The organism is Dactylosporangium sp. NPDC050588, assembly GCF_040654975.1.
In the GTDB taxonomy this organism is placed as follows: Bacteria; Actinomycetota; Actinomycetes; order Mycobacteriales; family Micromonosporaceae; genus Dactylosporangium; species Dactylosporangium maewongense.
In genome coordinates this window covers 57,672-105,097 of the sequence record NZ_JBFAJA010000047.1, presented here as the reverse complement: position 1 = coordinate 105,097, position 47,426 = coordinate 57,672, and the positions used below count along the sequence as shown (strand labels likewise).

At 72.4% G+C, this 47,426-nt stretch carries 40 protein-coding genes (1 of these 40 only partly in view); 18 read left to right on the top strand and 22 right to left on the bottom strand.

The window, feature by feature from the left end:
- Positions 1-99 precede the first annotated feature (99 nt).
- Complete coding sequence (locus AB0I21_RS30260; protein ID WP_360566212.1) at positions 100-1,713, bottom strand: methyl-accepting chemotaxis protein; 1,614 nt, start codon at positions 1,711-1,713, stop codon at positions 100-102.
- Entirely contained in the window at positions 1,713-3,077 is a 1,365-nt protein-coding gene (gene ngcE / locus AB0I21_RS30255; protein ID WP_360566210.1) for an N-acetylglucosamine/diacetylchitobiose ABC transporter substrate-binding protein, read from the bottom strand. The genes AB0I21_RS30260 and ngcE overlap by 1 nt, the downstream gene beginning before the upstream one ends.
- A gap of 266 nt (positions 3,078-3,343) precedes the next feature.
- Here ngcE and AB0I21_RS30250 point away from each other — a divergent pair, with 266 nt between their 5' ends.
- Positions 3,344-3,544 (top strand): hypothetical protein, encoded by a 201-nt coding sequence (locus AB0I21_RS30250; RefSeq protein WP_344502928.1) that lies wholly within the window; start codon positions 3,344-3,346, stop codon positions 3,542-3,544.
- Here the strand turns inward: AB0I21_RS30250 and AB0I21_RS30245 are convergent.
- Positions 3,525-8,288, bottom strand: a complete 4,764-nt coding sequence (locus AB0I21_RS30245; RefSeq protein ID WP_360566209.1) for a hypothetical protein — start codon at positions 8,286-8,288, stop codon at positions 3,525-3,527. The two genes, AB0I21_RS30250 and AB0I21_RS30245, sit on opposite strands and share 20 nt — an antisense overlap.
- 124 nt (positions 8,289-8,412) lie before the next feature.
- On the opposite strand from AB0I21_RS30245, the gene AB0I21_RS30240 reads away from it, so the two are divergent.
- Positions 8,413-9,210, top strand: coding sequence for an RNA methyltransferase (locus AB0I21_RS30240; RefSeq protein ID WP_360566227.1), 798 nt, complete (start codon positions 8,413-8,415; stop codon positions 9,208-9,210).
- Here the strand turns inward: AB0I21_RS30240 and AB0I21_RS30235 are convergent.
- Positions 9,207-10,232 carry an SPFH domain-containing protein gene (locus AB0I21_RS30235; RefSeq protein ID WP_360566225.1) on the bottom strand — a complete coding sequence of 342 codons (1,026 nt, stop codon included), beginning with the start codon at positions 10,230-10,232 and terminating at the stop codon, positions 9,207-9,209. The genes AB0I21_RS30240 and AB0I21_RS30235 overlap by 4 nt on opposite strands.
- 77 nt (positions 10,233-10,309) lie before the next feature.
- Positions 10,310-10,738, bottom strand: coding sequence for an NfeD family protein (locus AB0I21_RS30230; protein WP_360566224.1), 429 nt, complete (start codon positions 10,736-10,738; stop codon positions 10,310-10,312).
- Between the two features lie 169 nt (positions 10,739-10,907).
- Between AB0I21_RS30230 and AB0I21_RS30225 the strand changes: the two genes are divergently transcribed.
- Positions 10,908-12,233, top strand: a complete 1,326-nt coding sequence (locus AB0I21_RS30225; protein WP_360566207.1) for a serine hydrolase domain-containing protein — start codon at positions 10,908-10,910, stop codon at positions 12,231-12,233.
- A gap of 80 nt (positions 12,234-12,313) precedes the next feature.
- On the opposite strand, the gene AB0I21_RS30220 is transcribed toward AB0I21_RS30225, so the two are convergent.
- On the bottom strand, positions 12,314-13,138 hold the full coding sequence (locus AB0I21_RS30220) for a DUF3097 domain-containing protein (RefSeq protein WP_360566205.1): 825 nt from the start codon (positions 13,136-13,138) through the stop codon (positions 12,314-12,316).
- 75 nt (positions 13,139-13,213) lie between these two features.
- Here AB0I21_RS30220 and AB0I21_RS30215 point away from each other — a divergent pair, with 75 nt between their 5' ends.
- Entirely contained in the window at positions 13,214-13,999 is a 786-nt protein-coding gene (locus AB0I21_RS30215; RefSeq protein ID WP_360566203.1) for a hypothetical protein, read from the top strand.
- Between the two features lie 716 nt (positions 14,000-14,715).
- Here the strand turns inward: AB0I21_RS30215 and AB0I21_RS30210 are convergent.
- The 7 genes from AB0I21_RS30210 to AB0I21_RS30180 form a co-directional block, all read right to left on the bottom strand.
- Positions 14,716-15,495 carry an HAD-IIA family hydrolase gene (locus AB0I21_RS30210; protein WP_344502933.1) on the bottom strand — a complete coding sequence of 260 codons (780 nt, stop codon included), beginning with the start codon at positions 15,493-15,495 and terminating at the stop codon, positions 14,716-14,718.
- 31 nt (positions 15,496-15,526) lie between these two features.
- Complete coding sequence (locus AB0I21_RS30205) at positions 15,527-16,534, bottom strand: ferrochelatase (protein ID WP_360566201.1); 1,008 nt, start codon at positions 16,532-16,534, stop codon at positions 15,527-15,529.
- Between the two features lie 20 nt (positions 16,535-16,554).
- Complete coding sequence (gene fabI / locus AB0I21_RS30200) at positions 16,555-17,325, bottom strand: enoyl-ACP reductase FabI (protein WP_344502935.1); 771 nt, start codon at positions 17,323-17,325, stop codon at positions 16,555-16,557.
- A 24-nt stretch (positions 17,326-17,349) separates the two neighbouring features.
- Positions 17,350-18,054: a 3-oxoacyl-[acyl-carrier-protein] reductase gene (gene fabG / locus AB0I21_RS30195; RefSeq protein WP_344502936.1), complete on the bottom strand. Its 705-nt coding sequence runs from the start codon at positions 18,052-18,054 to the stop codon at positions 17,350-17,352.
- A gap of 843 nt (positions 18,055-18,897) precedes the next feature.
- The gene (locus AB0I21_RS30190) at positions 18,898-19,848 is read right to left on the bottom strand and encodes a VWA domain-containing protein (RefSeq protein ID WP_344502938.1); all 951 of its coding nucleotides are present in this window, start codon (positions 19,846-19,848) and stop codon (positions 18,898-18,900) included.
- Positions 19,845-20,750: a DUF58 domain-containing protein gene (locus AB0I21_RS30185; protein ID WP_344502939.1), complete on the bottom strand. Its 906-nt coding sequence runs from the start codon at positions 20,748-20,750 to the stop codon at positions 19,845-19,847. Before AB0I21_RS30185 ends, AB0I21_RS30190 begins: the two co-directional genes overlap by 4 nt.
- A gap of 14 nt (positions 20,751-20,764) precedes the next feature.
- Positions 20,765-21,868, bottom strand: coding sequence for a MoxR family ATPase (locus tag AB0I21_RS30180; RefSeq protein WP_360566198.1), 1,104 nt, complete (start codon positions 21,866-21,868; stop codon positions 20,765-20,767).
- Between the two features lie 287 nt (positions 21,869-22,155).
- On the opposite strand from AB0I21_RS30180, the gene AB0I21_RS30175 reads away from it, so the two are divergent.
- The 4 genes from AB0I21_RS30175 to AB0I21_RS30160 all read left to right on the top strand — a co-directional run bounded on the left by AB0I21_RS30175 (position 22,156) and on the right by AB0I21_RS30160 (position 25,759).
- Positions 22,156-22,362 (top strand): acetone carboxylase, encoded by a 207-nt coding sequence (locus AB0I21_RS30175; protein WP_360566197.1) that lies wholly within the window; start codon positions 22,156-22,158, stop codon positions 22,360-22,362.
- Between the two features lie 85 nt (positions 22,363-22,447).
- On the top strand, positions 22,448-22,924 hold the full coding sequence (locus tag AB0I21_RS30170; RefSeq protein WP_360566195.1) for a PH domain-containing protein: 477 nt from the start codon (positions 22,448-22,450) through the stop codon (positions 22,922-22,924).
- Entirely contained in the window at positions 22,921-24,465 is a 1,545-nt protein-coding gene (locus AB0I21_RS30165; protein WP_360566193.1) for a PH domain-containing protein, read from the top strand. Before AB0I21_RS30170 ends, AB0I21_RS30165 begins: the two co-directional genes overlap by 4 nt.
- A 970-nt stretch (positions 24,466-25,435) precedes the next feature.
- Positions 25,436-25,759 carry a hypothetical protein gene (locus AB0I21_RS30160; RefSeq protein ID WP_360566191.1) on the top strand — a complete coding sequence of 108 codons (324 nt, stop codon included), beginning with the start codon at positions 25,436-25,438 and terminating at the stop codon, positions 25,757-25,759.
- Positions 25,760-25,792: 33 nt separating this feature from the next.
- Here the strand turns inward: AB0I21_RS30160 and AB0I21_RS30155 are convergent, their stop codons facing one another.
- Positions 25,793-26,524, bottom strand: a complete 732-nt coding sequence (locus tag AB0I21_RS30155; RefSeq protein WP_360566190.1) for an NAD-dependent deacylase — start codon at positions 26,522-26,524, stop codon at positions 25,793-25,795.
- A 37-nt stretch (positions 26,525-26,561) separates the two neighbouring features.
- Between AB0I21_RS30155 and AB0I21_RS30150 the strand changes: the two genes are divergently transcribed.
- Positions 26,562-26,963, top strand: a complete 402-nt coding sequence (locus tag AB0I21_RS30150) for a hotdog domain-containing protein (protein ID WP_344502945.1) — start codon at positions 26,562-26,564, stop codon at positions 26,961-26,963.
- Between the two features lie 104 nt (positions 26,964-27,067).
- On the opposite strand, the gene AB0I21_RS30145 is transcribed toward AB0I21_RS30150, so the two are convergent.
- Positions 27,068-29,275 carry a catalase gene (locus tag AB0I21_RS30145; protein WP_360566188.1) on the bottom strand — a complete coding sequence of 736 codons (2,208 nt, stop codon included), beginning with the start codon at positions 29,273-29,275 and terminating at the stop codon, positions 27,068-27,070.
- 28 nt (positions 29,276-29,303) lie between these two features.
- A complete protein-coding gene (locus AB0I21_RS30140) occupies positions 29,304-29,882 on the bottom strand; it encodes a TetR/AcrR family transcriptional regulator (protein WP_360566186.1) in 579 nt (192 codons plus the stop codon).
- Between the two features lie 84 nt (positions 29,883-29,966).
- On the opposite strand from AB0I21_RS30140, the gene AB0I21_RS30135 reads away from it, so the two are divergent.
- Positions 29,967-31,019 carry an alpha/beta hydrolase gene (locus AB0I21_RS30135; protein ID WP_360566185.1) on the top strand — a complete coding sequence of 351 codons (1,053 nt, stop codon included), beginning with the start codon at positions 29,967-29,969 and terminating at the stop codon, positions 31,017-31,019.
- Here the strand turns inward: AB0I21_RS30135 and AB0I21_RS30130 are convergent.
- Both AB0I21_RS30130 and trmB read right to left on the bottom strand, forming a co-directional pair.
- Positions 31,016-33,532 (bottom strand): DUF3516 domain-containing protein, encoded by a 2,517-nt coding sequence (locus tag AB0I21_RS30130; protein ID WP_360566184.1) that lies wholly within the window; start codon positions 33,530-33,532, stop codon positions 31,016-31,018. The two genes, AB0I21_RS30135 and AB0I21_RS30130, sit on opposite strands and share 4 nt — an antisense overlap.
- Complete coding sequence (gene trmB, locus AB0I21_RS30125; protein WP_360566182.1) at positions 33,529-34,176, bottom strand: tRNA (guanosine(46)-N7)-methyltransferase TrmB; 648 nt, start codon at positions 34,174-34,176, stop codon at positions 33,529-33,531. The genes AB0I21_RS30130 and trmB overlap by 4 nt, the downstream gene beginning before the upstream one ends.
- Before the next feature lie 60 nt (positions 34,177-34,236).
- On the opposite strand from trmB, the gene AB0I21_RS30120 reads away from it, so the two are divergent.
- A complete protein-coding gene (locus tag AB0I21_RS30120; protein ID WP_360566180.1) occupies positions 34,237-34,719 on the top strand; it encodes a cupin domain-containing protein in 483 nt (160 codons plus the stop codon).
- On the opposite strand, the gene AB0I21_RS30115 is transcribed toward AB0I21_RS30120, so the two are convergent.
- Entirely contained in the window at positions 34,716-36,158 is a 1,443-nt protein-coding gene (locus tag AB0I21_RS30115) for an aminopeptidase P family protein (RefSeq protein ID WP_360566178.1), read from the bottom strand. The two genes, AB0I21_RS30120 and AB0I21_RS30115, sit on opposite strands and share 4 nt — an antisense overlap.
- Before the next feature lie 87 nt (positions 36,159-36,245).
- Here AB0I21_RS30115 and asnB point away from each other — a divergent pair, with 87 nt between their 5' ends.
- The 6 genes from asnB (at position 36,246) to AB0I21_RS30085 (ending at position 43,330) form a co-directional block, all read left to right on the top strand.
- The gene (gene asnB / locus AB0I21_RS30110) at positions 36,246-38,204 is read left to right on the top strand and encodes an asparagine synthase (glutamine-hydrolyzing) (RefSeq protein ID WP_360566176.1); all 1,959 of its coding nucleotides are present in this window, start codon (positions 36,246-36,248) and stop codon (positions 38,202-38,204) included.
- A gap of 54 nt (positions 38,205-38,258) precedes the next feature.
- Positions 38,259-39,455 (top strand): ATP-binding protein, encoded by a 1,197-nt coding sequence (locus AB0I21_RS30105; protein ID WP_360566174.1) that lies wholly within the window; start codon positions 38,259-38,261, stop codon positions 39,453-39,455.
- 12 nt (positions 39,456-39,467) lie between these two features.
- Positions 39,468-40,394 (top strand): PfkB family carbohydrate kinase, encoded by a 927-nt coding sequence (locus tag AB0I21_RS30100; protein ID WP_360566172.1) that lies wholly within the window; start codon positions 39,468-39,470, stop codon positions 40,392-40,394.
- 1,126 nt (positions 40,395-41,520) lie between these two features.
- Positions 41,521-42,249 (top strand): hypothetical protein, encoded by a 729-nt coding sequence (locus tag AB0I21_RS30095; RefSeq protein WP_360566171.1) that lies wholly within the window; start codon positions 41,521-41,523, stop codon positions 42,247-42,249.
- Positions 42,250-42,311: 62 nt separating this feature from the next.
- Positions 42,312-42,839, top strand: coding sequence for a YbhB/YbcL family Raf kinase inhibitor-like protein (locus AB0I21_RS30090; RefSeq protein ID WP_360566169.1), 528 nt, complete (start codon positions 42,312-42,314; stop codon positions 42,837-42,839).
- A 116-nt stretch (positions 42,840-42,955) separates the two neighbouring features.
- Entirely contained in the window at positions 42,956-43,330 is a 375-nt protein-coding gene (locus AB0I21_RS30085) for a hypothetical protein (RefSeq protein WP_360566167.1), read from the top strand.
- 42 nt (positions 43,331-43,372) lie between these two features.
- Here AB0I21_RS30085 and AB0I21_RS30080 read toward each other — a convergent pair whose 3' ends face one another.
- The gene (locus AB0I21_RS30080) at positions 43,373-43,732 is read right to left on the bottom strand and encodes a VOC family protein (protein WP_360566166.1); all 360 of its coding nucleotides are present in this window, start codon (positions 43,730-43,732) and stop codon (positions 43,373-43,375) included.
- Between the two features lie 144 nt (positions 43,733-43,876).
- On the opposite strand from AB0I21_RS30080, the gene acnA reads away from it, so the two are divergent.
- Positions 43,877-46,645 (top strand): aconitate hydratase AcnA, encoded by a 2,769-nt coding sequence (acnA, locus tag AB0I21_RS30075; RefSeq protein ID WP_360566164.1) that lies wholly within the window; start codon positions 43,877-43,879, stop codon positions 46,643-46,645.
- Between the two features lie 86 nt (positions 46,646-46,731).
- Here acnA and AB0I21_RS30070 read toward each other — a convergent pair whose 3' ends face one another.
- Together AB0I21_RS30070 and AB0I21_RS30065 are read right to left on the bottom strand one after the other, a co-directional pair.
- Complete coding sequence (locus AB0I21_RS30070) at positions 46,732-47,163, bottom strand: peptidoglycan-binding domain-containing protein (RefSeq protein ID WP_360566162.1); 432 nt, start codon at positions 47,161-47,163, stop codon at positions 46,732-46,734.
- Between the two features lie 129 nt (positions 47,164-47,292).
- Positions 47,293-47,426 carry the 3' end of an Hsp70 family protein gene (locus AB0I21_RS30065; protein WP_360566160.1) on the bottom strand. Its footprint extends 2,998 nt past the window's final position, so 134 of the gene's 3,132 nt are visible here — the last part of the coding sequence; the start codon falls outside the window, past its right edge; the stop codon is at positions 47,293-47,295.

The following is a 47,426-nucleotide window of genomic DNA, read 5'->3' as shown; positions in this document are numbered from 1 at the left end:
CCGCACAGACGTTGGTCACTACGACCTTGCTCGATGGCCCAGCTGTGCCCGTCGCCGGGTGGGGCGATCTCCGCTTTCTCCGCCGCGGGGCGGGCGGGGTCAGGTCCGGAAGCGGCCGACCAGTTGGGTGAGGCGGGTCGAGACCTGGGTCAGTTCGCCCGCGGCGCCGGTCACCTGGCTGATGCCGTCGGCCGTCACCTGGGCGATGTCGGCGATGCTGCGGACGCTGCCCGCGATGCTGATCGCGCTGTCCGCGGCGCCGCCGATGTGGGTGCCGATGCTCGCGGTGCTCGCCGACTGTTCCTCGACGGCGCTGGCGATGCTGCCCTGGTAGGCGTTCACGGCGCCGATCACCTCGCCGGTCGCGGTGATGGCCTCGACGGCGCGGGCGACGTCGCGCTGGATGGCGGCGATGCGGGACGTGATGTTCTCGGTGGCCTCGGCGGTCTGCTGCGCCAGGGCGCGCACCTCGTCGGCGACCACGCCGAAGCCCTTGCCGGCCACGCCGGCCCGCGCGGACTCGATGGTGGCGTTCAGCGCGAGCAGGTTGGTCTGCTTGGCGATCGCGCTGATCATGCCCAGGACCTCGTTGATCGCGGCCGAGGACTCGCCGAGGCGGGTGACGGTGGCCGTGGCCTCGTCGGCGCGGGCGACGGCGTCGGCGCCGGCGGTGCTCGCGGCGGCGGTGCTGCGGGCGATCTCGCTGATCGAGTTGCCCATCTCGTTCGCGCTGGCCGAGACGGTGTGGACGCTCTGCGAGACCTCCTCCGCCGCCCCGGCCGCGGCCTGGGCCTCGGCGTGGGTGCGCTCGGCGTTCATGGTCATGCCGGCGCTGATCACCGACAGCTCGTGCGCCGCCGCCGAGGCCGTGTCGGCGGTCTCGGCGATCTCCCGGACCAGCCGGGCGATGTTGTCGGCGAACCGGTTGAAGCGCTTCGCCAGGTCGCCGACCTCGTCGCGGCGGGACTCGTCGACGCGGTGGGTCAGGTCGCCGTCGCCCTCGGCGATCTCGGCGATGCGTTCGGAGAGCACGTTGATCGGGCGGACGATGCCGCGGGTCAGCCACAGCGAGACCATCAGCAGCAGCACCGCGGCGATGAGCGTCCCGCCGAGCACGGTGCGCTCGGTCGAGTCGACGACGGAGTTCGACCTGGCCTGCAGCGCGGCGATGCGCTGGCGTTGCGCGGCGAGGAGCTCGCCGGTGACGCTCTGCACGCCGGCCGTGAGCCGCTGGGCCCGGTCCGCGTCGGCGACCTTCCGGGCGGCCTCGAAGCCGCCGGTCTGGCGGGCCTGCACGACGCGGTCCATGAGCGCGAACCGCGCGTCGAGCAGCGGGCGCAGCTCGCGGATGCGGTCCCGCTCGGCGGGGTCGGCGCCGATGCGCCGGGCGATGTCGGCGAACTTCGCGGTCGCGGCGTCCTGCGCCTGCTGGTGCGCCTTCAGATCGGCGTCGGCGCCGGAGACGAGGAACGCCTGCGTGCCGCTGGAGGAGGCCTGCAGCGCGTTCCACAGCTCGTCCAACTCGGACATGAGCGCGTGCGCCGCCTCGACCTGGCGCTGGTCGTCGGTGAGCCGCAGCGTGTTGCGGTACGCCACCGCGCCCACGGCGATGAGCAGGACCAGCGCCACCGCGAACCCGGCCAGCAGCCGCCGCCCGATCGTCCACCGGATGTCGCGCAGCGCCCCGGTCAGACCCCCGCTCGGGGCCGCCATCAGGCGTCCCGCCGGAACTTCGTGATGGAGCTGTCCCGGGCCACCCCGTCGGCGGCGGCCTGCATCCGGGCCGCGAAGTCCGCGGGGCGTTTCAGCGCGCCGGACATCACGTCGGCGATGGTGGCCTGCCAGGCCTTGTCCAGCGCCCCGTACCAGTCGTTGAACTTCCAGGTCATGAGGTTGTTCCCGGCGCCCTTGACGACCTCGTTGGCCGACGCGAGGCCGCTGGAGCCGGCGACCCCGTCGGCCGAGCCCTTCCGGCTGGCCAGGGAGTTCGTGAGCTCGCTGAAGCGGCCCGCGCCGGGCTTGGACAGCATGACGCGCAGGTACTCCAGCCCGCCGGCCTTGTTCTTCGCCATCGTCGGCACCGCGAACGTGCCGGAGGCGCCCGCCCGGGCCGACCCGTAGGGCATCGTGTCGCCCGTGCCGACGCTCCACACCGGCACGATCGTCAGCTTCACCGACGCCGGCAGCGTCGCCTTCATCTCGTTCTCCAGCCAGGTGCCGCAGGGCAGCATCGCCGCCCGGCCGTCGATGAGCGCCTGCTGCGACTCGGTGTGCGACAGCTTGTCGCTGCCGGCCAGCACGAAGCCGCGCCCGACGAGCTCGATCGCCAGCTCCACCGAGGCGAGCACGGCGGGGTGCTGCCAGGCGCCCGGTTCGAGGTTGTCGATCGCGGCCGCCGCCGCGGCGCCGCCGGCCTTGTGGATCCAGTCGGCGATGGTCCAGCCCATGTAGTACGGGTACTTCCCGGCGTGCGCGAACGGCGCCACCCCGGCCGCCTTGATCTTCGGGGCGAGCTCCAGGAACTGCTCCCATGTCTGTGGCGGCGACCAGCCGGCCGCCTGCCAGCGGGTGGCGTCGTAGAAGAGACCGAAGACGGTGTACATGTAGTTGAGCCCGTACACCTTGCCGTTGAACGTCCCCGACTCCACCGTCCCGGGCAGCAGCGTGTCGCGCACCTTCACGCCGGGGTCGTCGAGGCTCGGGCTGTCCAGCAGCTCCGTCAGGTCCAGCAGGGCACCGTCGTTGACGAGCTCGCCGGTCGTGAACTGGTCGGCGCCGTCGTTGTTCATCACGTCGGGCGGGTCGCCGGAGTCGAAGCGGCCCTTCAGGTCGCCGACGATCTTCTTCGTCGACGTGTGCCTGATCTGCGCCCGGGGGAAGCGCTTGCGGTACAGCTCCTCGTGCGCCTTGGCGTAGTCGTCACCGAAGCCGCCGTTGAAGATCACCACCTCGAGCGCGCGCTCCGGCGTGATCCCGAACGGGTCGAACGCCGCCGTGGGCGAGCCGTCGTCCCCGCATCCTGCGAGCAGCCCCGCGGCCGGCAGCGTCGCCGCGGCCAGCAGTGCCCGTCGTGACAAGTGGTTCACGCACGTTCTACTCGGCCGGCAACCGTGCCGCTTGAGCATTCGCACCGGCGCGGTCTGCCGCAGGGTGCCTCTGCCCATCCGGCGGCCGGTTCAACCAAACCCGGTGGTGTTCGCCGGTGCGCGGCGAACATCCCCCTGTCCGCGCAGCCGGTGCGGGCACCCGCAGGTTCGTTGTTCGCCGGCGGCCGGGCGAACGCCTCTTGCCGCGTGTACTGGGCGCCGCAAGCACTTCGCGACCAGTACACCGGAGGACGAACATGCGAACGAAGCCCTGGACGCTCCGTCAGGCCGTCATCGTCACGACCGCGCTCTCGCTCGGCTCCACCGCGGGGGCGGTCGCCGAGCAGGCCGCGACGCGGTTCGGGTTCACGCACCCCGGCCCGGGCCAGCTCGCGGCGGCCGTCACCACCCTGTGGATCCTCGGCCGGCTCGACGCGCTCATCGACGAGCGGCGGTAGCGGAGTCCGCGTCCAGGTAGTCCTCAGCGGCGCGCAGGACCACCGGCGCGGCGACCTCGGCGAGCCTGAGCAGGCACTGCTTCCAGCCGCTCAGGCCGAGCGAGCCGGCGAGCAGCCGGTGCGCGTGCGCCGGCGGCACCACGGCGACCAGGGCGTTGACGGCCTGGACCCGCCGGTCGGGCTGGGTGATCGTCCGCACCACCGCCTCGGCCTCCGCGGCGAGCTGCTCCGCCCGGTGCGGGTCCCCCGCCGCCCGCACCGCGGCGATCAGCGGTGCCAGCGCCTGCACCCGCTGCTCCGCGACCGGCATGCCGCGGGTCAGCCGCTCGGCCCGGCCGAGGTCGCCGGCGTCGACGGCGGCCAGGCAGACCTGGGCCAGCGCCCACGACTGCTGCTCGGGGTCGCTGACGGCCAGCGCGACGGCCTCGGCCCGGTCGTGGTCGCCGCGCTCCGCCAGCGACGCGGCGACGTCCGTCATCGCCTCCGCCTGCCGGTACGGGTCGGGCAGCATGAACGCGATCGCCTCGGCCCGCCTGCCTGCGGTGGCACCGCCGGCCCGGACCAGCCGCGCCAGCGCCCTGGCCCGCTCGTCCGGGTCGTCGAGCCCGTACGCGACGGCCTCGGCCCGCTCCGTCTCGCCCGCCGCGGCGAGCGTCTCGATGAGCTGTACCAGCGCCCAGGTCCGCTGCCCGGGGTCGGCGACGGCCCGGGCCACGATCTCGGCCCGGTCCGCCTCGTCGTTCGCGGCGAGGACCTCGACGAGCTGGACGATCAGCCACGCCCGCTGCTCCTCGTCGGGCAGCTCGTCGATGGCGTCCCGGACCTCCGCGGTCAGCCGCCACGCACGGACCCGGTCGGCGGCGAGGACGGCACCGACGAGCTGGATCATCGCCGGGATCCGCTCGTCGGCGTGCGGCAGCGCCCGGATCGCCGCGTCGACGTCCGTCGCGAGCCGGGCGGCCTCGTCGCCGCCGAGGCCGGACGCCAGCTTCATCAGGGCGATGCGGGCGAGCACCCGCTGGAACGGGTCGGCGAGGTGCGAGGCGACGCGCTGCGCCCGGTCGTGCAGCCCCTGGCGGGTCAGCGTCTCCGCGAGCTGCGTCCGCGCCTCGGCCTGCTGGTCCGGGTCGTCGACGGCGTCGACGAACGCCTCGGCCCGGTCAGGCTGTCCGGCGGCCGCCGCGACCGCGGCCAGCTCGCAGGTGGTGCGGGAGCGCAGCGCCGGGTCGGGCACCGCGCCGGCGAGCTTCTCCGCCAGCGGGAACGCGCCGGTCCTGGCGGCCGTCGTGGCGAGCCGGGCGAGGGCCTGCGCCCGGAGCTGCTCGTCCGGGATCGACCGGGCGAGGCGTTCGGCCAGGCCGAGGCGCCCCGTGACGGCGACCGCCGCGGCGAAGGCGCCGAGGGTGTGCGCCCGGGTGAGCACGTCCACCGTCCGGCCGGCCGTTTCGGCCTGGACCGCGAGCACCGCCGCCCGCCGGTGGTCGCCGGCGGCCGCGACCGCGTGGCCGACCTGGGTCAGCGCCGCCGCGCGCTGGTCGGCGTCGGGCAGGGCGGCGGCGTACCGCTCCGCCCGGTCCGCCCCACCGGCGGCGATGATCGCGGCCACGAGCTCGGCGTGGACGGGTGTCCGCTGCGCCCGCTGCAAACGGCCCGCGGCGGCGTGGGCAGCAGCGACGTGCCGCTCGATCTCGCCGGCGCCGATGAACGGGGTGAGGCGGATCAGCGCGATCCACACCGCGGCCTGCTCCGCCGGGTCGGCGATCCTCGGCGCGGCCGCGGCCACCTCGGCGGCGAGCCGTCGCGTCTCGTCGGGGCGGCCGGCGGTGTACAGCGCCGCCGCGAGCTCCGCGTACGCCAGCGCCCGCGCCCCCCTGCCGCCGATGCCAACAGCCGAGGCCAGCACATCGACGATCAGCGCATCCACGGCTGCTGCGTCCATGACCAGCGGCACGGCACCATCCGCCGCCGACGCTTCCACGACCGGTGCGTCCACGACCAGCGGCGCGGCACCACCCACCACCGGTCCGTCCACGACCAGCGCGTCTGCGTCCAGGGCCGGTGCGTCCACCACCGGTAGTGCGACGCCGTCCGCCATCGGCGCGCCCACGACCGGTGGTGCGGCGCTGTCCACGGCCAGCGCGTCCGCTGCCGGCAAGTCCGCGGCGGGTGGTGTGGCGCCGTCCGCGGCTGGTTCGTCCGCGGCTGGTTCGTCCGCGGCCGGTGGTGTGGCGCTTGCCCGGGCGGTGTGTTCCAGCAGGCGGGTCAGGGCGCTTGTGCGGAGACGCGGGTCGTCGATCAGGCGGGCGAGGGTCTCCGCGGATCGCAGGTCGCCGGCGGCGAGGACCGCGTCGACGAGTTCCAGCAGGAGCTCCGCCCGCGCGATCTGTCCGTCGATCGTCCTGGCGGCAGCTGCCGCCTCGGCGGCGAGGTCGCCGAGGCCGCCGGGCGCCGGAGCGCCCCACTGCAGCAGGCCGGCCAGTGTGCGGGACCGGGCGGCCGGGTCGGTGATGGACCGGGCCAGGGACAGCGCCTCGGCGAAGAGTCGCTCCGCTCGCCGGCTCCGGCCGGCCGCGCGGACCGCGGCGGACAGCCGGGCCAGCGCCACCGACCGGCCGCTGCGGTCGCGAGCGGCGTGCGCCGCGGCCTCCGCCTCCGTCATGAGCCGCTCGACCTGGTCGGCGTCGCCCGCGGCGCCGAAGGCCCGCAGCAGCTGGCTCATGGCCAGCGCCCGGTGGTCCGGGTCGATGATCGACCGGGCCAGTGACATCGCGAGCGGCAGGTCGCCGTCGTCGAGGACGGCGCCGACCAGACCCAGCATGCTCCGCGTCCACCGGTCCTGGTCGATGGCGCTGCGGGCGAAGCGCGCCGCGCGGTGGTGGTCGCCGATGCTGACCGCCGTCTCGACCAGGTCGGCGAGCGACCGTTCGTGCCGCTTGGCGTCGACGATGCTCCACGCGACCGTCTGGGCGAACCGCTCGTCGACGGTCCCGGCGACCGCGGCCGCCAGCTGGCCGAGGGCCATGTTCTGCGCCACCGGATCGGCCATGCCCTGCGCGAGCGCGTCGCCCCGCGCGGGCTCCCCCAGGACGACCCACAGCGCCGGCAGGCCGGCCGGGATGTTGGCGTTACGGGCGGTGAGCTCGTCCAGGCGCAGCGCGAGACGGACCATGGCGCGCAGGTCCGGCTCGGGCCGGCCGATGATCAGGTCCTGGGCGGCCCGGACCTCGGCCATGCCCGCACCGTCGCCGCCGGTGACGGCGAGCAGCCGGTCGTGCCGGTCGTGGTCCACGGCGAGCGCGATCAGCCGCCCCGGATCGGGCAGCGACCGCAGCATGCGCGGGTAGCCGTGCAGCAGATACTGCGGCGTGCCCACCGGCCAGCGCTTCGCCCGGTAGCCGTCCGCCCAGGCGTGGATCCGCTCCCGGTGCCGGCCGATCGCGGCGCCGAGCCCGCTCACCGCCTGCTCGCGCAGCTCGTCGTGGGTGAACAGCAGCACCGGCTCGGGTGCGGACGCGGGCACCGGCCGGACGGCGACCGACCGGCCGAAGACCCCACCGATGAGCCGCTCCAGGCGGAACCGGTCGAGCCCGGTCAGCTCCTCCAGCTCGGCCACCGTCAACCCGTCCGCGCACGCCGTCAGCAGGCCGATGACGTCCACGTGCGTCGAGTCGCCGAGCAGCAGCGCCCGCAGCTCCTGCCGCGCGTGGGCGGCGATGCTGCTGGCGTGCGGAAACGCCGTCAGCCAGCGGACCCGGCAGTGCCGCAGCGGATGGTCGCCGGGCACGTCGTCCGGCAGCGGCGGGTCGGGCCGGCTCGACACCACGATCCGCAGGTTCGGGACGGCGTGCCGCGGCAGCAACGACGCCACGCTCGCCAGCCCCGACCCGGTCTCCGCGCCCTTGTCCTCGTCGAGGCCGTCGACGACCAGGAGCAGCCGGCGGCCGGCCAGCTCCGCGTGCCGGGCCGCGGTGCGTAACAGCGGAAGCCACCGCGACACCTGCGTCGCGGGCGCCGACGCGTCCAGCCGCAGCTCCAGCAGGCCCGTCAGCTGCTCCACCAGCGCCCCGGCGAACGCGTTGCTGTCCGACTGGGTCGCGAGGCGGGCCGTGACGAAGAACGCCAGGACGTCGACGCCGGGCGGCGGATGGCGCACGAACGTCGCCAGCAGCGCCGACTTGCCGGCCCAGGGCTCCGCCTGGATCCAGAGGTACGGCTCGTCGCCGGCACAGAACGCGGCGAGCTCCGCCAGCTCGGCCTCGCGGTCCCTGAGCCCACCGGCCGGCACCAGGTCCTCGACGTGCGCCGCGTAGTCCGGCCGCCACCACGGCAGTACAGGAGCGGCCACACCCGCCTCGTCGGGCTCGCCGGCACCGTCCTGGTCGCCGGACCCGGTCTCGCCGGCACCGTCCGGCTCGCCCGCGCCGGTCGCGGCGGCAGCGCCGGTCACGGCTCCGTGGCGGGCGACCTGCGCGGCCGCGTCGGCGTAGATCCTGGCCCTGACCTGGTCGTCGGCGGAGCCGCCGAGCGCCCGGGCCAGCGCCACCGCCAGGTCGCCGCTGGGCGTCTTCCGCCCGCGGAAGATCTCGCTGAGGTACCCGATGGACGGCCTGCCGCCGTCGCGGGCCGAGGTCAGCCGGTCGGCGATCTGCCGCAGGGTCGGCTCGCCGGCGTGGACCTTCAACCTGGCCAGCAGGTCGACGAGGGCACCACGGCCGGCGCTCACCGGATCGGCCCGCCCGTCCACGCACCCAGATTATCGATCCTCGATGCCGGCACCGCGCCGACGCCCCGGTGCGGATGTCGTGTCGCCCGTCCCGGGTCACCGCCGGGGAAGCGGGATCGCGGCGCAAGGCAGAATCGACCGGGTGCTGAGCGCGACAACGATCACGGACCAGGACGACGAGCGGATCGGTGACTACCGGGCGCTGACCGACGTCGAGCTGCGCACCCGGTGGGAGCCGCCCAACGGGCTGTTCATCGCCGAGGGCGAGCTGGTGCTGCGCCGGGCGCTGCGGGCCGGCTACCGGCTGCGGTCCGTGCTGATCGACAGCAAGCGCGTCGGCCAGCTCGACGACCTCCCGCTCGGCGACGTCCCCGTGTACGCCGGCGACCAGGCGACGCTCGAGGCGATCACCGGGTTTCACGTCCACCGGGGGGTGCTGGCGAGCTTCCACCGCAAACCGGACCTCGCCGCGGCCGACATCCTCGCGACCGCGCGGCGGGTCGCGGTCCTGGAGGACGTCAACAACCACACGAACGTCGGGGCGATCTTCAGGGGCGCGGCGGCGCTCGGGATGGACGCGGTGCTGCTGTCGCCGTCGTGCGCGGATCCGCTGTACCGGCGGAGCGTGCGGGTCAGCATGGGCGAGGTGTTCGCGATCCCGTACGCCAGGATCGAACCGTGGCCGGACGGGCTCCACGCGGTTCGGGAGGCGGGGCTGACGCTGCTGGCGATGACGCCGGCCGCGGATGCGGTGCCGATCCAGACGCTGAGCGCGGCGCAGCGGGAGCGGACGGCGCTGCTGCTCGGCGCGGAGGGCCCCGGGCTGTCGGCCAAGGCCCTCGACGCCAGCGACGTGCGGGTCGTGATCCCCATGCGGAACGGGGTCGACTCGCTCAACGTGGCGGCCGCGGCGGCGGTCGCCTTCTGGGAGCTCTGCCGCTAACGCTCGAGCTCGTGGGACGGCTGCTGGAACTCGGCGGTGAGCTCGGCGGCGGTCACCTGCGTGCCGGACACCTGCGCGGCGGCGGCGGCGGCCTCGGCGTTGGCGGCGGCGGCCGCGTCCTCGGCGGAGCGGCGGGCCTCGATGACGTCCTCGGACTCCTCCTCCTCGCCGACGTTGCGCTTGACCAGGTCGATGCGGGCGGCGTCGGACATCTGCGCCATGCCGCCCAGCGCGCCGCCGATGCCCTCCAGGGCCTTCGTCAGCTCGACCGGCAGGATCCACAGCTTGTTGGACTGGCCGGCGGCGATCTGCGGCAGCGACTGGAGGTACTGGTACGCCATGACCTTTGAGTCCGGGTTGGCCACGTGGATCGAGTCGACCACCGTCCGGATCGCCTTCGCCTGGCCCTCGGCGGTGAGGATGCGGGACTGGCGCTCACCCTCGGCGCGCAGGACCGCGGCCTGCTTCTCGCCCTCGGCGGTGAGGATCTGGGACTGCTTGAGACCCTCGGCGTGCAGGATCGCGGCGCGGCGGTCACGCTCGGCGCGCATCTGCTTCTCCATCGAGTCGCGGATGCTCGGCGGCGGCTCGATCGCCTTCAGCTCCACGCGGGTGACCTTGATGCCCCAGCGGCCGGTGGTCTCGTCGAGGACGCCGGACAGGTGGCGGTTGATCTCGTCGCGGCTGGTGAGCGCCTTCTCCAGGTCGAGGGAGCCGATCACGTTGCGCAGGGTCGTCACGGTGAGCTGCTCTATGCCCTGCAGGTAGCTGAAGATCTCGTACGTGGCACGGACCGAGTCGACGACCTTGAAGTACAGGACGGTGTCGATCGACACGACCAGGTTGTCGGAGGTGATGACGGGCTGCGGCGGGAAGCTGACGACCACCTCGCGCTTGTCGACCTTGTTGCGCACCGAGTCGATGAACGGCACCAGGATGTTGAGGCCGGGCGTCAGCGTGCGGCTGTACTTGCCGAGCCGCTCCACCACGTACTCGACCTGCTGCGGCACGACCTTGACCATCTTGGCGACCGTGACGATCGCCAGGAGGGCGGCGGCGATGACGACGACCGCCAGGAACACACTCGGATCCACGTGACTCAGTCCTTCCACACCATCGCGGTAGCACCCTTGATCTCGATCACCCGGACCCGATCCCCGATCGCGAACGTCTGCGTCGCGTCGTAGGGCCGGGCCCGCCACAACTCACCGTCGATCTTGATCTGGCCGCTGTCGTGGTCGACCGCCTCGATGACGAGCGCCGTCGAGCCCTCCAGGGCCTCGACGCCCATCTGCGTGTCGCGCACGTCGCGGCGCATGTAGCGCTTGAGCGTCGGCCGCACCGCCAGGAACGACAGGGCCGACCCGGCCGCGAACACCGCCGCCTGCACCGGCACCCCGGCGCCGAGGGCGGCGGCGCCCGCCGCGGCGAACGCGCCGATCGCGAACATCAGCAGGATGAACGTGGTCGTGAAGATCTCCGCCGCGACGAGCGCGGCGCCGACGACGATCCAGACGATCAGCCACAGGTCCACGCTTCGATCGTGTCACGCCGATGCACGCGGCGCTCGCGTCTGATCACTCGTCTTGCCGAATCCTTGTCGATACGCGGTGCGGCCCGGCCCGGTGCACAGTTGGGGAATCAGTCGCCCGCTTCATCCCTGCTTCGTCCCCGCTTCGTCCTTTTGGAGGCCTGCCGTGCCGTTGCTGCCCGAGACCGTCTCGTGCGTCGACGACCTCGTCGCCCGCGCCCACGCCGGTGGGCGGGTGCCCGTCCTCGTCGCGGGCGTCGTCCGCGACGGCGCCCTGCAGCACGTCGCGACGGCCGGGCTCGACCAGCCGGTCGCCGGGCTGCAGTTCCGGATCGGGTCGATCACGAAGACGATGACGGCGGCGCTGGTCATGGCCCTGCGCGACGAGGGGAAGCTGGCCCTCGACGACCTGCTCTACCGCCACCTTCCCGGCACGCCCGTCGGCACCGTCACCCTGCGGCAGCTGCTCGGCCACGCGGGCGGCGTGCAGCGCGAGCCGGACGGCGACTGGTGGGAGCGCGCCGCCGGGGTGGACGTCGACACGTTCCTGTCCACGCTCACCGCCGACAAGGTCGCCTACCCACCGCTGCGCGGATACCACTACTCGAACCTCGCCTACGGGCTGCTCGGCGCGATGGTCGCCCGCCTCGGCGGCGAGGACTGGCAGTCGATGCTCGCGAAGCGGCTCCTCGGTCCGCTCCATCTCGACCGTACGACCTACGCCGAGGCCGAACCGTTCGCCCGCGGCTACGTCGTGCACCCGTGGCTGGACGAACTGCGCGAGGAGCCGCGGCACGACGCGGCCGCGATGGCACCCGCCGGCCAGCTGTGGTCGACGGTGGAGGACCTCGGGCGCTGGGCGGCGTTCCTGGCCGAGCCCGACCCGGCGGTGCTCGCGCCGGCGACCCTCGACGAGATGTGCGCGCCGATCGTGCTCAGCGACCTCGACGGCTGGACCGCGGGGCACGGCCTCGGCCTGCAGCTGTGGCGGCGCGGGGAGCGGGTGTTCGTCGGTCACACCGGCTCGATGCCCGGCTACCTGGCGGTACTGGCCGTACACCGGCCGTCACGCACAGCAGTGGTCACGTTCGCCAACGCGTACACCATGCGCTATCGCGACTCGGGCGGCCTCAGCGGCTTCGGGCTGGACCTGCTCGGCGCGGTGCTGGACCGTGAGCCCGTGCGGGTGGCGTCGTGGCGGCCGCGCGAGGAGCCGCCGGCGGAGATCTTGCCGCTGACCGGCCGGTGGTGGTGGATGGGGCGCGAGCACGAGGTCGGCTGGGCCGGCGGCGAGCTGGTCGTGACGCCGCTGACCGCCGGGGGCACGCCGTGGCGTTTCGTGCCGGACGGGCCCGCGCCGGACGTGTGGCGCGGGCTGTCCGGGGACTGCGACGGGGAGCTGCTGCGGGTGGTGCGTGACGGGGACGGCGCGGTGGTCGCGCTCGACGTCGCGACGTTCCTCTTCAGCCGGGATCCGTGGCCTGCGCTCTAGGCGTCCCCGTCTTCGTGCCCGTTTCGCCTCCAGGCCGTCCAGGTCTTCGCCTTCAGCCGTCCTCGTCTTCGCCTTCGCCTTTAGGCGTCCTCGTCGTCGTCCAGGTCCTCGTCGGGCTCGGTCACGAAGTCGATGAGGCGCTCCATGGCGTTGATCAGCGGGGTCTCGACATCCTTGTAGCTGGACACCGACGCGAGGATGCGGCGCCACATGTCGGCCGGCTCGCTCACGCCGAGCTGGTCGCAGACGCCTTCCTTCCAGTTCTGCCCCGGCGGGACGACCGGCCACTGGCGGATGCCGACTGCCTGGGGTTTGACCGCCTGCCACACGTCGATGTACGGATGGCCGGTGACGAGGACGTAAGGCGACCGGATATTTCCGACAATTCGGCTTTCTTTGGAATTTGGTACCAGATGGTCGACGAGGACGCCGAGCCTGGCCACGGGCCCGGGGTGGAACTCGTCGACGGCCGCGGCCAGCTCGTCGATGCCGTCGAGAGGCTCGACGACGACGCCCTCGACGCGCAGGTCGTGCCCCCAGATCCGCTCGACGAGCGCCGCGTCGTGGATGCCCTCGACCCAGATCCGGCTCCGCCTCGCCACGCGCGCCGTGAGCCCGGCCACCGCGATCGACCCCGAGCTGGTGATGGTGCTCTTCTGCCGCTGTACCGCCAGCTTCGGCTTGACGAGCGTCACCGGCTCGCCGTCCAGCAGGAACGCGGCCGGCTCCAGCGGGAAGTTGCGCCGCTTGCCGTGCCGGTCCTCCAGCACCACCGCGCCGAACTGGTAGCCGACCACGGCACCGCAGAACCCCGAGTCCACATCCTCCACGACGAGGTCCAGCTCGGCGTCCACCGTCGGGACCGTGCGCCGGCGCCGCCAGTCGTTGTTCGCCAGGACGTCCATGGACGGCAAGCGTATCGGCTGACGCCCCCAGCGCCTGCGAGACATACCGGCACGTCAGCACGTACCCTTGCTCCCATGTCCCCCGCAGCACGCGCGGCGACCCTGCAGGCGCGCCGCTCGGCGCGTTTCGCGGCATGGGTCCGGGCGTGGCGCGCCGGCCTCGTGCCGTGCGACGACGCCGCCGCCGAGATCTCCGGCGACGAGGAGCACATGGTCTCCGACGTCCCCGGCACGTGGACCGACGTATCCCTCGTGGATGCGATCACCGCGCTGTCCAAGCTCCACCCGGACGAGGTCCGCCTGGTGCTCCCCGCGCCGGGCGACCCCCGCGGCCTGCCGGGCCCCGGCCCCTTCAGCAGCGCCGCACTCCTCGCCGGCGAGGGCGTCATCGCGGGCGGCCTCGGCTTCGTGCCGGAGGTCCGCCTGCACACCTCGGGCTCGGGGGACGAGTTCGAGACCGTCCGCTGGCAGGTTTTCGTCTTACCCGCGGCCGTCCCGGCCCCGCTGGACGGCCCCTCGACCGCCGAGGCCGAGGCCGAGCTGTCCGCCGAGCTGGCGACCGCCACCCGCACCCTCGCGAAGCTCGACATCGCCCAGTGGCGCCCCGAGCTCGCCGGCGCGATCGAGGCCCTCCGCAAACCCGACGGCGCCACCGACCTGCCACCCGGCTACGACCCGCGCGCCCGCCGCCTGTACGCCCGCGCGGCCATCCTGGACCGCGTGCTCGCCCTCGCCGAACACGCCGCACCCGGCGGCGCCATCAACGGCTACGAGGTCCAGCAACGCGACGCCGCCCTCCGCCCCCTCACCACCGCCTGCCGCCGCGCCCTGGTAGCCGCCTGCAACGCCCCCCTGATCTGAGCTGTAATTCCCCCACCGCTGCCGCGGCGGGGCCCGGCGGGGATTCTCACCCGCACCCCAATGCGCCGCTGCGCGGCGCACAGCCCGCGCTTGCGCGCGTGGCTGGGATTGCGCGTGCGCGCCGCATCCGGTGGTCGCCCCTCGTAGCCCCACATCCGACGGCCACGGTCCGGACCGTCATGATCCGGTGACCTTGAGCACCCGCCGCCCGCCACCGCCCGGATGTGGCAGGCGACGACCGCTTCGAGGTGCCAGCCGGCCGCCTCGGGAGTGCCCAGCACATCCCGGCCCACCGCGCACTCCACTCGGCCGACACACCCTCCGGGGTCATGATCCGGTAGACCTTGGGTAGCCAGGGCTACACAAAGTCTTCCCGATCACCGAAAGCTCGCGCCCAACCACACCAGCGACGCACCCGGAAACACCCCCGCCCACGAGCAGCGCCCCGCCCAGGCTCGATGCCTCGCGCGGCACGTCGCGCAGAGCATCACGCGGCACGTCGCGCAGAGCCTCGCGCGGCACGTCGCGCGGGGGCGTCGGGTCGGATGGCGGGCCGGGCTTGCTGGGCACTGCTCGCCTAGGCGTGGCAGTGGTCACGGAGGGGTCCCGGTGGCGCGCCGGCCGTTTCACTAGCACCGTACCAAGGCTTACCTAATCGATCTTCAGAGCCGCAACCATGCCGCCACAGCGCGTAGTTTCAGCAGTGAAGAGCCAGGTCAGACCTCGTCGATCAGGTGGGCCACGGAGGGGATGATGCGGGACGGGCGGTACGGGTAGCGTTCCACGTCCGAGACCGTCGAGATGCCGCTCAGGACCAGGATCGTCTCCAGGCCCGCCTCGAGGCCGCACAGGACGTCGGTGTCCATGCGGTCGCCGATCATGGCGGTGGTCTCGGAGTGGGCGTCGATGCTGTTGAGGGCCGAGCGCATCATCATCGGGTTGGGTTTGCCGATGAAGTACGGCTCGATGCCCGTCGCCTTCGAGATGAGGGCGGCCACCGCACCGCAGGCGGGGAGGGCGCCCTCATTGGAGGGGCCGGTGGCGTCGGGGTTGGTGCAGATGAAGCGGGCGCCGTCGTTGATGAGGCGGATCGCCTGCGTTATGGCCTCGAAGCTGTACGTGCGGGTCTCCCCCAGCACGACGTAGTCGGGCTCGGTGTCGGTGAGGATGTAGCCGACCTCGTGCATCGCGGTGGTCAGGCCGGCCTCGCCGATGACGTACGCGGTGCCGCCGGGGCGCTGCGTGTCGAGGAACTGGGCGGTGGCCAGGGCCGAGGTCCAGATCGCCGACTCGGGCACGTCGAAGCCGATGCGCCGCAGGCGGGCCTGGAGGTCGCGGGCGGTGTAGATGGAGTTGTTGGTCAGGATCAGGAACGGCTTGCCGGACGAGCGCAGCCGGTTGACGAACTCCGGTGCGCCGGGCACGGGCTCGCCCTCGTGCACGAGGACCCCGTCCATGTCGGTGAGCCAGGACTCGATGGGCTTGCGTTCTCTCACGCGTACATGCTCCCTCAGAAACGTTTCGTGCCTATACGCGTTTCGGTGACACGCAGCAGTCGGCCGGGCAGAAATCCCAGGTGGGGACGGTTCCGAGCGCGTGACGAACGTTACTGTGAGCAAGCACGCGCTCATCGACGAGCTGTCGGATCATCGTCACGAAGCGGGGGTCGACGCCGGGGGTGGCGGCGCGGGCGAAGGCGATTCCGAGTCGCGCGGCGGTGGCCCGCGCCTCGTTGTCGAGGTCCCAGATCACTTCCAGGTGGTCGGAGATGAAGCCGATCGGGCTGACCACGACCTCCCGTACACCTGCCGCCGCCAGCGACTCGAGATGGTCGTTGACGTCGGGCTCCAGCCACGGCACCTGCGGCGGGCCGGAGCGGCTCTGCCAGACCAGGTCCCAGGGCAGCTCGGGGGCGGCCGCGGCGGCGACCAGGGCCGCCGTTTCCAGCAGTTGCGCCTGGTACCGGCCGGCGCCGCCAGGCCCGGAGGCGGCGTTCATAGCGGTCGGGATGGAGTGCGCGGTGAAGACGAGCCGCGCGGCGAGCCGGGACGGCAGCTCTGCGAGGGCCGCCCGTACGGCCGCGGCGTGCGACTCGATGTAGAGCGGGTGGTCGTGGAAGTGCCGGATCTTGTCGATCGCCGGGGCGTCCTCGCCCACCGTGGATCGGGCTGCCGCGATGTCGTCCAGGTACTGGCGGCACGAGGAGTTGGAGCCGAACGGGCTGGTGACGAACGCGAGCGCGTGCCGGATGCCGTCGTCGCGCATCTGCGCGACCGTGTCGGGCAGGAACGGGTGCCAGTTGCGGTTGCCCCAGTAGATCGGCAGGTCGAGCTCGGATCGCAACGCGTCGATCAGTGCGCGGTTCTGCGCGTTGATGGGCGACACGCCGCCGAAGTGCCGGTAGTGCTCCGCGACCGCCGCGAGGCGCGACGCGGGGATGCCGCGGCCCCGGGTCACGTTCTCCAGGAAGGGCAGGACGTCGTCCTGCCCTTCCGGACCGCCGAACGAGACGAGCAGGAACGCGTCATAAGCCACGCCCCATTGTTACCAGAGGGTCAGGACGAGCCGACCGCGTGGTACCCGCCGTCGACGTGCACGATCTCGCCGGTCGTGGCCGGGAACCAGTCCGACAGCAGCGCGCAGCAGGCCTTCGCCGCCGCGACCTGGTCGTTGAGGTCCCACCCGAGCGGCGCGGTCTTCGCCCACGAGTCCTCGAACACCGCGAAGCCGGGGATGGATTTCGCCGCCATGGTACGCAGCGGGCCTGCCGCGACCAGGTTGACCCGGATCCCGCGCGGGCCGAGATCCCGGGCCAGGTAACGGTTCGCGGACTCGAGGCCGGCCTTGGCGACGCCCATCCAGTCGTAGACGGGCCACGCCTTCGTGGCGTCGAAGTCCAGGCCGACGATCGAGCCGCCGGACTCCATCAGCGGCAGGCAGGCCACCGCGAGGGACTTGTAGGAGAACGTCGACACGTGCAGCGCGGTCGCGACGTCCTCCCACGGCGCGTCCAGGAACCCGCCGCCGAGGCAGCTGGCCGGGGCGAAGCCGATCGAGTGCAGCACGCCGTCGAGCCCGTCGACGTGCTCCCGGACCTTGTCGGCGAGGCCGGCGAGGTGCTCGGGGTTGGTCACGTCGAGCTCGATGACCGGCGCCTCGCGCGGCAGCCGCTTCGCGATCCGCTCGACGAGCGACAGCCGGCCGAACCCGGTCAGCACGACGGTCGCGCCCTGCTCCTGGGCGAGCTTTGCTACGGAGAAGGCGATCGACTGGTCGGTGATGATCCCGGTGATCAGCAGCCGCTTGCCTTCGAGCAGTCCGCTCATGGTTCTCCTCTGTGTCCGGAAAAGTCAGTGACCCATGCCCAGGCCGCCGTCGACGGGGATGACGGCGCCGGTGATGTACCCGGCGGCGTCGCTCGCGAGCCAGGTCACCGCGCCGGCGACCTCCTCGGGCTTCGCCATCCGGCCGAGCGGGATGGCCTTCTTGTACTCGGCCTGCGTCGCCTCGGGCAGCACGGCGGTCATGTCCGTCTCGATGAACCCGGGCGCCACCACGTTGGCGGTGATGTTGCGGCTGCCGAGCTCGCGGGTGATCGACCGGGCCATGCCGACCAGGCCGGCCTTGCTGGCGGCGTAGTTGACCTGGCCGGGTCCGCCGTACAGGCCGACGACGGAGGAGATGAAGATGATCCGGCCCCACTTCGCCCGCAGCATCTTGCTGGTGGCCCGCTTGGCGCAGCGGAACGAGCCGGTGAGGTTCGTGTCGAGCACGCGGGTGAACTGGTCCTCGCTCATCCGCAGCAGCAGCGTGTCGTCGGTGATGCCGGCGTTGGCGACGAGCACCTCGACGGGGCCGAGCTCGGCCTCCACCGTCGTGAACGCGGCGTCGACGGCGGCGCTGTCGGTGATGTCACACTGCACGCCGAACAGCCCGTCGGGGGCGCCGGAGCCCCGGTGGGTCACCGCGACCTTGTCACCCTGCGCCGCGAACGCCTGCGCGATTGCCAGCCCGATCCCACGGTTACCGCCGGTGACCAGCACGGTCCTCGCCACGTTGCCGCCTTTCTGCTTCTGTGATGCTCCGTGATGCGCTGCGATCAGCTGTACGGAGATTAGGTGTTACTGACGGGTACCCGGCAACTCGCCGGTCGGCTGATGTGAGCCATGAGGCGTGGCGGTACCATGGCGGCGTCTGCTCGTGCTTTTCGCTGACCGCCCGGTGCGGCTGCGGCTCCCTGGAGGTGATCGCTGTGCGAAGTAGCGATCCTTCCAGTCGTGACAGGGTGTAGTCCTTCCCCTGTCACGGCTCCGCGTGTCTGTTCTCCGTTCCTGTTGAGACACACCGTTGGGAGCACGTCATGAGCCGCTACATCGCGCCCATTGGATTCTTCCTGGCCGCAGTCTGGGTTGCCGCCCTTTTCTACCTCGTCGGCGCACACTAACGCTGTTTCCCGCCCTTGGCCTTCGGCCATTGGCTCGCCGCCCCACCGCTGGCGCGGCGGGTCCCGCCGGGGGATTCTCACCCCGGACCCCCCAATGCTCGCTCCGCTCGCACTGCCAGCGCTGCGCGCGGCAGCCTCGCCCGCGTGCGCGCAGCATCCCGGTGGTCGTTCTCCGCCGTGGGCCGTGTGGGTGGTTCCTCATGATCCCGAATGATTCTGGCAGCCCTGGCTATCGGAACCCTTCGGGATCACGGAGTAGGTGCGGTCAGGCCCCTCGCGGATATGTCCGCTGGCGCGAACATATCCGAAATTTCGGTTATGTCGGGGAGCGAAGCGAGTCGACATAACCGACGATGACGCGCTGGCCGGATCCGCCGTGATCGGATCGCGGATCCGGTCGTCATGACAGCCGGGTCCGTTACTTGATCATCACGGGCGGCGGGCACCGGAGCGGTTACGGGAGGCGGCTGCCCCACAGGAGGCTCAGGCCGCCGGCGAGCAGGGCGAGCAGGAAGCCGCCGCCGAGGTACCACTGGGTGATCTCGCGGGGCTTGGTCTTGAAGCCGATCGAGCTGCCCATGTCGGTGTACACCCGCTTGAGCTCGTCCTTGCTGGCGGCCTCGTAGAAGTAGCCCTTGGTGGTCTCGGCGACCTTCTGCAGCGACGCCCGGTCGACCGGGACCCGCTGCGGGGTGTTGCCGATGCGGACCACGCCCTCGTCGGTGCCGAACGCGATGGTGGAGACGGGCACGTTGGCGGCGGAGGCGGCGGCCGAGGCGTCCTCGAGGGAGCGTCCGGCGGTGCGGAAGCCGTCGGAGAGCAGGACGATGCGGGCCGGTGGCGGGCCCGAGGCGCCGTCGGCGGGGACGGTGCGGATGGCGTCGAGGCTGGTGAAGACGGCCTCGCCGGTGGCGGTCGACTCCTGCAGGGTGAGTCCGTCGATCGCCTGGAGCACCGAGCCGCGTTCCTTCGTCGGGGAGACCAGGACGCTCGCCGTCTTCGCGAACGAGACCAGGCCGACGTTGAACGACGCCGGGAGCTGCTTGACGAAGTCGGTGGCGGCGGACTTGGCCGCCTCGATGCGGGTCGGCTGCACGTCGGTCGCCTGCATCGACAGGGAGACGTCGATGGCGAGCATGATGGTGGCCCGTTCGAGGGGTTCCTTGGTGTCGACCGACGGCCGGGCCATGCCGAAGCTGAGCACGAGCAGGCTCAGCAGGAACGCGGCGGCGCTGACGTGCCGGCGCACGCCGATGCCCTTGGGCACCAGGCTGCTGAGCAGGTCGACGTTGGTGAACTTCACGGCGAAGGCACGCCGGTGCAGCTGACGCCAGATGTACACGCCGATGACGGCGAAGACGGGCAGCAGCGACAGCAGCCACCACGGTGACAGCAAACGAATCATCGGGTCGTCCCCCTCGTCCGGGCGTGCCGCTGTGCCGCGACGAACCGGACGATGTCGAGCAGCCAGTCGGAGTCGGTGCGCAGTCTCAGATGCGCGGCGTTGGCGCCGCGCAGTGCCGAGGCTATCTCGGCGCGCTGGGCGGCCGCCGCGTGTGCGTAGCGGTGGCGCAGTTTCGGGTCGGCGGTCTGCACCTCGTGGGTGCGGCCGGTCTCGGGGTCGACGAGCGCGATGACGCCGACGTTGGGCAGCTCCAGCTCGCGCGGGTCGACGATCTCCACGGCGAGGAGGTCGTGACGGACGCCGACCTTGCGCAGCGGCCGGGACCACTGGCTGACCGGCGTCATGAAGTCGGAGATGACGACCGCCATGCCGCGCCGCCGGGGCGGCCGGTTGAGCATGTCGATGAGCGCGCCGAGGTCGGCGCGGCCCGTCTGCGCCCGCGTCATGGCGATCGCCCGGAGCAGGCCCTGCGCGTCCTTGCGGCCGGGGCGGGCCGGCATCCGGTGCATGTCCCCGGCGGTGCCGACGACGGCGCCGATGCGGTTGCCGCCGCGGACCGTCAGGTGGGAGACCGCGGCGGCCGCGGCGATGGCGAGGTCGCGCTTGAGATAGCGCGCGGTGCCGAAGTCGAGGCTCGCGGACAGGTCGACGGCGAGCCAGGTCTCCAGCTCCCGGTCGGCGACGGTCTGCCGGACGTGCGGCAGGGTCGTGCGGGCCGTGACGGGCCAGTCCATGCGCCGCACGTCGTCGCCCGGCCGGTACTCCCGCGACTCGCCGGCCTCGGTGCCGGGGCCGGGCAGCAGGCCCAGGTAGTCACCCTGGAGGAGGCCGTCGAGCTTGCGGGTGACGAGCAGTTGCATGCGGTTGAGCACAACCTCGGCGCGGGCGTCGTCGGTCGGCATGGATCACCGGCCTTTCAACGGCCGGGCCAGGTGGTGATCGTGGTGGGGACGGGCCCGCCGGGGCCGCCGGGTCCGCCGTGGCCGCCCGGGCCGGCCTGCTGGCGCGGCGCGACGGTCGGCGGCGGCACGGCGGCGAGGACCCGCTTGACGATGTCGTCGGCGGGGATGTCGTCGGCGAGCGCGTCGTAGGACAGCACGAGCCGGTGGCGCAGGATGTCGGGCGCGATGTCCTGCACGTCCTGCGGCAGCGCGTAGTCACGGCCGCGCAGCAGCGCGAGGGCCCGGGACGCGCGGACGATGCCGAGCGAGGCGCGGGGGCTCGCACCGTACTGGATGAGCTGCGCGATATCGGCCAGCCCGTGCTCCGCCGGGGAGCGGGTCGCCACGACCAGCCGCACGGCGTAGTCGACGAGCGCGTTGTGCACGAACACGTCGTCGGCCTTGTCCTGCAGCGCCATGAGCTCGGTCGGGGTGAGCACGGCGACGGGCTCCGGGGTCTTCACGCTGACCCGGTAGACGATCTCGCGCTCTTCGCTGTCGGTGGGGTACCCCACCTGGATCTTCATCAGGAAGCGGTCGCGCTGCGCCTCGGGCAGCGGGTAGACGCCTTCCTGCTCGATCGGGTTCTGCGTGGCCATGACGAGGAACGGCCGCGGCACCTCGTACGTCTCGCCGCCGACCGACACCTGCTGCTCGGCCATGACCTCCAGCAGCGCGGACTGGACCTTCGCGGGCGCGCGGTTGATCTCGTCGGCGAGCAGGAAGTTGACGAACACCGGGCCGAGCTCGACGTCGAACTTCTCGCTGGACTGCCGGTAGATGCGCGTGCCGACGATGTCGGCCGGCACGAGGTCGGGCGTGAACTGGATGCGGGAGAACGTGCCGCCCACGACCCGCGCGAGGGTCTCCACGGCCAGGGTCTTCGCGACGCCGGGAACGCCTTCGAGCAGCACGTGACCGCGGGCGAGGAGCGAGACGAACATCCGCTCGATCATCCGGTCCTGGCCGACGATGACCCGTTTGACCTCGAACAGGGCGCGTTCCAGCACGGTCGCGTCCTGCGCGGGCGTCGAGACCTGCCCACCTGGCGGCGAGACGGGGTTGCTCGGCTGGGTCACCGGTCCTCCACTGCTTGCTGGCGTACAGACGACTCCAAGCCTCGCACGCCGCACCAACCGAACGCGATCCGACGTCACTGGGAAGCTTCTGAGAGTCCTACCCGCGACCGATTTTTACGTATTAGTCGTAAAAGTGACCAGTGATTGGGCGGGATTTTCGGATCGGACACCTCGGGTGACTGGACATCACCCGTACCCGAGTGGGTACGATTCACCCCGTCGCCGGGCGGCTTCCCCCGTGGCCGCCCGGCGCTCATCCTCTGCTCCACCGCTGGCAGACTGGCCGCGTGGATCCCCTCATCTGCTCGGCCAAAGGCTGTCGCGCCGAGGCGAAGTGGCAGCTGCGCTGGAACAATCCGAAGCTGCACACGCCCGAGCGCCGCAAGATCTGGCTCGCGTGTGACACCCACCGCACGACGCTGAGTGACTTCCTGACCGCACGCGGTTTCCTCCGCGACGTCATCCCCGTGGCAGCGGATACGCTCGACACGTGACGGGACCGGAGCGCAGCGGAGCGGCCCGTCACCATGGGCTCAGCACCTGGTCGCGTCGGCACCGTAGCGCAGCGGAGGTGACGACGTGACCGCGCCGCCCCTGGAAGTTATTTGGCGATCAATCTCCCCTCGCTATTTCTGGCTGCGCCTCGCCGTCCTGAGCGCCTGGACCCTGGCCTTCGCGGTGGCGGGCGCGGTCGCGGCGCTGCTCGTCAGCCCCTGGTTCTTCCTGTTGTCGTTCGCGGCGTTGGTACTGGGTGGGCTCCGGGCGGTGTTCGTGCGCCGGTCGGTGCGCGCCTGGGGTTACGCGGAGCGGGCCGAGGACCTGCTCGTCAGGCACGGGCTGCTCGTGCGGCGGCTGTCGATCGTCCCGTACGCGAGGATGCAGTTCGTCGACGTCACCGCCGGCCCCCTGGAGCGCGCCGCCGGCCTGGCCACCGTCACCCTGCACACCGCCGCCGCGGCCAGCGACGCGACCGTCCCGGGCCTCGAGGCCGCGGAGGCGACCCGGCTTCGGGACCGGCTCGCCGCGCTCGGCGAGATCCGCGAAGAGGGCCTGTGAGACAGCGCCTCCACCCGCTGACGCCGCTGCTGAAGGGGGCGAAGCTGGTGGCGTTCGCCGCCGCCGCCGTCTCCTGGCGCGGCCTGTCGGACCTGGGCCTGGTGCACTGGCTGGCCGCGATGGGCGCGATCCTCGTCGCGGCGGTCGTCGTCTCCGCCGTCGTCTGGTTCGTCACCGGCTACGAGATCGTGGGCCGGGAGCTGCGGGTGCACGAGGGGCTGATCTCACGCCGTACCAGGACGATCCCCCTGGAGCGGGTGCAGGCGATCGACGTCGTCCGGCCGCTGCTCGCCCGCGTCTTCGGCCTGGCCGAGCTGCGCCTGGAGGTGATCGGCGCCAGCAAGACCGAGGCGCCCCTGGCCTACCTGACCGTCGCCGGCGCCGCCGGCCTGCGCGCGCGCCTCATCGGCCTGTCCACCGGCGTCCCCCACACCCACGCCGCCACCACCGACACCGGCGCCGGCGAGTCGCGCGTCTTCGCCGTCGCCAACCGCCGGCTCCTGCTCGCGCAGCTGCTCACCCCGCAGGCCCTGACCGTCCCCGCCGGCCTGGCGTTCGTCGCCTGGCAGGCGACCCTCGACCCGACCTGGACCCTGATCGGCGCGGCGAGCACGATCACCGCGTTCCTCAGCGTCTTCCAGGTCCCCGTCCGCCGCGTCCTCGACGAGTGGGACTTCACCATCGGCACCGACGCCGCGGCGCTCCGCCTGCGCCAGGGCCTGCTCAACAAGCGCAGCCAGACCGTCCCGCCGCACCGCGTCCAGGGGCTGAAGGTCACCTGGCCGCTCCTGTGGCGCCGCGCCGGCTGGGCCCGCGCTCGCCTCGACGTCGCCGGCTACGCGGGCCACGGCGAGGCACAGCTGCGCACCGGCACACTCGTCCCGGTCGCGTCCACCCCCGACACGCTCGCGGTCGTCACCACCGTGCTCACCGCCGCCGTCCACGCCCGCCCCGCCAAACCCCCGCCCATGCCGCCGCCGGCCAGCGCCGGCCACTGGCCGCCCGTCGACGCGGTCACGGTCTCCGTCACCGGCCCACCCCGCCGCGCCCGGTGGCTCGCGCCCCTGGCGTGGTCCCGGATCGGCATCGGCGTCACCGACACGGTCGTCGTCGTGCGGGAGGGCGTCCTGACCCGAGAGCTGGTGGTGGTCCCGCTGGCCCGGGTGCAGAGCGTCAGGGTGGTCCAGGGCCCGCTGCAACGCGCCCTGGACCTCGCGACGGTCCACGTCGACACCGCGGGCGGCCTGCACGCCGTCGGCCGCCACCGGGCCACCGCCGACGCCTACGCCCTCGCCGACCTCCTCGCGGCCACCTCCCGCACCGCCCGCCACGCCGCCGTCGCCGTCTCGCTCCGGAAGCCGCCCGCCCCACCACCGGACCAGGTCGCCGCACCGCCGCCGGACCCGCACGCCGCACCGCCCGGCCCGATCGCCGCCCCACCGAACCCGGTCGCCGCTCCGCCACCGAACCCGGTCGCTGCACCGCCGGACCCGATTGCCACGCCGCCGGGCCCTGTAGCCGCGCCCCATCCGCCGGTGTAACAGCGACGGTCCCGCAGCGGGTGCAGCAGCAGCCCACCGCGCCAGCCAGCGGGCAACCAGGCACGGCAAGCGCCTCGCCGACCGGTCACGGACGAGCACGTGCGAGCCCGACCACCGAACCGCCGCCGGACCCGATCGTCGCACCGCCCGACTCCGCACCGCCCGACTCCGCACCGCCGGACCCGCCGGCCGCTCCACCACCGCCTACGCAGCCGCGGCCCACCACAGGCACGGCAAGCACCTCGCCTACCAGTCACGAACGAGAGCACGTGCGAGCCCGACCACCGAACCGCCGCCGAGCCCGGCCGCCGCACCACTGAACCCGGCGGACGCTCCCCACCGCCTGCACAGTCACGGCCCACCGCCTGCGCAGTCGCGGCCCGCCGCAGGCACGGCAGCACCTCGCCGACCGGTCACGGACGAGAGCACGTGTGAGCCCGACCGCCGCACCGCCGCCGGACCCGGTCGCCGCGCCGCCGCTGGCTACGCAGCCGCGGGCCGCCGCAGGCACGGCAAGCACTTCGCCGAACGCATCGCGGACGAGAGCACGTGCGAGCCCGACCACCGAACCGCCGCCGAGCCCGGCCGCCGCACCACTGAACCCGGCGGACGCTCCCCACCGCCTGCACAGTCACGGCCCACCGCCTGCGCAGTCGCGGCCCGCCGCAGGCACGGCAGCACCTCGCCGACCGGTCACGGACGAGAGCACGTGTGAGCCCGACCGCCGCACCGCCGCCGGAGCCGGTCGCCGCGCCGCCGCTGGCTACGCAGCCGCGGGCCGCCGCAGGCACGGCAAGCACTTCGCCGAACGCATCGCGGACGAGAGCACGTGCGAGCCCGACCACCGAACCGCCGCCGAGCCCGGCCGCCGCACCACTGAACCCGGCGGACGCTCCCCACCGCCGGCGCAGTCGCGGCCCGCCGCAGGCACGGCAAGCACCTCGCCGACCGGTCACGGACGAGAGCGCGTGTGAGCCCGACCGCCGCACCGCCGCCGAACCCGGTCGCCGCGCCGCCGAAGCCAACCGCCGCACCGCCGAACCCGGTCGCCGCACCGCCCGGCCCGGTCGCCGCGCCGCCGGACCCGGTCGCCGCGCCGCAGGACCTGGTCGCCGCGCCGCAGGACCTGGTCGCCGCGTGGCTGGGCCCGGCGACCGCTCTCCCGCTGGCTGCGCAGCCGCGGTCCGCCGCGGGTACGGCAGCCAGCTGCCGCGCGGGCAGTGGCGGTCGGGCGGGGCAGCACCTCGCCGAACGCATCGCGGGCGAGTCGGCCGGGCGGCCGGCGGGCGGGTGAGGCAGCGCCTCGTCGGGCGGACCGCGGAGAAGGTCAGCCGGCGACCAGGCGGGGCAGGACCTCGCCGATCGGGTCGCGGACGAGAAGGTGGGCGATGGGGTCGTACGGGGTTTCGGCCGCGTTGATGATGACGACCATGGCGCCGGACTTGTGGGCGACGTCGACCAGGCCGGCGGCCGGGTGGACGGTCAGCGACGTGCCGATGGCCAGGAGCACGTCGCAGCCCACGGCGGCCTCGGCGGCGGCCTCGAGGGTCGGCAGGTGCATCGACTGGCCGAACGAGATGGTCGCCGACTTCAGCAGGCCGCCGCAGCTGAGGCAGGCGGGGTCGGGGTCGCCGGCGGTGACGCGGGCCAGGGTCTCGGGCATCGGGCGGCGTTCGGCGCAGGTGAGGCACTCGGTCTGGGAGAGCGTGCCGTGCAGTTCGATGACGTTCGAGGCGCCGGCGCGCTGGTGCAGGCCGTCGATGTTCTGCGTGATGACGGCGGTGACCTTCCCCGCGCGTTCCAGGTCGGCGAGGGCGTGGTGGGCGGCGTTGGGCTCGGCGGTCCACGCGGGGTTGTGCAGCCGCTCCTGCCACGCCCGGCGGCGCACCTGCGGGTCGGCCACGTAGTGGTCGATCGAGGAGAGCTTCATCGCCTCGGGGTCGCGGGTCCAGACGCCGTCGGGGCCGCGGAAGTCGGGGATGCCGGAGTCGGTGGAGATGCCGGCGCCGGTGAGGGCGACGACGGAGCCCGCATCGATCCAGGCCGCCAGGTTACGCATCGGCCCGACTGTAGCCGCGACTCACTAGGCTGAGCACATGGGTTTCTCAGTGGACGCGGCACCCTGGGTCGGCGCGGTCGCCCGGGTCGAGCTCATCGTCAGCGACGCCGACACGGCGCAGGCGCTGGGGTCGGGTGACGTGCCGGTGCTCGGCACGCCGAAGGTGCTGGCGCTCGCGGAGGCGGCGAGCGTCGGCGCTCTGGTCAGGCGGCTGCCGCCGGGCTGGACGACGGTCGGCACGCGGGTCGAGCTGGAGCACCGCGCGGCCACCCCGATCGGCGGCAAGGTCGTCGTGGAGGCCCGCCTCGCCAAGACCGACGGCCGGAAGCTGGTGTTCGAGGTCGTCGCCCGCGACGGCAGCCAGGTCGTGGCGGAGGGCCGGGTCGAGCGCATGCTCGTCGACCGCCACAGGTTCGTGGAGAAGGCCCTGGGCCAGTAGGGAGAAGCCCTTGGGCCAGTAGCGAAGGCCCTGGGCCAGTAGCGAAGGCCCTGGGCCAGTAGACCCGGGCCAGTGGACAGGGCCAGTGGACGGGCGCGGCGGCGCTAGGCGGGGATCGAGGTCACGTCCCGGTCGTGGTTGCGGTGCATGGCCAGCGCCGCCAGCAGGCGGGACGCCGGCTCGTCGGTGACGATGAGCGACATGTCGGCGATGTCCGCGACGCTCGTGGAGGACGGGGCGGCGGACGAGGCGCCCGCGGGCGCGGAAGCGGCGGAGCGTGGGCCGCGGGTGGCGCCGGCGGAGGGGCCCGTCGACCGGGCGGCGAAGACGGTGCCCGCGGGCTCGGCGGCGGAAGGGCCCGCGGAGCGAGGGCCGTTGAACGCGCCGGCGGACGGACCCGCGGAGCGGGCGGCGTAGGCGGCGCCCGAGGGGTCAGCGGCCGGGGAGGACGCCGCGGGGATCTGGATGTGGGCGCGGAGCAGCACGTCCACGCCGGTGCCCGAGGCGGCGATCGGCTTGCCGTGCTTGTACGCCTCGGCGACGAAGTGGACCGCCGGGCCGTCCACGGGCAGTGCGAGCACCCCGTCGGGGACGGCGACCGCGTCGTACACCACGGAGGCCACGGTGCTCAGGGCGCGGGTGACCTCCATGGGCAGGCCGTCGTCGGTCATCACGGTGCCGTCGACCGGGCCGAGCAGGTCGACGACGACGCCCTCGGCGGTGAGGTCGTCGCGCAGGCGGGCGACCCAGCGGGCGGAGACGCCGTCGCCCATGAGGACCGCGACCTTCCGGGTGGCCACCGGTGCCGGTGCGGCGGCGGCCTGGCTGAGGGACGGGGACCAGCGGCCGTGGTTGGCGACGGACCTGACCGGCTCCTCGACGCCGATCCCGGATGCGACCGCCGCCGCCAGGTCGTGGTCGATGCGGTTGAGGTGCTCGACCATCCGGACCCGGATCGCCATCGAGGTGACCCGGCCGAGCTCGAAGCGGTACGCCTCGACGATGTGCGCACGCTCCCACGGCGCCATGCTGTTCCAGAACAGGGTCGCCTGGCTGTAGTGGTCGGCGAAGGTCACGCTCCGCTTGCGTTCCTTCGGCCCGTCGACGGTCTCCGGGTAGGAGACGAAACCGGCGGGCGCCTCGGCGGCGAGGGAGCTGGGCGAGTACGTGACCCGGCTGGTCGGCACCCGCTGCTGGTGGGAGCCGTCCTGCTGGTGGTTGTGCACGGGCACGTGCGGCCGGTTGACGGGCAGCTGCGCGAAGTTGGGGCCGCCGAGCCGGTTGAGCTGCGAGTCCAGGTAGGAGAACAGCCGCGCCTGCAGCAGCGGGTCGTCGGTGAAGTCGATGCCGGGCACGATGTTGCCGACGTTGAACGCGACCTGCTCGGTCTCGGCGAAGAAGTTGTCGGGGTTGCGGTTGAGCGTGAGCCGCCCGACCGGCGTGACGGGCACGATCTCCTCGGGGACGAGCTTGGTGGCGTCGAGCAGGTCGACGTCGTCGAGGGCGAACTCGGAGAACAGCTGCACGCCGAGTTCCCAGGAGGGGAAGTTCCCGGACGCGATCGCGTCCCAGAGGTCGCGGCGGTTGAAGTCGGGGTCCTGGCCGGAGATGCGCTGTGCCTCGTCGAAGACCAGCGAGTGGGTGCCGAGCGACGGCCGCCAGTGGAACTTGACGAACGTGCCGCGCCCCTGGCTGTTCACGAGACGGAAGGTGTGCACGCCGAAGCCCTGCATCATGCGGTACGAGCGAGGCAGCGCCCGATCGGACATGCGCCAGATCACGTGGTGCATCGTCTCGGGCTGCAGCGACACGAAGTCCCAGAACGTGTCGTGCGCCGACGACGCCTGCGGCATCTCGTGGTGCGGCTCCGGCTTGAGCGCGTGCACGAGGTCGGGGAACTTGATGCCGTCCTGGATGAAGAAGACCGGCATGTTGCTGCCGACGAGGTCGAAGTTGCCCTGCCGGGTGTAGAACTTCGTGGCGAAGCCGCGCGCGTCGCGGGGCGTGTCGGTGGAGCCGCGGGAGCCCTGCAGCGTGGAGAACCGGACGAAGACGGGGGTCTCGGCGTCCGGGTCGGTGAGGAAGTCCGCCGTCGTGTAGTCGTCCAGCGGCGTGTGCAGCTTGAACACGCCGTGCGCTCCGGCACCGCGGGCGTAGACGACCCGCTCCGGGATCCGTTCGTGGTCGAAGCGCATCAGCTTCTCCCGCAGATGGAAGTCCTCCAGCAGGCTCGGCCCGCGGGCACCGGCGCGCAGCGAGTTGTCGGTGTCGGCGACCGGGATGCCCTGGTCTGTGGTCAGCGCAGCGGTCATACCTACGGGCTACCGCGGTTCGCGCCGTTTACACGCGTTCGGCGGCATCTTCACCGCCGCGGAGGTGCGCCGCCACCTCCAGCACCGCCGCCGCCAGCTGCGCGCCGTCCACCCCGCGGCCCGGCGCGACGAGGTGCTGCACGACCACGCCGGTGAGCAGCGCCTGATAGAACGCGCCCGTGCCGGGGCTCCCGCCGAAGAGCGCGGCGAGCCCCTCCTGCGCGGCGGCGAGCGAGTGCTGCCAGCGCTCGTGCAGCTCCGGCAGGACGGCGAGCTGCGCGACCACCTCGAACTGGAGCTTCCACAGCGCCGGCTGCGCCTCGACGGACGCGATGATCCGCGCCCAGATGGCCTCGAACCTGGCGGCGGGGTCGTCGTCCGGCCCGTCGGCGGCGCCGCGCAGGGCTTCCTCCAGGGTGGCGCCCCAGGCTTCGAGTGCCTGGTCGAGCGCGGCGTTGAGCAGCGCGTCGGTGGTGCCGAAGTGGTATCCGATCGCGGCGAGGCTGACCCCGGCCGCCGACGCGACGTCGCGTGCGGTGGTGCGTGCGTAGCCCTTGTCGAGCAGGCACGCCAGCGCGCCCTCGAGGAGCTTCTCCTTGTTGCCCATGCCCCGAAGCATAGCGCCGTCTGACACAAACGTCTTGTACATCTCTCTTGCACGTTTGTGTGAGACGTGCGTACAGTTCTCGGCATGACGCTGATGCTGATCGCCCCCGCCGCTGTCGCCGCCCTCGCCGCCGCCCCCCTCGCCGTCCGGGCGGTCCTCAAGCACCGCCGCGCCGCCGAGGCGCGCATCACCAGCCCCGCCGGCATCGTCGAGGGTCGCTACGTCACCATCGGCGGCGTCGAGCAGTGGCTGCAGATCCGCGGCGAGGACCGGGCCAACCCGGTGCTGCTCGTCGTGCACGGCGGCCCCGGCTCGCCCTACTCGGTGTTCACCGCCGCGCTCCGCGAGTGGGAGAAGCACTTCACGGTCGTGCACTGGGACCGCCGCGGCTGCGGCCGGACCTTGCGCCGCAACGGCGCACCCGCCCCGGAGGAGCTCACCTTCGAGCGGATGGTCGCCGACGGCATCGAGGTCGCCGAGCACGTCCGCGCCCACCTCGGCAAGGACAAGGTGATCCTGATGGCAGGCTCGATGGGCACGATCGTCGGCCTGCCGATGGCGCGGCAGCGGCCCGACCTGTTCAGCGCCTATGTCGGCACCGACTTCTACGTGAACATGGTCGACAACGAGCGTCAGGGCCGGCTCGACACCCTGGAGCGGCTGCGCGCCGCGGGCAACAAGCGGGGCGTGGCCACCCTCGAGGCGCTCGACGCCGACCCGCGCACCTGGGACGTCAAGGCCTGGGGCCGGCGCATGCAGTGGTCGATGGGCACCGACCCGTCCAACCCCAACGGTGGCCTGAAGAAGCTCTTCTCGCTGCTGCTGACGAAGCCTGACTACTCACTGCTGGACGTGGTCGCCTGGCTGAAGGGTTTCGCGGCGGTCCGGGACGCGATGTTCACCCAGTTCATGCGCTTCGACGCCCGGGCGGAGGGCACCCGGCTGGAGATCCCGTTCCACCTGTTCCAGGGCGCGCAGGACGTGGTCACGCTGACCGGTCCGGCGGTGGAGTACTTCGCCGAGGTCGACGCCCCGGCGAAGTCCCTGGTCCTGATCGACGGCGCGTCGCACTTCGCCGCCTTCACCCACCCCGCGGAGTTCCTGGCGGCGCTCCGCACGACCACCGCCGACGCCTAAGCGTCGGACATGGGTCCCACGGCCGTGACCCTGATCGCCGCGAACCCCGTGGCGTCGGACTCGGCGAGATCCACCTCGGCGGTGATGCCCCAGTCGCGGTCGCCGGCCGGGTCGTCGAAGATCTGGCGCACGAACCACCGGTCCGGCTTCTGCTCGATGACGAGCAGGGCCGGACCTCTGGCGTCCGGGCCGACGCCGAGCGAGTCGTACTCGTCGAAGTAGTCCTCGATCGCGTCCTGCCAGTCGTCGGCGGTGAACCCGTGCTCGCCGTCCAGCTCCCCCAGCTCGTCGAAGCGGCGCAGCGCGGCCAGCTCGACCCGGCGGAAGAGCGCGTTGCGGACCAGGACGCGAAACGCGCGCAGGTTGCGGGTGACGGCCGGCGGGCGGTCGTCGAGCACCACCTTCTCGTCCTCGGCACCCGGGTTGCGCAGCCGCTCCCACTCGTCGATGAGGCTGGAGTCGACCTGCCGGACGAGCTCGCCGAGCCACTCGATGATGTCGGTGAGCTCCTCGGTACGGGCGTCCTCGGGGACCGTCTGGCGCAGCGCCTTGAACGCGTCCGCCAGGTACCGCAGCACGAGGCCCTCGGAGCGGGACAGGCTGTAGAAGTTGACGTACTCGACGAACGTCATGGCGCGCTCGTACATGTCGCGGACCACCGACTTCGGGCTGACCTGGTAGTCGGCGACCCACGGGTGGCCCTGCTTGTACAGGTTGTACGCGTTGTCGAGCAGCTCGTCGAGGGGCTTCGGGTGGGTGACGGTGTCGAGCAGCTCCAGGCGCTGCTCGTATTCGATGCCCTCGGCCTTCATCGCGGCGACGGCCTCGCCGCGGGCCTTGAACTGCTGCGCGGACAGGATCTGCCGCGGGTCGTCGAGCGTCGACTCGATCACCGACAGCACGTCCAGCGCGTACGCGGGCGCGTCCCGGTCGAGCAGCTCGATCGCGGCGAGGGCGAACGGCGACAGCGGCTGGTTGAGCGCGAAGTCCATCTGCAGGTCGACGGTGAGCCGGACCCGCCGCCCCTCCTCGTCGGGCTCGGCGAGCTGCTCGACCACGCCGCCGGCGAGCAGCGCCCGGTAGATCGCGATCGCCCGGCGGATCAGGCGGCGCTGCGAGTGGACGTCCTCGTGGTTCTGCGTCAGCAGGTGCCGCATCGCGGCGAACGCGTCGCCGGGGCGGCTGATCACGTTGAGCAGCATCGCGTGCGACACGTGGAAGCTGGAGCGCAGCGGCTCGGGTTCGGCGTCGACGAGCCGGTCGAACGTGGGCTTGCCCCAGCCGATCGAGCCTTCCGGCGGCTTCTTGCGTACGACCTTGCGCCGCTTCTTCGGGTCGTCGCCGGCCTTCGCCAGGGCCCGCTCGTTGTCGATGACGTGGTCGGGCGCCTGCACGACGACGGTGCCGATCGTGTCGAACCCGGCGCGGCCGGCCCGGCCGGCGATCTGGTGGAACTCCCGCGCGTACAGCAGCCGCGTCTTCTGCCCGTCGTACTTGGACAGCGCGGTGAACAGCACCGTGCGGATCGGCACGTTGATGCCGACGCCCAGGGTGTCGGTGCCGCAGATGACCTTCAGCAGCCCGGCCTGGGCGAGGGTCTCGACGAGGCGGCGGTACTTGGGGAGCATCCCGGCGTGATGGACGCCGATCCCGTGCCGGACGAGCCGCGACAGGGTCTTGCCGAAGCCCGCCGTGAACCGGAACCGGCCGATCGCCTCGGCGATCATGTCCTTCTCCGCGCGGGTCGACACGTTGATGCTCATCAGCGCCTGCGCCCGCTCCAGGGCGGCGGCCTGCGTGAAGTGCACGATGTAGACAGGTGCCTGCTTCGTGCTGAGCAGCTCCTCGATCGTCTCGTGCAGCGGGTCCATCGAGTAGCTGAACATGAGCGGCACGGGCCGTTCGGCATTCTTCACCACGGCGGTCGGCCGGCCGGTGCGCGCCGTCAGGTCGTCGACGAACCTGGTGACGTCGCCGAGCGTCGCCGACATCAGCACGAACTGCGCCTGCGGCAGCTCGATCAGCGGCACCTGCCACGCCCAGCCGCGGTCGGGCTCGGCGTAGAAGTGGAACTCGTCCATGACGACGACGCCGACGTCGGCGGTCGCGCCGTCGCGCAGCGCGATGTTGGCGAGGATCTCCGCCGTGCAGCAGATGATGGGCGCGTCGGCGTTGACGGACGCGTCGCCGGTGAGCATGCCGACGTTCTCCGCGCCGAACATCGCGACGAGGGCGAAGAACTTCTCCGACACCAGCGCCTTGATCGGCGCGGTGTAGAAGGTGGTCCGGTCGGTGGCGAGGGCGGCGAAGTGCGCCCCGGCGGCGACGAGGCTCTTGCCGGAGCCGGTGGGCGTGGACAGGATCAGGTTCGCCCCGGAGACGATCTCCATCAGGGACTCTTCCTGGTGCGGGTACAGCTCCAGGCCCTGCTCCATGGCCCACTCCGCGAACGCGTCGAAGACCGTGTCCGGGTCGCCGCCCCTGGGGACCCTGGCGGCCAGTCCGGCGCTCATGACTTCACGAAGATCAGGTCGGCGGGCACGCGGCCGGCGTCCAGGGCGCGCTGCTCGAACTTCGTGACGGGCCGGTGGGACGGCCGCGGCGCGTAGCCGTCGTGGCGGTTGGTCAGGTTCGCGGCGTTCGTCAAGGTCTCCAGCATCCACTCCGCGTAGCCGGCGTCGTCGGTGGCGCAGTGCAGCAGCCCGCCGGTGCTCAGCTTCGCGGCCAGGAGCCCGACGTTGGCGGGCTGGATCAGGCGGCGCTTGTGGTGCCGGGCCTTCGGCCACGGGTCGGGGAAGAACACGTGCACCGCGTCCAGGGACCCGTCGGGGATGTGCTCCCGGCACAGGTCGAGGGCGTCGACGCTGACCACGCTCAGGTTCGCCAGGCCGCGCTGCTCGATGTTGGCGAGGAGGTTCGCTACGCCCGGCGTGTGGATCTCGACCGCCAGGTAGCGCCGGCCGGGGTCCGCGGCGGCCATCTCGAGGGTAGCCTCGCCCATCCCGGACCCGATCTCCAGGACGTCGACCCGGTTCCCCGGGGTGAACCCGTACGCGGTGGTGAGGCGCTCGAGGGCGTCGAAGTGCCGACCACTGAGCCGCCCCCGGCGCGGGTGATATGTCCGGATGGGCTTGCGGACGCGCTCGATGGTCTTCACGGGGTCAACAGCCTACCTGGCTTCGTCGAGGTCGCGCCGGGTGCGCCGTATTGTGATCGTATGTCCTATCCACCGCCGTACTACCTCGGGCCAACCGGCGAGCTGTCGGCCACCTACCGCCCAGCGGCGACGCCGCCCGAGTTCACCTACGCGAACGGCAACACGGTGCACTACCTGGCCACCGGCCAGACGACGCACGGGCAGTTCGGCCTGTACCGGTGGGAGATGGGCCCGCAGCCGAGCGGCCCGGACCCGCACTACCACCGCTCGATCTCCGAGTCCTTCTACATCCTGTCGGGCTCGGTCCGCATCTACGACGGCAAGGAGTGGATCACCACGCAGCCCGGCGACTGGGTGCACGTGCCGGAGGGCGGCATCCACGCGTTCCGCAACGAGTCCGGCGAACCCGCCTCGATGCTGCTGCACTTCTCCCCCGGCGCGCCGCGGGAGGCCTACTTCGAGGGCCTCCCGCACCTGTCCAGCCTGACCGCGCTGGAGCGCGACGAGTTCATGCTCGCCCACGACACGTTCTGGCTGGACTAACCCGGCAGGCGGGGTCCTGCCTCGCGCTGGGCGGCGAGCCACGACTCGACGGCGTCCGGGGAGCGGGGCAGGGCCTGCGACATGACGACGGCGCCGGTCGGGGTGACCAGGACGTCGTCCTCGATGCGGACGCCGATGCCGTGCAGCTCGGCGGGCACGAGCTCGTCGTCGGGCTGGAAGTACAGGCCCGGCTCGACGGTCAGGACGTACCCCGCGTCGAGGACACCCTCGCGGTAGCGCTCCTTGCGGGCCTCGCCGCAGTCGTGGACGTCCAGGCCGAGCATGTGCCCGAAACCGTGCAGCGTCCAGCGCCGGTAGAAGATGCACGCCGGGTCCATCGCCTCGTCGACGCTGACCGGCAGGATGCCCAGGTCGGCGAGGCCCTCGGCGAGGACCCGCATGCAGGCCTGGTGCACGTCGTCGAACCTGGTGCCGGCCCGGATCACGTCGATGCCGGCCTGCTGGGAGCGGAAGACCAGGTCGTAGATCTGGCGCTGCAACGGGGTGAACGTGCCGTTCACGGGGACGGTGCGGGTGACGTCGGCGGTGTACAGGTTGCGGTTCTCCACGCCCATGTCCATGAGCAGCAGGTCGCCGGGGCGGGTCCGGCCGTCGTTGCGGGTCCAGTGCAGGATCGCGGCGTGGGCGCCGTTGCCGACGATGGAGCCGTAGCCGACGGCGTTGCCGTCGTGGCGGGCGCGCAGGTTGAAGACACCGTCGATGAGCCGCTCGCTGACCGGGCGGTCGGCGGGCAGGATGCGCGCGACGTCCTCGAAGCCGCGGGTCGTCGCGTCGACCGCGTCCTGCAGCTGCTCGATCTCCCAGGCGTCCTTCACGAGGCGGAGCTCCGCCAGCACCGTGGCCAGCTCGGCGTCACGGGCCGGATCCGCCGACCGGACGGCCCCGTCAACCGTGGGGTCGAACCCCCGCAGCACCCGGGTGCGCCCGGGCGCGGCGTCGTCGAGCGCGGCGGCGAGCGTGTCCAGGTGCGCGGTCTGCAGCTGCAGCTCGGTCGCCTTCTCCGCGAGGGTGTGCCGGCGGCCGATCCACAGCTCGCCGTGGTTGCGGTCGCGGAAGAACTCGTCGGTGTCGCGGGGCGAGCGGGGGCGCACGTAGAGGATCGCGTCGTGCCCGCCGCCGGTGGGGTGCAGCACGAGGACCGCGTCGGGGTCGTGCTCGCCGGTCAGCCACGCGTGGTCGGTGCCGGGGCGGAACGGGTGGTACGTGTCGTTGGAGCGCACCTTGTCGACGCCGGTCGGGATGACGATCGTCTCACCGGGGAAGGCCGCGGACAGCTCGGCGCGGCGCTTGGCGTGGTCCGGCGCCTCCGGCCGGGGCGACACGTCGAGGGTCGAGTCGCGCCAGCCGGTGCGCATGAACTCGATGAACCGGTCCGGGAAATCCGGATCGTGCGACTGGCCACCCGCGTTCTCGTCCATCTCCGCCTGTCCTATCGCTGCGAATTCGTGCTCCTCCTGCGACGGTACCGCGTGCGAGACTTTCTCCTGAACGAGCGGAGGGACGGGATGGCTGGGCTGCTCACCTTCGTCAGTGCCCGCGGGCGGGCGGCGGCGCACCGGGACGCGGTCGTCGACGCGCTGGAGCTGCTGCGCCACCGCGGACCTGACGACACCAACGTGGTCGTCACCGACGACGTGGTGTTCGGGGCCGACCGGCTCGCCGTGCGGGACCTCACCGGCGGGCGGCAGCCGATGTCGTTCCCGCCGATGGGCGTGACCCGCGGGCGGTACCTCATCGTCTTCGACGGCGCGGTCCACAACGCCGACGAGCTGCGCGCGGAGCTGGTCGAGGACCGGGGCGCCGACTTCGCCACCGAGTCGGAGGCCGAGGTCATCCTCGCCGCGTACCACCACTGGGGGCCGAGCGCGGTCAGCCGGCTGCGCGGCATGTTCGCGTTCGTCATCTGGGACGGTTCGGCGAGGCGCGCCTTCGGCGCGCGCGACCCGTATGGCATCCGCCCGCTGTACCAGCTGACGACCGACGACGGCGTCTACCTGGCGTCCGAACGCAAGGCCCTGCTGCCCTTCGTCGCCGAGGAGCGCCGGCGCCTGGTCGACCCGGCCAACCTGCAGCACTACCTGACGATGCAGTACGTGCCGGAGCCGTCCACCCTGCACCCCGACATCCGGCGGCTGGGTGCGGGCGAGTCGTTCGTCTACACGCCCGGCGGCCCCCTCGCGAACCGCCGCTACGGCCAGCTGGACCTGCGCCCCGCCCCGACCGGCGACGAGGACGGCCTGGTCCGGCGGATCACCTCGGCGCTGCGCGACAGCGTCCAGGCGCACCTGCGGGCCGACGTGCCGGTGGGCGCCTTCCTGTCCAGCGGCATCGACTCGACGGCCCTGGTGGCGCTCGCCGCCGAGGTCGACCCGGCGATCCGGACATACACCGTCGGGTACGACATCGCGCAGTTCTCCGAGCTGGAGGTGGCGGCGCAGTCCGCCCGCGCGCTCGGGGTGCCCAACGTGCCGCTGGAGGTCGGCCCGGCGGACCTGATGCGGGCGCTGCCGCGGATCGTCTGGCACCTCGACGACCCGGTCGCCGACCCGGCGCTCGTCCCGCTGTTCCTGCTCGCGGAGCGCGCCGCCCGGGACGTCACCGTGGTCCTCGGCGGCGACGGCGCCGACGAGCTCTTCGGCGGCTACCCGATCTACCGGGAGCCGTTGTCCCTCGCCGGCGTCAGCCACCTGCCCGACACCATGCAGCGCGGGCTGCGGGCGGTGTCGCGGGTGATCCCGCAGGGCGTGAAGGGCAAGAGCTTCCTGGAGCGCGGCACCACGCCGATCGAGGAGCGCTACTACGGCAACGCGCGGGTCTTCACCGAGGAGGAGAAGGCGGCGCTGCTGCGGCACTACACGGCGGACATCAGGCACACCGACGTCACCGCGCCGGTCTTCAAGGAGGCCAGCGCGCTCGACGACGTCACCACGATGCAGTACATCGACCTGTACACGTGGCTGCGCGGCGACATCCTGGTCAAGGCCGACCGCATGACGATGGCGCACGGGCTCCAGCTGCGCACGCCCTTCCTGGACCGGGCCGTGTTCGAGGTCGCCTCGACGCTGCCGAGCGACCTGAAGGTGCCACCACGCTCGCGCACCCAGTCGCCGGTGACGAAGGCGGCGCTGCGCCGGGCCCTGGCCGGGGTCGTGCCGGACCCGATCGTCAACCGCGCGAAGCTCGGCTTCCCGGTGCCGATCCGGCCGTGGCTGCGCACCGAGATGCACGACTGGGCGCACGGCCTGCTCGACTCGTCGGGCGCCGGCGACCTCATCGACCTCGACGTGGTGCGCGGCCTGCTGAAGGCGCACCGCAAGAAGGAGGCCGACCACTCCCGCAAGATCTGGACGGTGCTGGTCTTCTGCATGTGGCACGCCGTGTTCGTCACGGAGACCGTCAAACCCGTGATCCCCACGGCGGTGTCGCACTCCGTCGCCGACGGCCCGGGGTTAGATCCCTGGTGATCTTTACGCGGCACACTGTCCGCCGTGCTGGCAGACGCTTAGCGTCGGTAGACGATGCTGCTCAAGTTCAGGCTCCAGAACTCCCGCTCGGTCCGTGACATCCAAGAGCTGACACTGCTCTCGGGCCCCGACGGCGGCTTCGGCGTGCCGCTGCGCGCCGGCTGTTCTGGTGCTCCTGACCCTTCGCACGCGTCCGTCGCTCAGGGTTCCGCCGGCTCCTCACGTACCGCCGGATCCTCGGACAACACCATCGGGGCGCTCCGGGTGTCGCCGCTGTGCGGGGTGTTCGGCCCGACCGCCGCCGGCAAGTCGACCATCCTGCGCGCCCTGGCCACGATGCGGTCCCTCGCGGTGTCCGGCAGCGACGTCCACGACGCCACGCAACGCTTCGAGCCCTTCCAGCTCGACCCGGCCGCCCGGCTGCTACCGACCCGGTTCGAGATCGAGTTCCTGCTCGACGGCGTCCGGTACGTCTACGGCTGCGCCTACAAGCGCGACGAGATCGCCGGCGAATGGCTGCACGCCACGGACCGCGACCGGCGGCGGGTCTGGTTCGAGCGGGACCGCACCGGCATCCGCTGCCTGCCCGAGGCCCGCCTCGACCACCTCGCCGCCGCCTGCCCGTCCGCCGTCACGCTGCTGTCGCTCGGCGCCGACGTGGAGCATCCGTGGCTCGCCCCGATCGCCGCGTGGCTGTTCGGCATCCGGACCGTCCGCCTCGCCCCCGGCACCCGGCTCGCCGGCGGCCTGGCCCACCTCTCCGACCGGTGGAGCGAGCAGCTGACGCTCCTGGTCAGCCACGCGGACCTCGGCGTCGTCGGCGTCGAGCGCGACCTGCTCCGCCTCGTCCACGCCGGCCGCTCCGGCTCGGTCCCCCTCGGCGGCTGGGCCGAGTCCGACGGCACCATCGCCTGGCTCGACCTGCTCGCCGCCCTGCTGCCGATGCTGGAACGCGGCGGCGTGCTGCTCGTCGACGACCTGGACGCCGCCGTGCATCCCGACCTCGCCGCCGAGGCGCTCCGCCTGCTCCGCGACCGCGACCTCAACCCGGCGAGGGCGCAGCTGGTCTTCACCGCACGCACCCCGTTCGGCCCCGGCAGCGACGGCCTGCCCGTCCTGGATCCGGAGCAGATCTGGTACGTCGCCAAGGACTCCGACGGCGCCACCGTCCTCAGCCGCGCCCCCTCCGCCACCCAGCTCGGCCCCGGCGACCTCGCCCGCGAACTCTGGCTGGCACGTCAGCCGAAGTGATGTACTGGCGCGATGACGGGACATGCGGTGGTCATCGGTGAAGCCCTGGTCGACCTGCTGGAGTCCACCACCGACGACGGCCAGATCGTCTACCACCCCGCCATCGGCGGGGCCCCGCTCAACGTCGCCGTCGGCATCGCCCGCCTGGGCGCCGCCAGCGAGTTCGCGGGCTCCGTCGGTGACGACCCCTGGGCCACCCGCATCGTCGACTTCCTCACCGCCACCGGCGTCGGCACCCGCGGCGTGGCCACCGTCCCCGGCGTCGCCACCACCTTCGCCGTGACCACCTTCCGCGGCATCGAACCGACCTTCCGCTTCTACGGCGACCCGCCCTCCTACGCGCTGCTGTCCCCCGCCGACCTGTCGACCGCCCTCGTCGGCTCCGCCGGGCTGCTGTACTGCGGCTCGATGTGCCTGCTCAGCCCGCCCGTCCTGGCCGCCGCCCGATCGGCCTGGGCCATCCCCGGCCCCATCCGCGTCTTCGACCCCAACGTCCGCCCGGTCGTCGGCGTCGACCCCGACGTGGTGGCCGAGTTCGCCGCGACCGCCGACCTGGTCAAGCTCAGCTCCGCCGACGCCGCCGCCCTGTGGGGCGAGTCCCCCGAGCACGCCGCCGGCCGCCTGCTCGACCTGGGCGCCGGCGCGGTCGTGGTGACCGACGGCGCGAAGGGCGCCCTCGTCGCCCACGCCGCCGCCACCGTCCGCGTCCCCGCCCCCACCGTCACCGCCGTCGACGCCACCGGCGCGGGCGACGCCACCATGGCCGCCCTGTCCTGGGGCATCCTCACCAAGGGCCTCCCCACCACCCTCGACGGCTGGGCGGACCTCACCCGCGTCGCGGTCCACGTCGCCGCCCTGGTCTGCGAATCCCGCGGCGGAGCGGTCTCGATGCCCACCGTGGCCGCCCTGCGGGCCCGCTTCCCCACCCTGCCCATGTAACCCGCCCGTTCAGCGTTCCCGCGAACTCGTGCCGCAGGCCGTCGCCCCATGGCGATCGCCGTTCCGCGCGGCCATCGCCGTTCCGCGGTCTTGTGGCCCGCAGCACGGCGCTCTCCGGGCTTGCGGACCGCAGGACGGCGATGGAAGGTCCTGTCCGTGATGACGGCGCGGGGATGGCCGGCACCACGGGTTTCGCCGTCCACGGCAGCGGGCGATGGACACGACCGTCGCCCCCTTCGACAGCTCACGCCAGGGCCGCCCGCATCGCACGCAGGCGGCTTCCGCGCCCGCCACACGCCCGACTTCGCGCCCGCCGCCTGCCCAACTTTGCGCCCGCCACTCACCCCGACCTCGCGCCCGCCACACGCCCGACTTCGCGCCCGCCGCCTGCCCCACTTTGCGCCCGCCACCCACCCCGATTTCGCGCCCGCCACCCGCCCGATCCAGCCCGACCCGCGCCCGGCGCCCGCTCAGCCCACGCTCACCGACGGCCCGGTCCGACCTGCGCTCACCGCCGGCCCGATCCGCGCTCGCCACCCATCTGACCCACACCCCCCTGCCGCTGCGAGCCGCCTGACCCACAAGCACCGCATGATCGCCAGGCCCGACGCGGGCGCGGGCGGGCGCCGTCAAGGGCGGGCGCCGTCAAGGGGAGCGTGGTCGGAGATCTCGACGTGGCCAGGATGCTGCCCGCAGGGCTGCCTCACCTGCCGCAAGGGCGGCGACCAAGTCCGAGCACGTCGCGCCGGCGCCGGGTGGCCAGGATGCTGCCGGCAGGGCTGGCTCACCGGCAGGGCTGGTTCACCTGCCGCAAGAGCGGCGACCCGGTGAGCCCCGAGCCTGTCGCGCCGGCGCAGGGTACGGGCCGTCGGGCCAGAGCGACGCGCGTGGCGCCGCCTGGGTGACGCGCGCGGGTGGGTGCGGGCGTCTGCGCTGGGTCGGGGTGACGGCGGGGCGGCTGGGGCGAGGGCGAGGCGGTTGGTCGATGGGAACGGGTGAGTGGCGCCGGGCATTCCGCTGTACAGCACGCTACTTCATGTCACCAAATCGTGGTTTCGCAGCGCGATGACCGCGTCGCCCAATGTTACTCATGTCGGCCGATGCGGTTGTTCGTACACTGGCCGGTGTGACGTCGGAGCAGCTCGGCCGCTATGTGCGCGGGAGCAGGATCGCGGCTGGGGTAGTCGCGTTGGCGCTGGTGGGGCTGCGGGTCGGGTACGAGTTCGGGGTGACCGAGGCGCGCACGCCGACGTGGCTGGCGGTGACGTTGCTGCTGGCGCCGGTCGTGCTGCTCAGCGGCGCGTTCGTGGGGTTCGGGATCGCGCTGCGGCCGGTGATGCAGCCGCCGCCGGCGGCGTTGCGGGTGCGTGGGGACGCGTTCGTCGTGCCGGGGTCTCCGGTCTGGTCGGGGCGGGCGGCGATGGCGTGGGCGTTGCTCGGCACGTTGTTCCTGGAGAGCGACCCGAGCGCACCGGTCGAGCTGCGGGTCACGTTGAACGCGGTCGCCGTGTTGCTCATCGGGCTGGCCGCGGTGCCGTTGCTGCGGGGGCCGCGGATCGTCTTCAGCCCCGACGGGCTCACGATCCGCGCGGGTGGCAGCCGGCGGGTCCGCTGGGACGACCTCGTACAGGTGCCGCAGCGACCGCTGCCGCTCACCGTGCGCAGCCCGAAGCTGGCGCTCAGCATCCGGCGGCCGGGGCGGCATGAGCCGGGCTGGTTGCTGGTGCCGCTGGAGCTGCTGGCGGTCGAGCCGGTGTTTCTCGGGTCGGTGGTCGAGCACTACGTGGAGCATCCGGACCGGCGGGCGGCGATCGGGACCGAGGCGGAGTACGCGAGGCTGACCGGCGTCACTTGAGCCCGCTGGTCGTTGGGTAAGAGGATCTGGTTAGGAGCCATCCCAGCACTAGGAGAGTGCGCATGACCGACCGACCCCGCCCCCCGTCGCCGTACGACTTCCTGCCCGCGGTGCCGGCGTTCGCGTTGACCAGCGAGGACCTCACCGACGGCGGCACGCTGCCCGACGCGCAGGTCTACGAGCGTGGCAACACCTCGCCCCACCTGAGCTGGTCGGGGTTCCCGACCGAGACGAAGAGCTTCGCGCTGACCTGCTACGACCCGGACGCGCCGACAGGCGGCGGGTTCTGGCACTGGATCGTGTACAACCTGCCGGCGGACGCGACCGAGCTGCCGACGGGTGCCGGCACGGGTGACAAGGACGGCCTGCCGGACGAGGCGATCCACGCCCGCAACGACTACGGCACCCGGGACTTCGGCGGTGCGGCGCCGCCGCCGAAGGACGCGCCGCACCGGTACTTCTTCGCGGTGCACGCCCTCGACGTGGACGCCCTGGAGATCGGCGCCGACGCGGCGGCGAACGTCGTCGGGTTCAACGTGGTCGCGCACACGATCGCCCGGGCCGTGCTGGTGTCCGAGTTCGGGTTCTGACGCAAGGTGACACCGCCCGCGTGCCCACAAGCACGCGGGCGGGTACACGAGGACCCCACGCCACGTGGCAAAGCGAAGGCAAGGGTCCTGCAAGACCGATCCCACACAGTGCTCGGGTGGATCCCCTACTCCTTGTCCGGCGCGTGCCGGCACACCGCCTCGCCGTGACCCGGCGCATCACCGCCCACTGGGGCACGCCGGCCACGTCCGGGGTGCAGTGGTGGGAGCTGGTCGATCCGGTCTGCGACGACGAGCAGCCCGCCGCCGCGCTCGCCGCCGTCCGCCCCGACGGGGCCACGGTCAGGCTGATCCGTCTCGCCGCGCCGCCGGGACGGCGCGACCTCGCGGTGCAGGTCCTGCAGGGGCTCGTCGACGCGCTGCGCGCGGGTGAGGCGGAGCGGCTCGCCGCCGAGTTCCCCCCGAACGGCCACGATCTGCTGCGCCAGGCCGGCTTCCAGCAGGATGCCGGCGGGTGGACCGTCGATCTCTGAGAAGCTCGGAAAAATCCGACAAATCCGATAAAGCTGAAAAATCTAAAAGGCGACAACCGGCTGCAAGAACTCCAACCGGTTGCCGTGCGGGTCGAAGGTGTGGAATCGCCGGTACCCGGGCAGCTCGTCGCTCCACGTCACCTGGTGGCCGGCCGCGGACAGCCGCGCGGCGAGCGCCGGCAGGTCGGGCCAGAGCAGCCCGGGGTGAGCCTTGCGCGCCGGCGTGAACGGCGCCTCCACCCCCAGGTGCAGCTCGATGCCGTGCCCCCGGAACCAGCAGCCACCCCTTCCGGCGAGCGCCGCCGGTTTCGGCACCACGGCGAGGCCGAGCAGGTCACCGTAGAAGGCGATCGACACCGCCTCGGAGCCCGCCGGGCAGGCGAGTTGGGCGTGGTGAATCATGTTTCACAGCTTGGTACACGCTTGCGGGTTTAACAAGACGGACGTACGGTTTTCTTGCTGGACGACGGTTGACGACGACTGGGCGTCCCACTTGCGGAAGACTTGCCGTGAGACACCCGCCTGATGACTTAAGGGAGCAACGCCGTGGCGAGCCTCGACACGTTCGGAGCCAAGAGCCAGCTGAGCGTCGGTGACGCCAGCTACGAGATCTTCAAGGTCGACAAGGTCGAGGGCGCCGAGCGCCTGCCCTACAGCCTGAAGATCCTCCTTGAGAACCTGCTGCGCACCGAGGACGGCGCCAACATCACCGCCGAGCACATCCGTGCGCTCGGTGGCTGGGACGCCACCGCGGAGCCCAGCGTGGAGATCCAGTTCACGCCCGCCCGGGTACTGATGCAGGACTTCACCGGCGTCCCGTGCGTCGTCGACCTGGCCACCATGCGCGAGGCCGTCGTCGAGCTCGGCGGCGACCCGACCCGCGTGAACCCGCTCGCCCCCGCCGAGCTGGTCATCGACCACTCGGTCATCGCCGACCTGTTCGGCCGGCCGGACGCCTTCGAGCGCAACGTCGAGCTGGAGTACGGGCGCAACAAGGAGCGCTACCAGTTCCTGCGCTGGGGCCAGACCGCGTTCAACGAGTTCAAGGTCGTGCCCCCGGGCACCGGCATCGTGCACCAGGTCAACATCGAGTACCTGGCGCCGGTCGTCATGCCCCGCAAGGGCCAGGCCTACCCGGACACGGTCGTCGGCACCGACTCGCACACCACGATGGTCAACGGCCTGGGCGTGGTCGGCTGGGGCGTCGGCGGTATCGAGGCGGAGGCCGCGATGCTCGGCCAGCCCGTGTCGATGCTGATCCCGCGGGTCGTGGGCTTCAAGCTCAGCGGCGAGCTCCCCGAGGGCTGCACCGCCACCGACCTGGTGCTCGTCATCACCGAGAAGCTGCGCAAGCACGGCGTCGTCGGCAAGTTCGTCGAGTTCTACGGCCCCGGCGTCAGCGCCGTCCCGCTCGCCAACCGCGCCACGATCGGCAACATGAGCCCGGAGTACGGCTCGACCGTCGCGATCTTCCCGATCGACGACGAGACGATCAAGTACCTGCGCCTCACCGGCCGCGACGAGGCCCAGGTCGCGCTCGTCGAGGCGTACGCCAAGGAGCAGGGCCTCTGGCACGACCCGGCCGCCGAGCCGGACTACTCCGAGCGTCTCGAGCTGGACCTGTCCACCATCGAGCCCTCCCTCGCGGGCCCGAAGCGACCCCAGGACCGGGTGCCGCTGAAGAGCGCCAAGCCGTTGTTCCGAGGTGTACTGGGTGACTACGTCGCCGACGGTGGCATCGAGGGCCCGGCCGACGAGGCGAGCGCCGAGTCCTTCCCGGCCAGCGACCCGCCCGCCAACCACCTGCAGGCCAACGGCGACAAGCCGCACGACCTCGTCTCGGCCGCCCGCGGCGCCAACGGGCGCCAGTCGAAGCCGGTGAAGGTCGGCGACTTCGAGCTCGACCACGGCGCCGTCGTCATCGCCGCGATCACCTCCTGCACCAACACGTCCAACCCGCAGGTCATGATCGGCGCTGGCCTGCTGGCCCGCAACGCCGTCGAGCGGGGCCTCACCGTCAAGCCGTGGGTGAAGACCACCCTGGCGCCCGGCTCGAAGGTCGTCACCGACTACTACGAGCGGGCGGGGCTCACCGCGTACCTCGACAAGCTCGGCTTCAACCTCGTCGGGTACGGCTGCACGACCTGCATCGGCAACTCCGGCCCGCTGCCCGAGGCGGTGAGCGCCGCCGTCAACGAGCACGACCTCAGCGTCGTGTCGGTGCTGTCCGGCAACCGCAACTTCGAGGGCCGCATCAACCCCGACGTGAAGATGAACTACCTCGCGTCGCCGCCGCTCGTCGTCGCGTACGCCCTCGCCGGCACCATGGACCTGGACCTCACCAGCGAGCCGCTCGGCACCGGCTCCGACGGCCAGCCGGTGTACCTCCGCGACATCTGGCCCACGCCGAAGGAGGTCGAGGACACCATCGCCGCGGCCATCGGCAGCGACCTGTACAACTCCCGCTACGCCGACGTGTTCGCCGGCGACGAGCAGTGGCAGTCGCTGCCCACGCCGACCGGCTCCACGTTCGAGTGGGACGCCGAGTCGACGTACGTGCGGAAGCCCCCGTACTTCGAGGGCATGGCCACCTCGCCGGCCCCGGTCTCCGATATCAGCGGCGCCCGGGTCCTGGCGAAGCTCGGCGACTCGGTCACCACCGACCACATCTCCCCCGCCGGCTCGATCAAGGCCGACTCCCCCGCGGGCAAGTACCTCGCCGCGCACGGCGTGGACCGCAAGGACTTCAACTCGTACGGCTCCCGGCGCGGCAACCACGAGGTGATGATCCGCGGCACGTTCGCGAACATCCGCCTGCGCAACCAGCTCGCCCCCGGCACCGAGGGCGGCGTCACCGTCAACCACCTCACCGGTGAGCAGACGACCATCTACGACGCCTCCGTCGCGTACGCCGAGGCCGGCACCCCGCTGGTCATCCTGGCCGGCAAGGAGTATGGCTCGGGCTCGTCCCGCGACTGGGCCGCGAAGGGCACCGCCCTGCTGGGCGTCCGCACCGTCATCGCCGAGAGCTACGAGCGCATCCACCGCTCCAACCTCATCGGCATGGGCGTCCTGCCGCTGCAGTACCCGCAGGGCCAGAACGCCGAGTCCCTGGGCCTCACCGGCACCGAGACCTTCACGGTCACCGGCGTCGAACAGCTCAACGACGGCACCACCCCCCGCACCGTCAAGGTCACCACCGACACCGGCACCGAGTTCGACGCCGTCGTCCGCATCGACACCCCCGGCGAGGCGGACTACTACCGCCACGGCGGCATCCTCCAGTACGTCCTGCGCAAGATGATCGAGGCGTAACCAGAGGCTCTCCAACGCAACGGGCCGGCCACCACCACGGTGACCGGCCCGTCGCATTGTCGATCGGCGTTGACCAGCGCAACGATCTACACGTAGTTCACGTAGTTGCAGGGCTTGTTCGTGCCGACGATCATGATCGTGTGGGCCGTCACGGGGCCGTAGACCCCGTCGGCATCGATGCCCTCAGCCTTCTGAACCTGCCTCAAGGCTTCCCGGGTGATGGGTCCGAAGTCACCGTCGTTCTCGACCTTGTACGGGAAGCCGATGTAGTCCAGGTAGTCGCCGTAGCAGATGTCCAGGATCGTCTGCAGCACCACGACACCGTCACCCTTGTGGCCACGCTGCAGCCAGCAGGACCGACTCCCGGCGCTGCTCGTGGGCGCGAGGTAGCCGGACAGATTCCGATACGTGCTGCAGACCGGGGTGGCGGCCGCCGCCGGCTCGGCGAGCACCAGGCAGCTCGCCGCACCCACTGAGATCGCGACGAGCGACTTGGAGACGCGCTGCAGAACATTCATAGCCATCAGTGTCCCAACATCGAATGACGCCTGCCGCCCGCTACGGCAAAAGGGACTCATGAGGCAGTGCGGACGCGTCACATCCGTCTCGCTCCGGCCCGCTGAACCACGGGCCGGAGCCGCGGCTGGCTACTTCTTCGGGATGCTGTAGCGGTGGATGACCCTCTCCTTGTCGGAGATGGCGGTGACCGAGTCGGCGCTGACCGTGATGGTCGTCAGGGTGTTGCTGCTGCCGCTGACGTCGGCGGCGCCGATCACCTTGC

Bases quoted from the DNA above. Each gene is read 5' to 3' on its own strand.
- AB0I21_RS30135 (WP_360566185.1), top strand. From the start codon at position 29,967: ATGACGCTGATGCTGATCGCCCCCGCCGCTGTCGCCGCCCTCGCCGCC.
- AB0I21_RS30155 (WP_360566190.1), bottom strand. From the start codon at position 26,524: ATGCGTAACCTGGCGGCCTGGATCGATGCGGGCTCCGTCGTCGCCCTC.
- AB0I21_RS30140 (WP_360566186.1), bottom strand. From the start codon at position 29,882: ATGGGCAACAAGGAGAAGCTCCTCGAGGGCGCGCTGGCGTGCCTGCTC.
- AB0I21_RS30090 (WP_360566169.1), top strand. From the start codon at position 42,312: ATGACCGACCGACCCCGCCCCCCGTCGCCGTACGACTTCCTGCCCGCG.
- AB0I21_RS30250 (WP_344502928.1), top strand. From the start codon at position 3,344: ATGCGAACGAAGCCCTGGACGCTCCGTCAGGCCGTCATCGTCACGACC.
- asnB (WP_360566176.1), top strand. From the start codon at position 36,246: ATGGCTGGGCTGCTCACCTTCGTCAGTGCCCGCGGGCGGGCGGCGGCG.
- AB0I21_RS30190 (WP_344502938.1), bottom strand. From the start codon at position 19,848: ATGATTCGTTTGCTGTCACCGTGGTGGCTGCTGTCGCTGCTGCCCGTC.
- AB0I21_RS30070 (WP_360566162.1), bottom strand. From the start codon at position 47,163: ATGAATGTTCTGCAGCGCGTCTCCAAGTCGCTCGTCGCGATCTCAGTG.
- AB0I21_RS30235 (WP_360566225.1), bottom strand. From the start codon at position 10,232: ATGGTCAAGGTCGTGCCGCAGCAGGTCGAGTACGTGGTGGAGCGGCTC.
- AB0I21_RS30145 (WP_360566188.1), bottom strand. From the start codon at position 29,275: ATGACCGCTGCGCTGACCACAGACCAGGGCATCCCGGTCGCCGACACC.
- AB0I21_RS30115 (WP_360566178.1), bottom strand. From the start codon at position 36,158: ATGGACGAGAACGCGGGTGGCCAGTCGCACGATCCGGATTTCCCGGAC.
- AB0I21_RS30150 (WP_344502945.1), top strand. From the start codon at position 26,562: ATGGGTTTCTCAGTGGACGCGGCACCCTGGGTCGGCGCGGTCGCCCGG.
- AB0I21_RS30130 (WP_360566184.1), bottom strand. From the start codon at position 33,532: ATGAGCGCCGGACTGGCCGCCAGGGTCCCCAGGGGCGGCGACCCGGAC.
- fabI (WP_344502935.1), bottom strand. From the start codon at position 17,325: ATGAGCGGACTGCTCGAAGGCAAGCGGCTGCTGATCACCGGGATCATC.
- AB0I21_RS30185 (WP_344502939.1), bottom strand. From the start codon at position 20,750: ATGCCGACCGACGACGCCCGCGCCGAGGTTGTGCTCAACCGCATGCAA.
- AB0I21_RS30215 (WP_360566203.1), top strand. From the start codon at position 13,214: ATGTCCCCCGCAGCACGCGCGGCGACCCTGCAGGCGCGCCGCTCGGCG.
- AB0I21_RS30260 (WP_360566212.1), bottom strand. From the start codon at position 1,713: ATGGCGGCCCCGAGCGGGGGTCTGACCGGGGCGCTGCGCGACATCCGG.
- AB0I21_RS30100 (WP_360566172.1), top strand. From the start codon at position 39,468: ATGACGGGACATGCGGTGGTCATCGGTGAAGCCCTGGTCGACCTGCTG.
- AB0I21_RS30120 (WP_360566180.1), top strand. From the start codon at position 34,237: ATGTCCTATCCACCGCCGTACTACCTCGGGCCAACCGGCGAGCTGTCG.
- AB0I21_RS30080 (WP_360566166.1), bottom strand. From the start codon at position 43,732: ATGATTCACCACGCCCAACTCGCCTGCCCGGCGGGCTCCGAGGCGGTG.
- AB0I21_RS30220 (WP_360566205.1), bottom strand. From the start codon at position 13,138: ATGGACGTCCTGGCGAACAACGACTGGCGGCGCCGGCGCACGGTCCCG.
- AB0I21_RS30105 (WP_360566174.1), top strand. From the start codon at position 38,259: ATGCTGCTCAAGTTCAGGCTCCAGAACTCCCGCTCGGTCCGTGACATC.